Source organism: Mesorhizobium sp. LCM 4577 (assembly GCF_001854795.2).
GTDB classification, from domain to species: Bacteria; Pseudomonadota; Alphaproteobacteria; order Rhizobiales; family Rhizobiaceae; genus Mesorhizobium; species Mesorhizobium plurifarium.
The window spans coordinates 1-44,345 of the sequence record NZ_MDDU01000023.1 but is presented as its reverse complement, the minus strand read 5'-3'; the positions used below and the strand labels follow the sequence as shown (position 1 = coordinate 44,345).

Genomic DNA, 44,345 nt, shown 5'->3' with positions numbered 1-44,345 from the left:
CGGCAGGATCCTCAAATCTCTTGCTAGGACCGACCTGCTGATCCTCGATGATTGGGGACCGGAAAAGCTCAATGACGACCAACGTCGCGATCTCCTGGAGATCATTGAGGACCGCTACGAGCGACGCTCAACCATCGTCACAAGTCAGGTGCCCGTGGATCGCTGGTGGGAGATTATTGCAAACCCGACTCTTGCCGATGCCATCCTGGATCGCCTCGTTCACAACGCCTACCGCATCGATCTCACCGGTGAAAGCATGCGAAAACAGCGCCCGCTAGTCGCTTCCGAAAACACCGAAGCTTGACCTGAAACAAAACCCAACCCAAACATCARCGAGACCCAGGATCAGACCGAAAAACGTCCGGCYTCAAATCGGAATGGTGGCCGGAATGAAATCGGAATGACTGGCCGGCTTCAAATCGGAATCGGTGGCCGGCTTCATCGGAATACGCAGACTTCGGCGCGAATGTCGTCGATGACCAGCTCGAGATTGCAGCTTTTGCCGACGGCGCGCGCCAGCACCTCGCGCGGCACCGGCTCGCTGGCGGCAAAATTACTGCATCGACCCGGCCCATCCACTCGCGCCAGCGCAGTTCTGGCGGCAGGTGCTCAAGCTCGGTGTCGACCAGCAGTCGCTGGACTTCATCCTTGCCCCCCGGGCGTTCGGATCGGGCGGCCTCGGCCATCGCTAGAGCCCAAACAGCCGAAAGCTGGTTCGGCCCGACAACTCGCGCACGACATCGAGCTGGTGCAGGCGCTCGAACAGGCGCCGCGCCGCAAAGCGCGACAGGTTTTTGGTCGTCAGCGATCCCGCGACGGCATCTTCATTCAGGAGCAAGAAAATCACGTCGCCGGCGCCTTTCGCGCGCAGTCTTGGCGCAACCGCCAGGAGTTTTTCGGCGCGGCGCGACAACTCGGCGGCCAACCGACAGGCCTCCGCCGCCGCTTGCACCAACGCGACGCAGACCGCGCGCTCGAAACCTTTTTCGCCCGGTCGGATCCGCTTGCCGCCGCCACCCTCGGTGCGGAAGGCCGGGCCAAAAGCCTGGGTCATCAACAGCGGCAGCGGCCGCGGCCAGCGCAGGCTTTGCGCCAGCACCAGATCGGCCAGCCACCATGCGAACATCTCGGCATCGGGCCGCATGGCGACGACGCGGGCGGCGATCGCCGCCGCGGCGAACGGCGCCGGCCGCCGCGCCGCCGCCACGTGCTCGATCTGCGTGCACAGGTCGGCTAGCGCCTCGTCGTCGCAGGCGAGCCCGAGCATCTCGGCCACTTTTGCCAGCCGATCGGCGCTGACCGCCGGCGGCTGCAGCGCCAGCTGGCGCCAGGCGCCAAAAATGGCGCCGGCGGGACCGGGAGCGGTGCCGGCAGGGCAAAGCTGCCAGGCATCGCGCAAGGCGGCTTCATCCTCGGCGCGGCCGGCGAGCCGCATGCTGGCGGCGGCGCAGTTGAACACCAGCCGCTGGCGCCAGGCGCAGGCCCAGCTGGGTTGCGCGCGGGCAAGCGTGTCAAGCACAGCCAACGCGGCGCCGGCCTGGAAGGCGGCGTCGCCGTCGCTCGGCGCGCTGCCGTTTGCGAGCGCCCAAGCCGGAACGGCCGGCGGCGTAGCGTGACTGGCGTTTGCGGATCGAGGCGAATCATGTGTTTGGAGGGTAAGGCGGCCGTGCGGTTTTGGCGATGATTTTCGCCGCAAAACGCACAGCTTGTCGGCGCGACAAAACGAATGATAATGTTGCCTTATCAGTCGTTTACCTAGGCGTAGATCCGGTCTAATTAGATCAGTCGGCTAACTTCTTCCCCTGACTGCACCCTGTTGACAACCGCAGCCGGCGTCTCGTGCAATTAGGTCACGAAACACTCGGCCCGCTTCTTTGCCGACCGATGGTCCATGAAATCCCCTCCCCGCCCATGATCCCGGAGATCTCCTTTCCGACATGTCGGTCAAGCACTGGCCGCCACGGCACGAGAGTGAACTCACGCGACTTTTCAATGACGGCGTATTTCCCGCTGGCGAGCTCGACCGACCGGAGCATCTTGCCTTCCAACCGATCTCCAGGCTTCACGTCGAAATACGAGAGCCCGAGCTCGCTCGAAAGCTGGCCGGCAATCCGGTTCAGCTCACGCTGACGCAATATCGAAATCATATCTGCGCGATAGACGATCCGGCCCTGCTCTTCGTGCGCGACTCCTTGAGCAACGAGCCACTGCTGCCGCCGGGTTTGCGCTTCCCGCACCTCGCGGCCAAAGCCGGAGTCGCGCAACGGCGCCGGTTCATTGGAAACCAATTCTCGGTCCAGCCAGGTGGCGCCGTCGAAACCGACCTGCTTCTCCAGCGGCATTGACGACAGCTTGTCGAGGACAACGGGCTCGGCCCTCGCCCGCTGACCCTCGTAGTGCGCAACGCGCTCCAGATGGTCTGGCCCAATGATCCAGGTGCCGTCCGGCTGGCGCTCGACGCCGCCCGTTACTCGCCGGATCGCCTCTAGCCTTCGGACATGCGTTTCGGCGAAGCGTTCGGTCACGGAAGGGTCCTGCCTCAGATGAATATCGATGTTGTAGTGCCCGCCATTCGCCGCGGCGATGTCGGCGATAGCCCGGTCGATCTGTCTGGGCTCGGTGTTCCGAGGCATGACACGGACGATACAGCCGTCGGGCATCGGTTCAGTGGCCTCGCCTTTGCCGATGTCAATGTAGTGGCTTTTGCCGTCAATGCCGTCGACGATAAGATAGTGCCGGTCATTGATTTCGTCTGCCAGCCCGCGCGCGACCACGCGGCCGACAACAGGCTCGGTATTCTGTCCTGCGTCGTGGACGAGCACGTCGGCGGCACTGCGCGCGAGTCCCTTGCTCGTCAATTCGCGATGCATCGTCTTGATGACATCGCCGCGCTCGGCCAAGCGACGCAGCGTTGCTTCGAGCTCATCGTCCAGGCGCCAGCGGCCGGAGCCGACCTCCGCTGCAAGACCCATTCGCTCAAGCTTGCGAAGGCGGCCCTGATGCAGTGTCTGGCGAAAAGCATCCCGTCCGTCCGGCGCAACAAGCCCYTCGCTATCGCGCATTCGCAGCAGTTGCCGGTCGACACTGGTTAAGCGTTCCTGCTCCATCTCCCGGCGCAGGCGCTGCTCGATCTCGCGATCGGTGCGCGGGCCAAGATCGAGGCTGACCAGCTCAGCCGCGCGCTCCCGTAAACCGGAGGAGATGTAGTCGCGCGCGATGACGAGATTCTCGCCGCGGTCGTCCTTGCCGCGAACGATGATGTGCGTGTGCGGATGGCCGGTGTTGAAATGGTCGACGGCGACCCAGTCGAGCCTGGTGCCGAGGTCCTCTTGCATCTGCGCCATCAGCCGCCGCGTGAGTCGTTTGAGATCGCTGTACTCGATGCCGTCTTCGGGTGCGACGATGAAGCGGAACTGGTGCCTGTCACCGGCGGCACGATCGATGAACGCCTTGCCATCGACGCGGTCACTGTCGGCACCGTAGAGCTCGCCGGGCTCCCCTTGCCGAGTGACGCCATCGCGCTGGAGATAGCGCAGGTGCGCACGCGCTCCGTCGATCCCCTTGCCGACCAGCTTGACGAGGCGCGCCTTAACGACGACACGGCGCTGCCGAAAAGCCGCATGGCGATCGCGCGATCTGAGGACCGCGGCAGCGGCGCCACCGCGCCCCATGCGGCTTCCGGTGAAGCGGCCACCACGCGTGGCCTTGCCGCCGGCGCGGTTGATCGCGGCGCGGAGCTGACCGGCATAGCGTTTGCCGGCCTTCGAACCGCGCGATCCGATCCTGCCGAGCCTCGGCCTGAATTCATCATCCTGCATCGGAGCCTCTTGCGGATTTGCAGCCAAATCAAAGACTTGCGTGAGATACCCTCCAGGCGCTGGATGGAGCCTCCGGGAGAAACGATGTGCAGACAAAGACTTAGCCGCCTCTCGGAGGCGGTGCCTTTATCTTGCCTTCCCTCAACCCAGCCCCTCGCCCCCACCCGCCCCGCCCCGGCACCTTGCCCTCATCTGCCGTCCGGCCGCGCTGACCCACCTGGCTGAGACCCGAGCGGCACCAGAATTCCGCCACTCGAACCGCCTGCCGAAACTCCATCCCTCAGGAAAAACAATTCGCGCCCCAAGGAGATTTTCGGCGCTTTTGGCGGCCGAGATTTGCTCTTGAACTGATCCATGGCGGCCGCCGAAACACCCGCCGCCTTAAGCTGTTTCAGATATAAGACTGTCTCTCTCGGCAGCGGCTTCCCGCGTTCCAGATGCGCCTCATATCGATCCGGTCCGGCGTTGTAGGCTGCGAACAGCCCAGGGAAGCCGAAGCGATCATACATGGCGCGCAGATAGGCTGTACCGGCCAGAATATTGTCGCGCGGATCGTGCGGATCGGCTCCGAGATCATGCTCGACGTGCAGTTCCTCATAGGTGCCGGGCATCACCTGCATCAGCCCAATCGCACCGGCTCGTGAAGTGATCGGCCGACCGTTGAGCATGGTCTGCCCACGGCTTTCGGCATTCATGACGGCATAAATCCAGGACTGTGGAACACTGAAGCGCTGGCTTGCCTCGGCAACGAACTCTTGCCATCTTGTCAGCTGCGGACCTTGGGAGATGAGGGCCGGCTCAGCGCCGGTCGCGGCGGAACAGGCGCATGGTGCAATCGACACCATGCCCAAAATCAGGAGGGTCACTCGGTCCATAGCGGCACGAGCCTCCCAACGATATTGGCGGCCGGCACCGGCCCGAAATACCGGCTGTCGAAGGAGCCGGGAGCCTCGCCATTGATCAGGAAAACTTCGTCGCCGGTGAGTGCCCGGCATTCGTTCCACCAAGGCAAGGTTCGGCCTTGCGTGTCGACCGGAACGCGGCGTGTGACGATCTCGCCGCCGATGATGATGGCGTCATTGAAGGCGCAGACATGCTCATGCGGCAGTGCGGCGATACGCTTCACCAGCGGCACGTTGCGAGGCAGATAGCCGCGTTGGTCGGCGAGGTAAGCGGCCATTTTGGGCAAGCGGACAAGCACGAAATCGCCGGCGCGAGCGGCACCAAGGGCAAGGCCATAGAGCCCGATTGGCGCGCTGGCTGAGGCATTCCAGACCAGTACGGGCGTCGGCCTGACGAAAGCGGTGAAGCCGATCAGGCCAAGGCCGATGCTTGCCGCGGCAAGCGTCCTGCGCGCGCGAACGCGCCGCAAACGGCTGCCGATCAGATGAAGAGAAGGCCGCGCGATCATGGCCGGCCTCCGCGATTGTCATCGGCATCGGAGCCCTTCGGCTGGCCTTTCGACCAATCGTCGAGCTCGTCTATGTGGTAGCGGACGAAGCGGCCGTGCTTGCGGAATTTTGGGCCGTGGCCCTTGAGCCGCATCTTTTCCAAGGTGCGTTGCGACAGCCCGATATAGAAGGCGGCCTGCGCTGTGTTGAGGAAGGGACTGCCCTTCTTGGCGCGGGCGGCGCGTTCGTTTTCGTCGTCCATGATGATCCTCGTTTTGTCGGCTGAAGGCGGCGGAGAGGATCGGCAAGGAAAAGCGCTTGCGGGACGGGCGAAGAGTCAACGGCGAGTTTTCGCCGCCCCTGCGGGCTGGCTTAGTTCGGCTGAAAGAGCCCCCGCGCCGGTGGCGCGGGGGCCCGTTGCGTCAGTCGGCCGGGTTCCAGATGATGGCGAAGGTGTCGTCGTCATCCTGGCCGGCGGCGCGGCCGAGATTGGCGTAGAGTTTTCTCGGGCCGAACTCCGGTGCTGCGATCGACAGGCTCACATAGTCCTTGCCGGATGCCTCGCCGATCCTGATCCAGCCGGCGCCGACCTCGACGCCTTGCGTGAGCACCCTAAAGTCGGGATGGGTGTCGGAGGTCTTTGTCTGGTTGGGCACGATGGCGATCTCGGCGCGGACGCTGAGCGTCTTGAGCTGGCCCTTGTAGCTGCCATTGTCCTGCTTGGTAACGTATCCGATCGCGGTCATTTGAAAGTCTCCTTTTGCTTGTCGCCGGGGACCATTCCCCTGCGATGGCGGACCGTGATGGGCGCGTCTGGGCCGGCTGAACCCGCAGGGCCGCAGCGGCAGCGCAGGACCCGAGCAGGCAGCTTTTTTGAAGCGAAGCGGGCGCGAGGAGCCGCCGCAGGCGGCGGGGAAAAAAGCTGCTGGCCGAGGGTTTCGGGCGGGCCGGATCCGCCCATAGGTCATCAAGCCAGCGGCAGGGGAATGGTCCCCGGCGACAAGCAAAAGGAGATGTCGCCAAGACGCGGTCGCGGTTGCCAGGCGGAAGTTGGCCGAGGACAGGTTTGCGGACGATCCAGCGCCGTGCCAGCGCTATCGTGCCAGGCTGAAAGCGCCAGATTGCCACCACCGGGCCGGGTGTTTTCGAAATTGCGTCGGCCGGTGCGCGCGGCTGAAACCGGACCGGCGCTGCGGTCGAGAGGAGACTTTGCCGAGGATAAATGCTGCCCGGTTGGCGCACGAGCGGCGACGCCACAAAACGTCGCCGCCCGCCATGCGAGGATCATTCTGACACGAACAGCGTCTGGACCTTCGCCCACTGATCGGCGGTTCGCAAACCGCCACGGTTGGTGTAGCCCGATACCGGGAATGCCATCCAGCGCGGCAGCCAGCCGTCGACTTTTTGCCTGCCGTTTTCGCCGCAGAGGAAGTCGCGAATGATCTTCTTTTGCGTCTTCACCTTCTCCGAAGCATTGCCATCGGCGACGAGCCTGCCGCCGACATCGGCGAGGATTTCGGTGGCGACTTGCTTGTCGCGCAACAGCTCGAAGAAGGCATCGTCGGCCTGCCAATGGCCGCGCATGTCGAGGCCAAGATGATTGCCGAGCGCTTCGACAATCGCGCTGCCCGTGCAAAGCGTCTCGGCCATGACCAGCGCCAGAACGCGCAAGACATCGTCGTTAGGGAGTGCCAGCAGACGGGCGAAGACGCTGGCCAGCGCGAAGTCGTCGCCATTGCCACCGGTCACCGGACCATCCTCATCGACAGAACCGAGCAGGGTCAGAACCTCGCGTTGCTTCTCGGCAAACGCGGCTTCGGCCTTACAAGCGGCGATGCTGGCGGCCACCGTTTCGTTGGCCGCGCGCTGCGGCTCGGGACGCACCTGCCACAGGCTCGAGCCGACAACGGCATGCGCCACCATCAGGCGTAGCGCGACGCCCGGATGATCGAGCAAGGCGGTGCGCACGGCGGCGTGACGGTGCAGATCGACATAGTTCTGCATCGGCCCGCTCAACTCGGGACGCGACGGTTTGGCACGCGGCTCGGCGTCCTCACCAGACTCGCCTTCTGCGCGGACGCGGCGCGCTTGCTTGCGCGACAGATAGCCCTCATGGCATTCCACCTCGCCGCGCTGCGAGACGGTGATGATCACCTTTCCGCCCTTCTTCTTCGGGGTCTTTTCGTAGTCCCACGAATGGAAATACTGGCCGGGTTCGAGCGCGACCACCTCGGGCCAGCCGGCTTCGATATAGGCGTCACGCTTGGCTGCGATGGCCTCGTTCTGCTTGTGCCAGAAGAGGTCCGCATCGGCGAAAAAACTGTCCTCGCCGAACAGGTCAGTCACGATCAGGCCGCCATAGTCATCGATTGGAAACAGCGCTACCTTGGTCGAGATCGACTGGCCGCCGAACAGCCATTGCTTCAATTGCCAGCCGCGCGGGGCTCGGTTGTCGGGATCGCAAAAAAGCGCCAGCCAGTCCTTCTGCTGCGCCTTGGAAGCCATGGTGAGATGGCGCACCGTCTCCGTGTCGATTTCCTCGCGGCGGTAGGCTTCGCGTATCTTCGGCAACAGGTCGCCGAGCGCCAGAATGCGCTTCACCTGAGGCTCGGTGAGGCCGAAGGTGGCGGCAATGTCGGCGATGCCCCTGCCCTCCTTGATCAGGCGCGTGAAGGTCTCCCACTGCGAGACTTCATCAGGGTCGAGGCGGGCGATGTTCTCGATGAGCGAAGCCTCCAGCGCGTCGGCGTCGTCGCCATCCTCCATGATGGCGCAGGGCAGCGGTTCGGCCTCGCCGCGCTCGTCGGCGACCGTCTTGGCTGCGAAATAGCGCCGGCGCCCGGCGACGATTTCGAAGCTGTCCGGCGTGCCATTGGGCCGGATCAGAAGCGGCACGAGCACGCCGCGCGCCCTGACCGACGGCAGGATGTCGGATATGTCTGGTGCGCGCTTTGAATGACGCATGTTGTTGGCCGAAACGCTCAACTGGTCGACGGAAACATGGGCAAGCTGCATGGGTCTTTCTCCTTTGTACTGGGCTTTTAAAAGCCCCACCGCGAGGCCGCAGGCCGAGCGGCGGGGTGTTTGCGCCTGGCGGCGCGGTCATTCCGCCCGGTCTGGCGGAAGCTCGGGAGTGGGGATTTCGAGAGCGGCGGCGGCCTGCTGCAAAAGCCGCTCGGCTTCGGTAATGTGGCCGGCAATCCGGGCGGCTTGCGAGTAGACCGAGAGCGGAAACCGCGCACGAAAATAGAGATCGCGCTCGAGGCCGAGGCCAAGCGGTCCCTTGACGGCTTGCAGTTCGGCGAGGCTGACGCTGCCGAGTTCCGGGAAGCCGAAGCCGAGATCGCAAAGCCCGAACAGCGTGTCGCCGTCAGCGTCGAGTTCGCTCAGAAGCCAAGTCGCGGCGCCGACCGGATTGAACAGTTTGATGACCGGAACATGGTCGGTTTCGATTTCGGCGGCGCCATTGGCGAGCAGGCGGGCGCGCAATTCGTCGGTGATCAGGATCATGGCAAAGCTTCCTTGTCAGAACAGGTCGAGCTGGTTTCGTTTGGCTTCATCGAAGAGGCCGAAATTGAGCATCTGCTCGCCTTCCGGCGCCGGCTCGCTCTGCAGCGCAACGGGATCGGGAGCGCTCATGCCGCGTTCCCTTCCCGCACCTTGGTTTCGGCATCCGTCTGGAAGGCCAGCAGGAAATCGGCGGCTTTCGAGGCAAGGCTGGCAGCGCGGAAAATGGCGCGGTTGTCCTCGCGCAGCACCTCGAGCCATGAGGCGATATAGTCGGCGTGACGCACGGTCGGCTCGATGCCGAGGCTCGAGCAGGTAAAGGCAGCCGTGATCTCTGCGACCAGTTCCTCGCGGGCATAGGCCTTGGTGCCGAACGAGCCGGAGAGGTCACGCGCAAGCCGCGTTKGGTGCCCGGTCCAGTGGCCAAGCTCGTGGAAGCAGGTTCGGTAATAGTTGATCTGCTCGAAGAACGCCGGTTGCGGCGGCAGTTGAACAAAATCGGCGGACGGCATGTAAAAGGCGCGGTCGCCGCCGATGCGGATATCGGCACCGGTTTTGCGAACAAGCGCCTCGGCATGCGGGATGATGTGGCGTTCGGGCAGCGGCTCGGGCTGGCTGTAAAGCTCTTCGGGCAGGCCCTCGCACTGCGCGACATTGAAGACGGTGAAGCGCTTGAGAAACGGCACCGCCTGCGGCTCGGTATCTTGCGCCTTGGCGCGTTCCTTCTCGTTTTTCGGGATGAAGCGATCGGCATGCACGATGGTCGTGCCGTGCTCGCCTTTGCGGACATTGCCGCCAAGGGAAAGCGCCTGCCGGAAGGTGAGCCAGTTCTGGCCGGCATAGCCGTGTTCGATGACAGCGCCCCACAGGATCAGGATGTTGATGCCGGAATAGCCGCGCCCCGTGGCGRCATTCTTCGGCAGGCCAAGGCTGGCCTTGGCGCTGCCCCAAGGCTTCACCCATGGCACGCAACCGCGCTCCAGATCGGCGATGATGCGGTCTGTGATCTCGGAATAAAGGCTGCGCTTAAGCGGCTCGCTGCTGTTGCCGCCAACTTCTCCGCTAGCACTATGTTTGCCGGTTTTGCGCATGACTTGATCTCCGCTCGCCAATCTCGCCGCGCCCTTCCCCGCAAAGCGGGGTGGGCGGCGAAAAACGACCGGAAAGGCCCGCCGTCATAGGTGGCCGGCATCCGAAGGACCGGAACGCAAGTGGAGGACCCGGAGCGCGAGCGGAGGGTTGCGGGCCGCCGCGGCGGGCCTAGAAGGGAGAGCCGCCCACACCGCGCCGCCGGGAAGGCCAAATCAAAAAACAACGCCGCCCCTGGGGCGGCGACCGGCACAGCCCGCAAGGGCTGCCCGCGCCAGGGGGCGAAGCCGAATGGCCGAGACCGCCTGAGCGACGCGAAGACAAGCGGGCTCGGTTCACGAGCACCCGATGCGCGCCTTCAGGCGCGCAGGTGCCCGGCAATTTGCGCGCTAAGATCGATTATTTGTCGGGACGAACCAGATCCATGTGGCTGACGCCAAGCGCCAATGCCAGTTCATAGATGGTGACGATCGTCGGATTGCGGCGGCCCTTCTCCAGACCGCTGATATACTGCTGGCTGAAACCGGAAACTTCGGCGAGCTGTTCCTGCGTCAGACCTTTCTTCAGCCTGATGCTGATCACATTCCGACCGACCAACTGACGCATGTCCATGCGAGTGAAGTCAGCGGATCAGGCTCCTTGAGTTTATCAACTATAATATGTATTCCACACCAAGCGTCTCAATCCACTCGCGGACGGGTTTTGCGAGACCGCTCTTGGAGATGGAATCAGCGATGTTGCAGCCTCACTCGACCGTGCCGGTAGCGGATGAAGCGCCATGGTCGGACAGCCTCACGGCTTACGACAAGGAGCACTTCACCATCTATATGCGCTTGCTGGATGCCGCCGCCGATGACGCCAGCTACGAGGAGATGGCCGATCTGATCCTCGGCATCGATCCGGAGCGCGAACCAGAACGCGCCCGCAATGCGGCCCGCAGCCACCTCGACCGGGCGAACTGGATGGTAACGACGGGCTACAGGGAGTTGTTCACCAGCTGACGCATTCATGTGTCGCGAGACGCGTCAGGCAAGAAAGTCGAGATAGGCGCCATTCATGAGCACGCGAGCCCGTGTCACGGCACGTCGGATGCGATCGCGCAGATGGTCGCGAGGATCCGTCCAGTCGGCCCGCACCCGCGTCTGACCAATCAGCGCTTCGGCGATGTCTCGGTACGAGGCGCCCGCAACTGAGCCGTCAAGAGCCCGCAGGACAAAGCGCAGGCGACGACCGCGCGCTTCCGGCGCAAACAGTCTTTTCGGCAAGCGTCCCCCTGCAACGAGGCTATTGAAGCAGTTGAGCGCCCAGAGGCGTTGCCGCCACTCACCGGCCGGCCAGACCGCATCGGTGCGCAGCAGAACGGGGCCGAGGATACTCTGCCCAAAAACGGCGAGCTGCAGCTGCCGGCCGGCGCTATGCAGCAGAAGATGCTCAGAGCCGTCAACCAGCCTGAGCACACTCGCACGGCAGGGCAGACGCGCCGCTTCGAACGCCGGCATCGCCGGCGAGGAGGACACCCGTTCGGCGACGACCGGCAACACCTGAGCGCATCGGCTCGGACACCAGAACGTGGCTGCGTCACGATGCATAGAGGATGCGAAACAAAAGCCCCCAGCGCGACAGGTCGGCGGAGAAGACAATGACGTCGAGCGACGGCCGCTGATCGACGAAGCTCGCCCGTTCCAATGCGTGGGACAGATCATGCCGGAAGGCCGGATTGCGCCGCAGGAATTCCCAGGCCCAGCCGCGCCGCGTCAGCTCGAGAGTGTAGTCATATGACCGCTCATCGCGCCAGTCCGGCCGGGCGGCTTCAGGTTCTGGCAGGCTCATCAGGTATCTCCGCCCGAAGCATGAAGCGAAGCCATCGTGCGGCCTCGTGGATTGACCGGCGCCCACAGCACCGGACCGGCAAGACCGCCATTACGGCGAACGGCATCGAGGCGCTCGCTTGAGACCTCGAGGTAGCCGGCCAAGGCTCGGGTGGGGCCGATCGCGCGCGGCTCGCCGAGCCGCTCGAGCGGCCAATCGGCCCGGCGCAGGATGCGCTCCATGCGCAGGTCGGTGACGGTGACGATGCGGTCGAGACCTCGCCACAGGCCGAACTCGATCATGCCTGCGAAGAGCACGTAGGTGCCGACAGCGATGCCGCCTGCTCCCTTGGCGGCCGACGGCGGCAGGTCGAGCGCGAAACGACTGCTTTCCCAGATTCTTGGATCCTGCGGCGTCGGCTGTCCGTCCAGCAGGGCTGGAAAGATATCGCCAAGCATGGTCGGCCCGGTCGAGGCGAGCAGGCGGACGCAGCCGTCGACGCCGCCGATCGAGCCGCGCAGCAGCAGATAGTGGGGTTTCAGCGCGTCGAAGCTATCGATCTCGTAGCCGCCGCTGGTGTCGACGTCCCAGTCCAGCCGCTCCTTGAAGACACGGTGGCGCAGACGGTGCATTTCGTGGAGCTCGTCGGCGAAATCGCCGTACCATTCGGGAGCAATGAGCTGCAGCATAATTATCGGCCTCCTGGCAGGATTGACCCTGCCATTGGAGGCCAGGCGTCAGGCCGAAGCAGCCTGTACAGCGGTACAGGTGCCTGGTTAGCCGAGGCCCGTTCTGGCGGCTGAGAATTGCGCCACGGCCTGCATGCGGGTGCGCACCCCAAGCTTCCTTATGGCGTTCTCCAGGTGAAAAGAGGCGGTGCGGCGCCTGATGCCAACAATCGAGGCGATATCGCGTGCGGATTTGCCCTGCGCGGCCCATTCCAGGCATTCATATTCGCGCGGCGTCAGCTGCACGCCGTTGACCACCCGATCGGCCGAGAGCTTGCGGCGGACGCAGATATGAAAGCATGTCGCCATGAAGCGAAACGCCTCTTGGTAGCGCTCGGCCACCCGCAGAAGCGCCGGATCGAGCCCGTCGGCGGCAAAGCTCATGGCGGCGACGTTGCCCCGCTTGTCGAGGATCGGGATTGTCAAACCGCAGCGTATGCCGAACGCGGCCGCCTCGTCGAAGAGCTTCCGCTCGAAATCCGACAGGCCGGTTCGGCTGTAGTGAAGCCCCCACAGAAACGGGCATTGGCAGCCCTGCGCCCGCGCGATCACCGGATCGATGGCGTGATAATGGTTGCTCAGGTAATGAGCGGTCCAGCGAGGCGGATAGTTCGAGATCAGCCTTGGCTTTCCCGGCGCCTGTGGCGGCAGCCACAGATAGGCGAATTTGACGAGATCGAATGCCGCGGCAGCACGCGCCATCGCGTTACGGAAATCCGTCTCATCGACGCTTTCCGAAAGCTGCTCCAGGAAGGTCTCGAAGACATATTGCATGCCTAGTCGTCCCCAGGCCCTTCCGCCGCGCGGCATTCGCAGTCGCGCAAGCCTGCGGGCAGCTTGCCAAGGTGACATGGCCAAGTTCGCCGACACGGCGCGTTACGCGATCGCCAATCCGTCACCTTCCGGCTGGCATTCCAACGAGAGCAGCGTTTCGAGTCTCTTCAGCATCCAATTCGAACCGACAGGCGATGAGCACCGGATCCGCGGCACGCGCCATTCAACGTGCAGCCGCGACGGATATTCAGCCGTTTCGCCATCCGGCTGATAGCGCTTGCGCCACGCGACAGGCTTGCCTGGCCGATGTTCACGCCGAGGCTTCGCCAAGCATCTTGAGCATTGCCAGCCGGACCTTGACGAGCTTGCGCACCGGCGGGTGATAATTTTGAGGAGCGGCGTCCACCACAAACACCAAGGTCATCAGGTCCAGCAAGAATTGGTGGATCGCGTCGGCAGTCACGACCGACTCGAACTGACGCAGCATTGAGCGTGCCTCATTGACCGTTTCCGCGCCCGGCGCATCGATCAACGCTTCAAGCTTTTCGAAAATTTCCAATTCGGCGAAACCTCCATTTCCTCATTTGCCATAAAGCGCCTTGCGACGCATACGGCGCGCGAAAAGTAGCAGGCCAAGCGGCGCCTGCTCGCACGAAGCGGCGGAACCATGCAGCAGCCTGAGCTCCATGGATCGAAAGACAACAATCTCGGCCGCACGCCATCCAATTGAAAAATCGTTGCCACGAGAGACACGCGGGCGCCTAAGGCCCAGCGCCCGCATTGCGAACCGAAAACCGAAATGAGCTCGGCACCTCGAACCCGACACCGAAGACGCAGAAACGGACGAACTTGGCTGCATCAGGAGGTCATCCTCAGACCTGTTTTCGATGGTCCGGGTTTTTAAAGTAGCCCTGGTGAGGTCACCACAGAAACCGATTCTCGTTCGCTTTGACGGCGTCCATTTTCTGCAGTCGGAAGATTTCCTCAACGGACACGATTTCGGGGTCGATGCGGTGAATGCCGCCGTCGGCGCGGATGCGGGCAAAGACGTCCTTCATGGCGGTGACCGCTGCCCGAATAGCATGATTGCCATAGATCACCATCGCAATCTTGCCGAGGGCGCGGATGCGCGCCTCGTTCATTTCCGGATAGGCTGTCGGCACGATGACTATCGGAGCTTCGCCGCGCCATGCTCGTACAAAACTTTCCACCTCGTCGGGCATCTTCCGCTTGGAGTGGATCAAGATCATGTCGGCGCCAGCTTCTTCATACGCCCCGGCCCGCTTCAAGGCCTCGGCTTCACCCAGTCCGGCGATCAGCGCTTCGGTGCGCGCAATGACGAGGAAGTCCGCGTCTGTTCGCGTGGCAACGGCCGCCCGAATTTTTCCCACGAATTCCTCGGTCCGGATGAGTTCCTGGCGACCATCTGCCAGGAGGCTCGTCACCTTTGGAAAGGCTTTGTCTTCAATGACGACCGCGGCGGCGCCCGCACGCTCATATTGCTGGATGGCGTAGATCACGTTGATGGCGTTGCCGAAGCCCGTGTCGATATCAGCTATGATCGGCAGCGATGACTGCTCGGCCATCGAACGGACCATGTCGAGGTGCCGCGTCATGGAGACAAGGCTTGCATCGGGCAGTCCATAAAGAGCGGAAAGTTCGAAACCGGAGGCCCAGATGCCATGGAAGCCTGCTTCCTCGGCCAGGATTGCCGACAAGGGACTGTGCGCCGCCATGACGTGGGCCAGACGGCCGGCGCAGACATGGGCTCGCAGAGATGCCCTGCTCGTCAGCATGGAGGCTCCGCAGATGTGCTTGGGGCTTTGACCAGTTTGCAGCATCTTGCGCGCCTCTGGAATCGACGAATGATCGAATGACTGCCTCCTGTATTCGGCGACGTCGTTGGCAATCAAACGGATTGATCGATTTTTGAGACCTTTCCATAGCCGAATGCGATGTTAACGAGCCTCCGAAATCGCCGCCTTCTTACACAGTCGAGCCAACCACCGGCAAAAGGCGCGAGCGAGTTCGGGATTGTCGGAGCGGTCGACCGCATAGGCGCGGTATTGCATTCCGCTTGGCGTAAGCGAACCCGGCACCACATTCAAAGCGCCAGTGCGCACCAGGTCACTGACGATGATCTCGGGCGCTACCAGAAGGCTTTTTCCTGTCATCACGGCAGGCAGCGCAAGGTAATTGTGATCGTATCGCGCGCCCGACTTGATATCCCTTGACGTCAGATTCATCCCTCGCAGCCAGGTGGGGAGTATGTCGGGACGAGATGTGACGTTGATCATCGGCATGGTGCGAACGACCGAAAGACTTTTGCCTGCTATGTGATTTGGAGGGCCCACACACACGAGTTGCTCGTTATAGATCTCCCAATGATCGGCAGGTTCGACGACCGAAAGGTCGCGTGTAATCAAGATGTCGAAATCGTCGGTGGATGTCGGCAGCGAAAGCGAACTGATCACGTCAACCATCACGCCGCCCATTTCGGTGGAGAACGCCTGAAGATTTGGGATCAAGAATGAATAGGCAAAGGTCGAAAGTGACGTGCGCACGACAATCCGGTTGGCGTTCGGCCGCGTCCGCCGCCGCATTCTTTGAGCGGTGAAGCACACTGTATCGAGCGGCTCGGAGACAGTGTTGGCGAATAATCTTCCAAACTCGGTCAGTTCGCTTCGCCTGCCCCGCCGTTCCATCAAGTCTGTCCCGAGATATCCTTCCAGAACGGCTAGGTAGCGGCTGACGGAGCTCTGCGTCGTGCCTAATGCGCTGGCTGCCCGCGTCAGGCTTCCTTCGCGCACGATCGTTACGAAAGCGCGGATTGCGTTCAAAGGCACTGCTTCGTCTTCGCTCGTCATCGGTAGCTCCGGAAAGAGTTGGAGGGCTGATCCCTTACGGCAATTCATCTCCAAACTGGGACCATTCATCACATTATTCGATATTTGTCACCGGACTGTCGTGTCCCGGCGGTACCGCGTCGCCATGAGTTCCGGCCCCAGGATGGGTGCATGACATTTCCGCTCAATAGACATGGCTTTCTTACTTATTGCTTTGTGCAATGTGAGCCAACAGCTCGCATTGCGTGTCGCCGTCAATTCTGGCGCAGGCTACCCAATCGTCTTGCGTTGGGCACGTTTGACAGCTGGTCTATCAGACCGCTTGAGCGCTGCGTCCTTTGCCATCCGAGGTGCGCGGCGACGAGGTCAGTTGGCCGAGTCGTCGCTTGCGTGAGGAATGAGGAGGCCGCTGCGTGAGTGGGATTATCATAAGAAATATTCGCAAGTCGTTCGGGGCCACAAGGGTGCTGCATGACGTTTCGCTCTCGATTGCGGATGGCGAGTTCCTGACCCTGCTCGGCCCGTCGGGATGCGGAAAATCGACATTGTTGCGCATACTGGCCGGGCTCGAGGTCCAGGACACGGGCAGCATCGAGATTGGCGGTCGTGTGGTGGATGGAGTACGCCCGAAGCGTCGCGACGTGGCGATGGTGTTCCAATCCTATGCGCTTTACCCGCATATGAGTGTCGCCGCGAACATCGCCCTGCCGTTGCGAATGCGACGGCTGAGCCGCGCGCAGCGCCTGCCGCTCATCGGCCGATGGCTACCAGGCTCCGGGCCGGTGATAAGCGGGATCGAGATGGAGGTTTTTCGTACCGCCGAAGCGCTCGGAATTGCGCATCTGCTCAATCGCAAACCGGGACAACTGTCCGGCGGACAACGTCAGCGGGTGGCGGTCGGTCGCGCCATAGTGCGCCATCCTGCCGTGTTTTTGATGGACGAGCCGCTCAGCAATCTCGACGCCAAGCTGAGGGTCCAAATGCGTGCCGAGATCAAGGACCTGCACAGGCGCCTTGGGGTGACATTTGTCTATGTGACGCACGACCAGGCGGAAGCGATGACGATGTCTGATCGTGTCGTTGTGATGCGCGACGGTGAGATGTTGCAAGTTGCCCCGCCGCAGGAGATCTATGCCGACCCGAACGACATACGCGTGGCCGAGTTCCTCGGATCGCCAAAGATCAACATGGTGGACGCAACAATGCGCGAACCTGGCTTGGTCGATCTTGCGGGCTCCGCCCTTTCGGTTGCTTGCGAGATTGCGCCAGGGTCCAAATTCATTGTCGGCATCCGCCCAGAGGCTTTCCAGTTTGCTGAACATTCCGGTCCGGGGGTGATCACCGGCTCGGTACGCATGGTCGAGCATATGGGCTCCGATTTGTTCGTCTACTTCGACCCGTCCGGCCTCGAGCAACCGTTGATAGCCAGGCTTTCCGCTGATCGCGCACCCCATATTGTAGCCGGACAGACGCTGCATGTCTCAGTCAGATCGGACCAGCTGCTCGTCTTCAACCGCGACGGTCGTCGGGTTCGTGCGCGAGACGGCTCGAGCGCTCACTCGTCCACGCCAGCCAGGGAATGGGCCTGATGAGCGCAAGCCTACCTGCTGTCAGTCGGCTTGCGCAGCCCGCGGAAGCGGTCGTGGGGACGCTATCGTCGCGCGTCTCGCTGCCACGAAGACACTCGTTGCACGAGGCAATGTGGGGTTGGGCACTTATTGCGCCTGCTCTCATCTTTCTGGTCGTTCTGTTCTTCCTGCCCGTTATCGGCGTTTTTGTCATAGCGTTCAGCGACTGGCAGTTCGGCGCCAGCTCGCTTTCCTTCGTCGGTGTCGCAAACTTCCGCGAAGTCATCTTTGACGAGGGTTTTCGAGCGTCGCTGATCAACACTGTCGTTTATGCAGTGATGGTTGTTCCGGGAACCGTCCTTGCAGGACTTTTGATCGCGCTGCTCATAGAGAGCAGCCATTCGTGCCGCGCTCTTTATCGAGCGGTTCATTTCTTGCCCTTCATGGCCACGGCAACTGCAATGGCGATCTCGTGGGAGGCCTTGCTGCATCCCACCATCGGCCTGATCAACCACAGCCTCGCGGCCCTTGGTTTACCTGTCGCCAACTGGCTGCGCGATGAAACGACGGCCCTGCCTGTTCTCGCCGTTATCGGCATCTGGCAGAATCTCGGTTACGCCATGGTGCTCTTCATGGCGGGGCTGAAGTCGATCCCGCTTGATTTATACGACGCCGCTGAGGTTGACGGGGCCGATCACTGGCTCGATCGCCTGCGGACCGTCACCATTCCAATGCTTGGACCGGTGTCCATGTTCGTCGTCATCGTTGTGGCGCTTAGAGCTTTCGAAACCTTCGACACGGTCCAGATCCTGACCCAAGGCGGCCCGGGCCACTCCTCGGAAATGCTGCTCTACACGATCTACCGGGAAAGTTTTGAATATTTGCGCGCCGGCTATGGCGCCGCGGTCGCCATCGTCTTTCTCGCAATCGTCGTGGCGCTGACCCTGCTCCAGGTAGGTCGCATGGACAAACGGGTACACTATCAATGAGCGCGATCCGCCTTTCTCCTGCGGCCGCCATCCTGCGCCACGGCGTGCTGGTCCTCACGTCCGCATTCATTCTCGTACCCTTCATTTGGATGGTCAGCCTGTCGCTCAAATCGCCTGGTGAGATTTTTCGTGCGACCTTCTCGGTCCTTCCGGCGCAATTTTATGGTGTCGACAATTACGCCAAGGCGATCACTTCGGTGCCTCTGCCGCGCTACATGGGCAACGGCCTGCTTGTCTGCGCTCTGATCCTGGCAGCACAAATTCTCGTGTGCGCGCCGGCGGCTTACGCTCTGGCCAAGCTCAAGTTCTGGGGTCGCGATTTCATTTTCGCCATGGTTCTCGTCGGGCTGTTTCTGCCCCACCAGGTGCTGTCCCTTCCCTTGTTCATCCTCTGCTACAAGCTCGACATCCTGAACACGTACCTGGCCCTGGTTATTCCATACGTCGTCTCACCGTTCGGTATTTTTCTCTTCCGCCAATTCTTCAAGAAGATCCCGAACGACATTGTCCACGCGGCTCGGCTCGATGGCCTGTGCGAACTTGCCATCGTCTGGAAAATCATGGTGCCGATGGCGCTGCCTGCCGTCATCGCGTTTTCCATCTTCTCGGTTGTAGCCCACTGGAACGATCTTTTCTGGCCGCTGATTGCGGTGCGCGACGGCAACCTGATGCCTGCGCCGCTCGGGATCATGGCTTTCAAGAACGAAGAGGCCGGGAATGACTACGGCCCATTGATGGCCGCATCGACACTGGTCGTCGCCCCATTGCTCATCGCATTCCTGGCCGCGCAGAAGTGGTTCGTGGAGGGAATGACTGGTGGGTCTGTGAAATGAACGCAGCTCACAAATAAAATGAGGATCGACCAATGTTCGAAATCACGCGGCGCCATTTTCTCGCCGGTTCATCGTCCATCTTCCTTACCACGGGGTCTCTCGCGCGCGCGGCGCCCTCGGATGCGCTGCGCGTAGTCGCGCTCCCCTCCATATTCGCCGACATGTATTCGGCGCTGGGAGCTGCTTATCAGGCGGGACATGACGTTGCGTTGAACATAGACACCTCGATTCGAGAGGATGAGACCGCCATCACAACCGTGCTGCGCTCGGCAATGATTGGGGAACTGCCGGACATCCTGTTCATCAGTCCGAACTGTCTTCGTGTATTCGCCGACAGAAAGCTTGCGCAAAGCCTGGATGATTATCAGCGCAACGAAGCCGGCTGGGGACAAAGTTTCTCACCGGCCGTGACACGAATCGGCCGCTTTGGAGCAAGCATGCATGGCCTTGGCTTTGCGGTCTCGATGCCGGTGATCCTCTATAATCTCGACCTCTTGAAGCGAATTGGCGTCAGCGAGCCGCCGGACTCCTGGGAAGCAATCACGGCGCTGGGCCGCAAACTCGATGCCATGGGCAAAGGCCAGGTCGTGGGCGCGTTTATGGAGTACGACAACGGCGGCAACTGGACGTTCCATTGCCTCTTGAATGGGTTTGGCGGCCGCATCTTGGCCGATGACGGACAGAACGTCGGATTTGTCGGGCCCGAAGGGCTCGCCGCCCTTGGAATTTTGCGGGATTTCGGCGCATGCGGACAAGCGCGAGCGGACATGTCACGCGACCAGGCACGACAGGCATTTTCCGCGGGTCGGATTGGCATCCTGTGTACGTCAAGCAGCAGTTACGCGGCTATCGCCAAACGCGCCGAAGGACAGTTTCAAATTGCGATGCGGCCGTTCCCGGTTGCGAATGAAGCCGGTCACCTGCCCGCCGCCGGCCCCATCAGCATCATGTTCTCCAAGGATCCGGAGCAGCGACAAAAGGCATGGGAGTTCATGAAGTTCGCTTCAGGTGTCGCGGGGCAGACGATCGTGGCGACGCGCACGGCTTATCTGCCGGCCAACGATCTCGCGCTCAGCACCGAAGCACTCCGGCAATATTATGCATCGCGTCCCAACCTCCAGGCGCTGATCCCGGCGTTGTCGGTGATGGGACCATGGGAAGCGTTCCCGGGCGAGAACTCAGTCAAGATCACCACCGTGATAAAGAATCACTTGGCGTCGGTGGTTTTGCTGAAAGTCGCACCCAAGCAGGCACTGGAGCAGATGGGACGTGACGTCTCCGATCTCTTGCCATTGCATTGACCGATCCTGACCCCAGCCACTTCTCAATCAAAGGTGTTATCAATGGCATCATTCCTAAAGCGTGACTTGTCGGCCTCTCGCGCGCTAAAAGAAAAACTCCGCTGCGGGGGCATCGGCACCCTGGTACACTCCAGTCATCCGTCGCCCAGCCTAGTGGAAAAACTGGCTGAATGCGGGTTCGATGCCGTCCTGATCGACTGTGAACACGGTTCGGCCGGTCCGGAACGGGTGGAGGAGATGGCGCGCGCTTCGAGTCTGTCCGGAATCGTTTCGATCCTGCGGCCGGAAGATCCCTCGCCATGGATGGTGACCAAGTATCTCGAATGCGGCGTCGACGGTCTGATGATCCCGCTGGTGTCGGACGCGAAAGTAGCCCAGAGCATCGTGGACCGGTTCAGGTTCTCCGCGCCATTCGATCACCAGGACCGGTTGCTTATCCTGATGATTGAGACCATCGAGGCAGTCAACAACTTGCCGCAAATCATGGCCGTCGAAGGCGTCGACGCCTATTTGGTTGCTCCTGGGGACCTAGCCCTCACGATCGGCGCTCAGCCCATCACCTACGAATGGCAGCAAGGCAACAAGCCGCAGGCCGTTGCAGAAGTCGTCGATCGTGCGATCAAAACGATAGTGGACGCAGGCAAGGTCTGCGGCACGCTCGTCAACCATAGCGACGTGGGGTCCTTCGTCGATAAGGGCGTTCGGCTCGTTTATGATCATGCGAACCATATGTTGAGCTATGGCGCTCGTGAGTTCCATGGTCGTTTGAAGCAGTTGCCATACAAACTGGAAGCGGTTTCTGCATAATGTCAGCCGTTCAGCATGTCCCGCCAAGCCTCGGCGCGACAGGCTGAACGAGGTTGAGATGATCCGCGCCATATACGGGCGAGACACTGCTCGTTATGGCCGCGCTGCCAAGAGCAAAGAAGCGACGCCGCGCTCGATGAAGGTCCCGGTAGGCGACATCGCCGAGAGCCGGGACCGCAAGCCATCCTCGAATACCGGCCGTCGGTCGCCGAGTACCCCGGGGCAAGCCTTGGATGTAGACAAGATATAGCCGACGAGCGAATCCAGATCCCAATGATGTTCGTAGGGAAAGCTTTTGTCCTGAATGTCGCTGAAGGCGGAACGGGCAAGGATGACACCATTCGATTCCTTCAAGGCAGGTCGGATACCTTCCCTCCCCGCCGGAAAGAAGCCGCCCCAGAAAGCCTCGGTGTAGGCGAGTTGTTCCAACCACCAATCATCGGGTGAACAGTTCGAACGCTGCCTCGAAATGACAGCGATAGCACAGTCGTGCGCCGCCACCTTCTCAAGGTACTTCAGGACCCGCTCCCGATCCATCCAATGGAACGCGCCCGCTATCGTGACCAGGGAAAACGGGCCGATGTCCAAGCCAAGCTCCTCGGATTTTCCCGTCACGAAGGAGACGTTGCGAGCGCCGGACCTGGCGGCGTATTGGCGTGCCTCATCGATCATGCCTTGATCGGGGTCGACGGCGATGACTTCATCGGCAAATCGAGCAAGCGGAACACTGATCTGGCCCGTTCCACAGCCAAGATCGAGCAAGACGGCCGGCTCTCGGCCGGAAAGGTAATTTTGTGTCAAGAAATCGAACATCGCGGCTGGATAGTCTGCTTGGTAGCGCGCAAAATAGTAAGCGGCTCCCGCAAACAGATCCGCAGGCGCGGTGGTCATTATTTGACGGTCTGTTGTGCTCATTTCCGGTATTCCTTGTCTTGATGGATCGACTGTTTCCGTTTTCATGGTGGGTCGTGTGAGAGATGGGCGGAAAGGATTTCCGCGACGATCGACAAACCGGCATGAAGCTGCGCGTGATCCTGGGGACCTGTAATCGCCACGCGGATCGCATTGGGAGGTGGCTGATCGTCCACCGAAAAAACCCTGGCGGATCTAATCTGGACGCCAGCCGCCAGAGCGGCTTCGACGACTGCGTCACAGCTCGCCTTGGCAGGAAGTTCTATCCACAAGTGCAAAGCCCCCGGCACGGTTTTGGCCCCGGATCGGCCAAGATGCTGCAGGGCCAATTGTTGCCTTGCCGTGACTTCGACACGCGCGGTGTCGACGATTTGCCGAGCGTTGTCCCCTTCGATCCAGTGCGCAACGAGCTCGCAGGACAAAGAGTTGGCAAACATCGACGACGACCTTAGATGCGGCCTCAATACATTGGCCGCCGCGAGGCCCTCGGGCAGCGCCAGATAGGCCAGTCTAAGGCCCATGGCGAAACACTTGGAAACGCTCATAATATACCAGGTGGTATCCGGGGCGTGGGCGTACAGAGATGGTGGTGCTTCCGGATGGAGACGGCCGAGCACATCGTCTTCGATGATCGCAATGTTGTGCGTTCGCGCCACGCGGACAATTTCGGCTCGCCGACTTTGTGACATGACTGCCGTGGTGGGATTCTGGACTGTCGGGGTGCAGTAGAGAAGTTTGGGACTGGCTCGCCGGCATACAGCCTCGAGCGCGGCCGGGTCGACCCCTTCCGCGTCCATTTCGACACCAATCACGATAAGGCCGAGCGACAAGGCTATCGGGCGTATCAGAAGATAAGCCAGCTTTTCGGCCACAATGACGTCACCCGGTTTGCACAAGTGCCGCAGTATGACGACGAGCGCGTTTTGGGTGCCGTTGGTCACCAGGATGCGATCGGCGGGGAGGATCTCACCGACGCGCGGGCTTATCCATATGGAGCCGATCTGGCGATCGCGTTCCTCTCCACCGGGCCGATTTTTGCGGATCCGCCAGTGGAGCTGCGATTGCGAGGCCAGTTCGACGAGGGATCGAGACAAAGCCTCTCCCAGAAAAGATGGGCACGGCGGCAGCGCGGTAGAAAGATCGATTGCGCTGGTTTGGGGACGGCTCATGAGGCGCTCCCTGGTTTTCGTGGGTGCCGACAAGGGGCCAAGAAAATTGAGGTCGTGGCTGTCGTTGTTGCGAACGGCGCGCGACCTCGGGAGCGACAGAGCCAAACGCGAAGCTGCATCATGCAACTGGGCGATGGACGAATGAGGAAACAAAGCGCGATTTGACATGGCTTATCGATTGTTCAGCCCTACGTCGCCCTGCCGCAATGGCTGAGCACGGTCGCCCGGACACAGAGGGCACGTCGGTGCTCGCGACACTTCGCGCCGGCCTCAAGACGCGCCCCGAAATGCGAGCGCCGCGGATGCAACGACGCAAAACGCCGTCACGACCAAATACATGAAGCCCGCGGTTTTAGGCACACGGACCGGCGAGACGTGGAGAATGGCGAGCAGGATGAGGAGGAACGCGAACAGCTTGGCGAAAATACTTTCGGGGAGAGTGGGACGAAGCAAGAAGACAATTGCCGTCACCGGCATGACCCAGCTTGTCGGCACTCCGACGAACCGCCCTGACGGAGACCCGACCACGTTGAAGAAACTCAGCCGCAAGGCGCTGGCGACGACGAGAACGGCTCCAGAAACAACGCACAGTGGCGATCCGTGCCCGACGACGATCAAGGTCACGGCTGGAAATATTCCAGCGCTGACGAAATCGGCGAGCGAGTCCAAATTCTTGCCGACTTCTCCCGTTTCCGCCGGACGGCTGCCTCGCATTCGCCGCGCGACGACACCGTCGAAATGATCAGCCAAGAGCGCCCATAAAACGATTGCCACGCCGATCTCCGGAAACCCGGCGATCGAGAAATCGATGCCGATCGAGGAGAGTGCGAGGCCCATGGCGGTCATTGCATTTGCCGGATCGACAAGCAGGCGGATCATCGAGACCTCCCTCGCTGATTATGGCAGGCGCTATGCCCGGTCGGGGTGGAGCGGCTGCGCGGCATCAGCAAAGATGCTGTGCGCGCTGCGCAGATCCTCGGCACTGTCGATCTCGCACCACTTCACGCCATCGCAACAGGCCGCGGCTAGTTGGAGCCCGCGCCTTTCCACGAGATAGGCAAGAAGTTCCTCTATGTGCGCCTGCGTAGCACCTGAGCCGATGACCTCGTCAAGCGCGGGAACGATGAGGTCCCTGAGGGTAGACGCGGCCAAACGCAGTAGATTCATTGTCTTGAAGAGCTTGGGCCCGCTTTCGGCAAGATCTGCCGCGGTCTGCTTTGTGCGGAACGTCGAGATCAATCCGCTCGCCGAAAGCAGCGCCGCAGACCCTTGCATCGTAGCGTCGAACGTTACAACGGCGGCAACGTCGGTGGCATCGACAATGTTAAGATAGTGGAGTGCATTCTGTTCAAAGAAGACGTCGCCTTCGAGAAGATAGCAGTCCCCCGAAAGCAGCATATTACGGGCTAGCCAAAGCGAATAGGCGCTGCCGGTGCGGTCGAAAACCGTTGACTCCACATACGTGATCTCGACGCCGTGGAAGCGGTTGCCACATGCGTATTGAATAGCGTCTTTGCGGTAGCCGACGACGACTATGACCTCTTCCACGCCGATTGCTGCGAGGTTTCGCAGCGCGTTGTGCAGTATCGATGTGCCTTTGACTTCGATCAGGGGCTTCGGCCGCAGATCGGTCAGCGGGCGCAGACGTGAGCCCAGTCCGGCGGCGAGAATGACGGCCTTCTTGGGCGCGGCGACAGGCATGTCGATCCCCCTTTCTTCGATCATTTCCAGCCGTTGAGGACATCAACCAGCCGGGTTAGTCCGGTTTCGAGTTCTTCGGGAGGAATTCCATAGGACAGACGCAGACCGAGGGGGTCGCCGAAGGCGGTGCCCGATACAGCTGCGACGCCGGCGTCGGCAAGGAGCGAGGTCACAACGTCATCTGCTGTCGCCGGACCATTCTTGAGTGCGGGTCGCAAGTTGGAAAGATCAAGATAGAAATAAATGCCGCCCTGCGCCCGAGGCGCGGGGATCCGCCTCAATGAGGAGAGGATGCTGAGACCGATCTGTCGGGAACTTGCCAGCTGCAAGGCAAGCTTGCTCTCATGGCGGCCGTCTCCCCGCTCAAGGTGAGCCAGCACCGCATGTTGGGCGATCACATTGGGATTTGAGGTGGTATGGGACTGCAAGGCCCTGACGGCATCGACCACTTCCTTTGGAGCCGCCAGATAGCCAATCCGCCAGCCCGTCAGGGCCAGCGACTTGCTGAATCCGTTGACGACAATTGTTCGAGACCTGACTTCGGGCACAACCGAGACAATCGGGTAATGGGCATGATGRCCGTAGACGAAGTTGGCATAGCATTCATCGAAAATGACCCAGAGGTCGCGGTTGATTGCCAGTCGGGCGATCGCCGTCAGCGTATCGAAATCGTAGACCGCACCCGACGGGTTGGCGGGCGTATTGACGACGATGGCACGGGTCTTTTCGGTCAATGCCGCAGCGATGTCCTGGATCCGCGGGACGTAGGCGTTGGAACGCGTGTCGACGAAAACCGGCTTGCCACCTGCAATCACGACCTGGGCCGAGAACGTCGTCCAGTAGGGACAAGGGATAATCACCTCGTCACCTGGATTCACCAGCGCCATCGTCGTATTGAAGAGCGCTTGCTTGGCGCCTGTCGTTACCGCGATCTCGTCGGATTTCCAGGTTTGACCCGTATCGAAGGAGACCTTCCGCGCCAGCGCCTCGCGCAATTCCATCATGCCGATCGTATCGGTGTAACGATTGACGCCGTTGTCGACGGCATTGATCGCGCCTTCGCGAATGGTCGGAGCGAGCTCGCTCCAGATCTCGCCAGCGGTCAGGTCGATCACCTCTTGGCGGTTGTGGGCTGCCTGTTTTGCGGCGGCCCGCGCCGCGGCGGTTCCAGATGAACCGAACGAGCTTGTGCGTCGAGCAAGCATCGGCGCCTCCTTGCCTTGATTTGGGAAGTCAGGCCCGTTTTATTGGGCACCGCTCGCAATTTGCGGCAGATATTTTTGTTCGGCCGCGGAGAGCTCTTGATATTTCAGCAGATCAAAGAGGTCTTCGAGCGTCGCAACGTCGCGCTCGATGCCGGCGGTGCTCTCGTCGCGGATGATGCGGTCGCAAACCTGGCGCATGGCCGAGATCGCAGCGCGCATATTATGGTTCGCCCAAATCACGGTTGAGATTTGTGCCGCTCTGTATTGCGCGACCGGCGCGTTGTAATATTTCGTCGGGACGATCACTACCGGAAGACGGTTCCTCCAGGCGCGGCTGAAGGCGAGAATTTCGGCTGCGTCTGGTTTGCGCGAATGGATCAAGATCGCGTCGGCGCCGGCGTCAGCATAGGCATGCGCCCGCGTCAGCGCCTCATCTTGACCATGCCCTGCGATGAGTGCCTCGATACGTGCGACCACAACAAATTCCGGATCCGGCACGTGGTCCCGAATAGCCTGCAGACGTCCGCAGAACTCACCGATCTCAGCGAGTGAGTGCCGATCTGCGACAAACGAGTTCTTTTTTGGGAAGCTCTTATCCTCGACGCAGACACCGGCCGCCCCGCGTTGGTGCAGCTTGCGCGCGAACAGGCGCGCGTTGTTGAAATTCCCGAATCCGCTGTCGCCGTCGACAAGAACAGGTATTTGCGTGGCCTCGACGATTCTGTGAACAGCATCGACGATCTCAGTCCAGGACGCTTCGTTCGCATCGCGATAGCCCAGGCAGGACGAGATCGACAATCCTGAGGCCCACAGACCTCGAAAGCCGGCGGCCTCCGCGACCGACGCCGACAGCGCGTCATGGGCCTCCATAAGGAAAGCGATTTCATTCGAACATACCAGAGTCCGCAAAGCCGATGCGGTGGATGCTTGGCGAGTTCCATTGTTAGAGTTCGCGGTTACGGTCACATCTCTTATCATAATTATGAATCCGGTTGCCGACCTTAAATCAATAACGAAGACGACCCAATATTTTCTACAATCTTCCTCCAGACCACCAAAGCATCATGGCACATTACACGATATGACTAACAATAAAAGCCATTTTTGTGAAACTTACGTTACATCATTGTTCAACGACTGCTGAACCCCGAAGCACTAGCAGACAATCGACCACAACCGCTTCTGGCGGTCGAACCCCTCAACGATATTGCTGTTTTGCTGTCACGGCGGAAATCGGCTGACGCGGCCACTCGAGCCGACCGCATCGCCGAGCAGACTCGATTTCGCGAGCGTCCGATGAGCGCCGTCTGCGCGCAGCCGCTCAGTTGAAGGGTTGAACGCCGCCATCCAACGAGTCATGCCGACGGAGAATATGGATTGTTTGATCAGCGGGGCGGCTTGATCAGTTCGCAAGGATCAACATTAAGAGCTTTTGCGAGCCGACCGAGGACACTTACGCTCGCGGAGACGCGGCCGCGCTCGATTGAGCCCACATAACGCATGCTAAGCTGCGCGAGAGCCGCCAATTCCTCCTGCGTCAGGTCCTGATGATAGCGCACGCGACGCATGTTGATCGCCATCACCTCTTTGAGGTCCATGGCGATATACCGACCAGAACCGGAACTATCGTTCTAGGAACGATCGTTCCTATTCGTTATAGTGAGCCGTTCAAAACACAAATGGGATCGTTGGGAGACGCGCCCGGAAGCCGAAACTCGCTCAAAGCCACTCGGACACCGAAATGCAAGACGAAGTTCCCTGGTCAGATAGCCTCACGGCTTACGACAAAGAGCATTTTACGACCTATATGCAGTTCCTGGATGCCGCCGCCGACAGTGCCAGCTACGAGGAAATGGCGCAGCTGATCCTCGGCATCGATCCCGAACGGGAACCGGAACGAGCCCGCAATGCGGCCCGCAGCCATCTTGATCGGGCGAACTGGATGGTGACGACAGGCTACCGAGAATTGTTCGCCGGCTGACTGGCGTTCCGGCAAAGAAAAAAGACGGCAGCCCGACAACGGGGCGGTGCCGGTGGCGAGACATGGACCGGGGCGCTTCGCCTATCCTGCGGACGGGAGCATTTGTGCCAGCATACGCGATGCAGGCTGGGGCAAGATCCGGCAGAGGCCCCGTTTCCTTCAGCCAACGCGACCCCGTGGATCGACGAAAATGTCACCCAGAAACTCGGGAACGAAGGACTCCAGCCGGAAATCCCTGCTGAATTGCGAGCCAGGGACGGCAACTTGCTCGGCGGAACGGCGCAACGCACCTGGCAATCCATCCGCCGCAACAGCCCGAAATCTACCGGAAGCTTTTTCATCGCCCAAGCATGTTCGCAATGCCGTGTCGGACGAACGGAAGATATTGCCCCAAGCGAAGCCCCACATGTCTTGCGAATCGGGCCGCCGGGTGCTCGTTCGAGTAGATCCCGACCAGTAGATTGGTAGCGTGATAAAGAGGTGCGGCCCTCAAGCGCAGGCGGCTCTCATAGCTGCTCAACATGTCGGGGTCGGCAATGTCGTGACCGTTGCGAATAGCCGTCAGTATTCCGTGGGCGAGTCGCTTTTGACCGTCGAGGCCGATGTTGAAGCCATGGGCGGTCACCGGGTGCATGCCGACGGCAGCGTCGCCAACGAGTGCGGCGCTTGGAGCCCAGAAGCTGTGCGCCCAGGTCGTGACCAACGGATAGATATGGCGTTTGCTTGCAAGGGTCATTTTTCCGAGGCGCCCTCGACACCGGTCCGTCAATTCGATCAGGAACAGATCGTCGTCTAAGGCAAGAAGTCTATTGGCGTCATTTGCGCGCAACGTGACAAGCAATGACGACTCGCCTTCCATCAGCGGCAAGATCGCTATGGTCTGATGGTGATCGAACCATTCGATTGCGAGCTGATGGTGGGCGCGTTCGTGCCTGACCCGGCAAATCACCATCGAGCTGCCAAGCCGATTGATGTCGGCGGCGATGCCGAGCAGGTCGCGCGTTCGCGACAGACGCGAATCTGCTGCGACGAAAAGCCGAGCGGTCAACCGCCTGCCGTCGGAAAGATTTACGACCGCTCCTTTGGGGCTGTTGGTTACAGCAACGACCGAGTGGCCGCATAGCAGCTGGACACGGTGGTGCGAGCGGATGATCTTGAACAGGGCATCGCGGATCCRACAATTTGGGATCAGAAATCCGAGTGGTTCTGCAGATCCTCTTGGAGGATCGAAACACAGAGCGAAAGGGCTCGATCCGTTGAGCACGCGCGCGCCTTGCACTGGTGACTTGTGATTAACGGAGATGGCATCCCAGGCGCCGAGCTCGCGAAGGATGTTGATGGAGGCGAAGGTCAGCGCGATCTCGCGACCGTCGGAAGGCGGCTTTGCCAGGCTTTCGAAGGGCTGCTGCTCAACCACCGCCACTTTGAGATCGCTCTTTGCAAGCGATGCGGCGAAGGAAAGTCCAACCGGTCCGGCTCCGGCGACGATGATGTCGAAACTGTCGTCGCAACTGGCCATCAGCGCGCTGCCATCGCGTCGGCTATCGCGTCGGCTATCTGGGTGAGCTGCTGGTTCTGTTGAGCCGCAACCCGTGGACCGGTTGGCCTGGCTGCCGTTGTGCGCCGCATCGCCTTAAGCCACGGGCCGAGCCAGGCAGATTGCCAGCCAGAAAGGGGGATTCTCACCACCGCTATTCGTTGAAGGTAACGACCATACTGTCCGTTAGACATACATTGTTCCTCTCCCTTGATTGGTCGACGTAACCACGCCGGTCAGAAGATAACCTTGATCTGGATCAGCCAGACGCGGCAAAGCCGACGGCGGCGGGTTTTATGCTCGACTGGTCAACGGCCCAAGAAAATGCCATGTGGTCACGTCATCCTGGACTGACGGGCGCCCCTGCGGCGCACGTTCGGCAAACTTAATCTTGGCTGATCCGTTTTTCGCGCCAGTCGGCTCGGCAGCATTTCTAAGCAAACGTCGGACGCTCCTATCCGCCGTGCGAGGTACTTTGTCACGTGAGCCGCCCGCACGAAGGAACGGGCGACAAGTCCTTCGAGCGGTAGGGCTGATTGAACGTCGCTTGGCGAGATCGCTGTGGGAGCCTTGGCGGTCTGGCCCCGACCAAGTCGACCCGGCTGACCACCGCTGTCCGTACGATTGCCGGCACAGTGATCAGGTCAGCGTTCCAGCTTGTCGTCCTAGTCGATGAGGATGCGCTCAGCGGCCCCGTGGAGATCCTCGTATTGACCACTGCTCAATGCCCATAGAAAGCCGGATAGCCCAAGCGCGCCAAGGAACAGCGCTGCTGGTACCAGGTAGACGAGCGTCGTCATGAGGGCTGCCCCCATGGGCGAATGCCCGCGCACGTTGCCGAAGGAGCCGTCGTGGTGGGTGCAAAGCCTTGCAGGCGCAGGGCGTTTCCAATGACAAGCAGCGAGGAAGCGTACATGGCGATCGCCGCGATGAGCGGCGTCACGTGTCCGAGAATGGCGATCGGCACGGCAAAGGCATTATAGACGATCGCGATGGCGATGTTCTGGCGGATGAGCCGGCCGGCCTTGCGCGAGACTTTCATTGCAAGAGGGACTGCAAGAAGGCTTTCGCGCAGGAAAACGAAGTCGGCGGCCTTGCGGCCGATGTCGGCCGCGGTCGCCGGGGCGATCGAGACATGAGCCGCGCGCAGTGCCGGTGTGTCGTTGAGCCCGTCGCCCACCATCAGCACCTTGTGATCCGCACGGGTCAGCGCTTCGATCCACTCGACCTTGCCCGAGGGCAGCAGCGCCGGCACGAAATTCTCGATTCCCAGTGTGTCGGCGACCTCGCTGCAGGCCTTCTCGGTATCGCCGGACAACATATCGACCGACACGCCGGCAGTCTTCAACTGCTGGATTGCCGCCTTGGCATCCGATCGAGGCGCATCCTCGAAGGTGAAACAAGCGACGATGCTGCCATTCCTCGAAAGCACCGTGCCGCCATAGCCGCCAAATTTGCCTTCGCCGCCGGTGCGAGCCTTCCAGCCTGCCCATCCGCGCCGTCCAAGGCGCCAAATGTCGCCCTTCGCGACCGCTTCTATGCCGAAACCCGGTTCTTCGCGCACGGAGAGAAGCTTGTGCTGACCGGAAGAAGCTCCATAGGCCGCAATGGCTTTTGAGAACGGGTGGCGGGAATGAGCCGCCATGTCGGCGGCCATTGCGAGCATGGCCGGATCGATCGCGGATGCGTTTACAAGCTTTGGTCGCCCCAAAGTCAGTGTCCCGGTCTTGTCGAACACGGCCGTGTCGATTGCAGCGAGACGCTCCATGGCCGAGCCGTCCTTGACCATGACGCCGGCCTCGAACAGGCGCCGAGCCGCCACGACCTGGACGATCGGCACCGCAAGGCCGAGCGCGCAGGGGCAGGTGATGATGAGCACGGCGATGGCGATGGTGACAGCTAGGTGCCAATCGCCGGATACGGCCATCCAGCCCAGGAATGTCGCAAAGGCCGCCAGATGGACCACCGGCGCATAGAGCGACGATACCCGGTCGGCGATCCGCCGGTAGTGCGAGCGGCCGCCCTCGGCGGCTTCCATCAGCCGAACCATCTCCGCCAGGAAAGAATCTTTTGCGGCGGCGGTTGCCTGCATCGTCAGCGGACCGGTGAGATTGAGCGTGCCTGCCTGGACGCGCGCTCCCGCGCCTACGGCCTTGGGCGCGCTCTCGCCGGAGACGATCGAGCAGTCGAGGTCGGAATTTCCGCTGATTATGTCGCCGTCGACCGGTATCCTCTCTCCGGCCGCAATAAGCAGGCGCATTCCCGGCATGAGTTCGGCGACGGGCACGTATTCGCGCGTGCCGTCGTGCCGCAGCACCACCGAGCCCCGTGCCGCGAGCCTCGACAGGCCGTTGACGGCCGTTCGCGCGTGCTCGCGCATGACGTGGTCCAGCGTGCGGCCGATCAGCAGGAAGAAAAACAGCGACACCGAGGCGTCGAAATAGGCGTGCTCGCCGTGATTGATGGTCTCATAGAGGCTCATGGCGTAGGCGAGCGACACCCCCACCGCGATCGGCACGTCCATGTTCATCCGGCCGTGGCGGAGCGCGTTTGCCGCGGAGCGGAAGTAGATCCCGCCGGCGAAGGCGAGCGCCGGGATGGCGATCAGCGCGGAAATCCAGTGAAACAGATCCCGCGTCGCGCCTTCGGCACCGGACCAGACCGACACCGAAAGCAGCATGATGTTGYCGGCCGCGAAGCCTGCGACGGCGACGGCCCGGATCAATTCCGAAAGGGTCTTGTCCTTCTCTTGGATTTCGGAGTCGAACAGATGTGCCTCATAGCCCAACCGGTCAAGCGTCGCGAACAACGCAGGGACTTCGTCGCCATGCCAGCGGACCGACACGCGTTTCGTCGAGAGATTGACGCGCGCGGATTCCACATTTTCGAGCTTGGCGAGCGCGGCCTCGATCGCCTGGATGCAGCCACCGCAATGGACCGCCGGCACCGACAAATCCGTCTGGTGGCTGTCACCGCCCAACGCACGGCTGGCCAGCTTGATTTCGTCACTGGAGGGCAAAGCCGATGCCGCGTTGGCGACCTCCAATGCCATTTCGGCTCCCGGCGCGCAGCAGCTCATTGCAGGGCCCCATTCGAGATGATGACGCGGCGGACATCGCGAAACGGTGACGTGAGCCCCGCGTCTGCATCGATCTCAACGATCCAGACGCCGTCCTTTGGCGTGTGCCGGGCGATAAATTCGCCGGTGTTGCCAGGAGAGCCGCTGGAAGACGCGGCGAGCGTCACAGCCTTGTCCTCGGCTTCGTAGGCAGGGTGCCGAAACAGCACCCTGACGCCGTGCAGCGGCACCGGTTTTCCCTCCGCATCGGCAACGCTGTAGCGGACCTCGCCGGAGGCAATGGTCAGCTTGCCCTTCCAGCCGAGCGCGGCCTGCGCTCTTCCCTTCCTTGCTTCCTCATTGAACTGCTGGCTGGCAACGTAGGTGTTCTCGACGACAAGGCCGGTCCAGCTCTTCCGGGCAAGCGTGGCCATCGTCACGTTGACCCCAATCACCACCGCGAAAAAGCTGACGATGACGATCAGCATATGTCTGCCGGTGAACTCGCGCGGCTTATGCGTATCGGTGCTCATCTGCCATTCTCCGGCGCGTTGAAACTGGCGGTGTATTCGGCGAATTCGGAACTCGCCTTGTCCTCGATGCGAAATTCGAAGCTCTGCACCGGCTTCTTGATGTGGCCTGCCGGTTGCCGCACGAAGACCTTCAGCGTCTTCAGGCGGTCGGGTTCGACTGGAATGGAGAAAGAGCGGCTCGGGGGCTGGTCGATGCCGACGATGCTCATCTCGCCGTCGTCGAGGCCCTCCAGCGTGACTTCGATCGTTCTCGGCTCGGGTATCATGTTGAGCAGCTTGACGGTGTAGCCGTTGCGGATCGCGCCGTCCGAAAGCGTCACGAACTGCGGATTTCTATCGTGCAGGACGTTCAGCTCCAGCCGCTCGCGCGTCAGCAGCGAATAGACGAGCACCAGCCCGATCGCCGACCATACGCCGAGATAGATGTAGGTGCGCAGCCGGAAGATCTTGCCCAGATGGAAATGTGCCAAGCCGTCGACGAAGCTGCCGCTCGCCGTTCTCACCAGCGCCGGATTGACCGGGCCGGTGCCGCCGGCGGTCGCCAGCGCCATGTTGGCGTTGTAGTCCGCCAGGGTGGCGTAGGAGATCAGCCCACGCTCGCGGCCGAGCTTGTCCATGATGCCGTCACAGGCGTCGATGCACAGCGCGCAGGTGATGCATTCCAGCTGCTGTCCGTCGCGGATGTCGATCCCCATCGGGCAGACGGCCAAGCAGGCGTTGCAGTCGACGCAATCACCGACCGCCCGTCCGGTGGCCGAGGCCTTCTTGGCATGCCGAGAACGCGGCTCGCCGCGCCAGTCGTTGTACGTCACCGTCAACGAATTTTCGTCGAGCATGGCGGCTTGGATGCGCGGCCACGGGCACATATAGGTGCAGACCTGCTCGCGCATCAGTCCGCCGAACACATAGGTAGTGCCGGTGAGGACGGCGATCGTGACATAGGCGACGGGCGCGGCCGTGCCGCTGATGACTTCGCCGAGCAGCTTCGGCGCATCGGCGAAGTAAAAGATCCAGGCGCCGCCCGTGGCGACCGCGATCACGAGCCAGACGGCATGCTTGGATATGCGCAGGAAGAGCTTGCGGGTTGTCCAGGGGGCGGCGTCCAGCTTGATGCGGGCATTGCGATCGCCTTCGATCGAGCGTTCCACGACAAGGAACAGATCGACCCAGACGGTTTGCGGGCAAGTATAGCCGCACCAGGCCCGCCCGACCGTCGATGTGATCAGGAAAAGGCCGACACCTGCCATCATGAGCAGGCCGGCGACGTAATAGAATTCCTGCGGCCAGATCTCGATGAAGAAAAAGTAGAAGCGCCGGTTGGCCAGGTCGACGAGGACGGCCAGGTCGGGAGCGAAGGGGCCGCGGTCCCAGCGCAGCCAGGGGGTCAGGTAATAGATGCCGAGCGTGATCGCCATCACCAGCCATTTGAACTGGCGGAAACGGCCCGAGGCGCGCTTCGGGAAGATCTTCTTGCGCGCTGCGTAGAGCGGCTGTCGCGTCTTTGCGGAGTTGCCCGCTTCGGCTTCGAGCCGTTTTATCTGCTTGTTATCAAGCACGAGAAGCTCCGGTGACCAGCGACGATGGTCGCGGACGACACTCGACCACGGATTCGGGCCGATGGTCGGGCGACCCTTGCCGCATGGCGGGCAGCGCCCGCGTTGAGGAAGTTCAATCGCGGACTGCCGCAATGCGGTCGAGGCCCGGCTCGCGCCGGGCCTCGTCGCTTGGCGGGGGGAGGGCCGAGAACAGGCCGCCGCCTATTCTCCGCCGCCAAGCGAATGGACATAGACTGCAAGTTCCTTGACCTTGATCTCGCCGAGGCGCTCGATCCAGGCGGGCATCACCCCGCTCTTGGGGGCTCGTACCTGCGAAGCAATGGCAGCTTCGCCAGGCCCATAGAGCCAGATCGCATCGGTCAGATCGGGTGCGCCGAATTCTCTGTTGCCCTTTGCGTTCTCGCCATGGCAGACAGCGCAATTGTCCGCGAAGACTTTGGCGCCGGGCTCGACCAGGCTCTTGTCCTTGACGGGGCCCGAAAGGCTGGCAACGAAAGCGCTGACCTGGTCGATCTGTTCGGGCTTGAGCACATCGGCAAAGGCAGGCATCTCCGACTGGCGGGTGTCGGGGTCCGCGGCGAAACGAATGYCGTGCGTGATCGTCTGCTGGATCTGCTCCGTCTTGCCTCCCCAGAGCCAGTCGTCATCGTTGAGGTTCGGAAACCCTTTCGACCCTTGCGCGCYGGATCCGTGGCATTGCACGCAGTTGACCTTGAACGCCGCGCCGCCGGCCGAGACGGCAAACTCGCGCAGCGCATCGTCGCCGGCGATTTCGGAGACGCTCTTGGACTGGATCGCCGCGACATATTTGGCCTTGGCGGCTTCGGCCGCTGCCATCTCGTTCTTGACGTCGTTGCGGCTGGAGAAGCCCAGGACGCCCCTGGTGGCGGAGCTGAGCATCGGCCAGGCCGGGTAGGCGATCGTGTAGGCGAGCGCCCAGGCGATGGTGACGTAGAAGGTGATCACCCACCAGCGGGGCAGCGGATTGTTGAGCTCCTTGATCCCGTCCCACTCGTGGCCGGTGGTTGAGACGCCCGACATTTCATCGATATACTGCGTGCTCATGATCAGTCGTCTTTGAAGGGGATGTGTGCGGCTTCATGAGCCTGACTGTGACCGCCCGGTCGGAGCGCGAAGGCAACGCATCCAGCAAAGAAGAGCACCATGCCAAGCAGGCCACAGCTGTCGGCAAACTCGCGCATCAGGTTGTAGTCCATCGGTTTGTTCTCCTCAGCGGTAGCCAACGGCTTCGTCGTAGTTCTTGAAGTCGACAAGAGTGCCGAGCATCTGCAGATAGGCGACCAGGGCATCCATCTCGGTCACCTGCTGCGGATTGCCGTCGAAGTCGCCGACCTTGGCTTTCGGATAGCGACTTTCCAGGCCGGAGGTGTCGGCGTTGGGATCGGCCTGAGCCATCAGATCGGCATCGGCGTGCTTGATCATGTCGTCGGTGTAGGGGACGCCGACGCGCCGGTTGGCGACGAGATGCGTGGAGAAGTCCTTCACCTCGATCGGCTTGTCTTTCAGGAACGCGTAGCTCGGCATGATGGATTCCGGCACGACGGAACGCGGGTCGGTCAGATGCTGGACGTGCCAGCTGTTGGAATAGCGGTCGCCGACGCGGGCGAGATCCGGCCCGGTGCGCTTGGATCCCCACTGGAACGGGTGGTCGTACATCGACTCGGCCGCCAGGCTGTAGTGGCCGTAGCGTTCCACCTCGTCGCGGAAAGGCCTGATCATCTGGCTGTGGCAGAGGTAGCATCCCTCCCGCACATAGATGTTGCGCCCGGCGAGCTCCAGCGGCGAGTAGGGCCGCATGCCCTCGACCTTCTCGATCGTGTTGTCGAGATAAAAGAGCGGCGCGATCTCGACGATGCCGCCGACGGTCACGACCAGCAGGGACCCGACGAGAAGGAGCGTGGCGTTCTTCTCGATCAGAGCGTGCTTGTCTATCAAGCCCATTTTCTGACCCCTGATCGCGCAGGCTGGAGGGCGGCGATAGAGCCGGGCATCGGATCCTCTTCACGTCGGTAGCCACGAATGGTCATGGTGATGTTCCAGGCCATGATCAGCATGCCGGCGAGGTACATGGCGCCGCCCGCGGCGCGCATGACGTAGTAAGGGTGTATGGCGGCGACCGTTTCGGCGAAGGAGTAGACGAGGAACCCCTGCTCGTCGTACTCGCGCCACATCAGCCCCTGCATGATGCCGGAAACCCACATCACGGCCGCGTAGACCACGATCCCGAGCGTCGCCAGCCAGAAGTGCCAGGCGACAAGCCGCAGCGAATAGAGCCGCTCGCGGTTCCAGAGTTTCGGGACCATGTAATAGATCGCGCCGAACGAGATCATGCCGACCCAGCCGAGCGCGCCGGAATGGACGTGACCGATGGTCCAGTCCGTATAGTGCGAGAGCGAGTTGACCGTCCTGATCGACATAATCGGCCCTTCGAAGGTCGACATGCCGTAGAAGGCGACGGCGGCGACCATCATGCGGATGATGGGATCGGTGCGCAGCTTGTCCCAGGCGCCGGACAGCGTCATCAGGCCGTTGATCATGCCGCCCCAGGACGGCATCCAAAGCATGATCGAGAACACCATGCCCAGCGTCTGTGCCCAGTCTGGCAGGGCGGTGTAGTGGAGGTGATGCGGCCCGGCCCAGATGTAGAGGAAGATCAGCGCCCAGAAGTGGATGATCGACAGCCGGTAGGAATAGACCGGCCGGTTCGCCTGCTTGGGCACGAAGTAATACATCATGCCGAGGAAGCCGGCCGTCAGGAAGAAGCCCACGGCATTGTGCCCGTACCACCACTGGGTCAGGGCATCCTGAACACCCGAGAATGCCGAGTAGCTCTTCGAGCCGAGGAATGAGACCGGCATCGACAGGTTGTTGACCACATGCAGCATCGCAATGGTTACGATGAAGGAGAGGTAGAACCAGTTGGCGACGTAGATATGCGGTTCCTTGCGCTTCAGGATGGTGCCGAGGAAAAGGATCAGATACGCGACCCAGACGACTGTCAGCCAGAGGTCGAGATACCATTCCGGCTCGGCATATTCGCGGCCTTCGGTGATGCCCAGCAGATAGCCGGTCGCGGCCATGACGATGAAAAGCTGATATCCCCAGAAGACGAACCAGGCGAGATTGCCGCCAAACAGCCTGGCACGGGACGTGCGCTGCACGACATACATGGATGTGCACAGAAGGGCATTGCCGCCGAAGGCGAAGATGACGCCGGAGGTATGAAGCGGCCTCAGCCGGCCGAAATTGAACCAGGGCTCGATGTTAAGCTGGGGGTATGCAAGCTCCAGCGCGATGACCAATCCGACCAGCATGCCGACGACGCCCCAGAACACCGTTGCGATGGCGCCGTAGCGGATTGGTCCATCCATGTAAGCTGCAGGGTCGATTGGAACTGCCGGCTTGAAGTCGGTGTTGCGCATCAGCATCGCGTTGAAGCCAGCCACGGCGAAGAACAAAACCCACATGTGCTGACGAAATGGTTCATCCACCCCGAAGCCGGCGGCTACGAGGGCGCCAAAAGCAAACAGGCTTAAAAGGACGATCTCTGTGCCAAATTTCATCGCAAGACCCGATCTGGAATGCCGGCGGACGCCAATCCGCGTCGCATCAATTGCGCAGTCGCGGCCTGTTTGCCCTGATCCATGTCAGAGCCGCACGATTTTGCCACCGGCAGCATCGAATTCGGTGCGATGAGAAGGTGGCGATTGAAGYAGGAAACGCGGTACGGCGAAGCCGGCTTGCTGAAACAAGGCCGCCGCCCCGGGCCGCTGCGGCGTGGTGGCAATCGCGGGCAATCTGATGACGCGAGTGGGTCTGCGAAGTATGGTCGATGGCTTGCCGACGTGGACGAGGATTGGCGAAGCGCGACCGCCCCGAAGCCAGGCCAATGGCAACACCAAGACACGCGGCAACAGTGCTGGCCAAATCAAACATTTGGCGTCTGTGCCAAGGCCTTCGTCGCCGACGCTGCGAGCCGCTCGGATCGGACGGGACCGCTGGTCGCCTCTGGCCAGGCCGGCGATCGGCTCGCTATCTACTTCAACCGCGGCACGCTGATGTAGAGGTGGTCAGCAGTTATTTCATGACCACGTCACGCCTTCAGCGGAACGCCGCGGACGGAAAACCTTGCTCAATTTTCTTGGAATTGCTGGCTGGTCATCCATCGCTACGCTTTTGACCCTCGTTCTCAATAGAGCGATCGTATTCATGATCCGACGAGGTTGCGGCCAAGCGCGGGATGAAATCGCGCCCGCATGCCAGCAATCGGGCCGTCATCTGTGCACCGTACTGCCCCGATGGCCAAAGGGAACATACGCCCTCCCCCGGCGACAACGTCGTCATTCGACGTGAATTCACGGATTGTGACCGATGCAATGTTTGCGCGGGCAATCGTCGCGCGACTTGCAAGCCAGGTGTAGGCCTGGCTATACGGGCGGTCATCGCGCAACTTCAAAGGGAGATGGTCGGCTGGAAAGCGCGAACATGCTGTCGTCGGCAATTTGGGTTCGAAATAGAAACGTGGGTCAACCTTGCACAGCGGTTTTCTCACAGCAGCTCGATCCCACTGAAATCGTGGCTGACTCCATGAGGTGTTTAAGTTGGAAAAACCGGAGAGAGAAATTTGACAACCGGTAGCAAAATCCCGGTCCGGATCGAGTTGGAGGCCATTAGCTCACACACGGTCGAGCGTTTCGAAAATTCTCTTCGAAAGCATCCTGAGATCGAAGAATGCTATGCGGTGAGCGGCAAGACGGATTACCTTCTATATGTCTGCGTAAAAGACATCCGGGGCTACGAGGAGATCCACCGGGAAGTCCTTTCCAGGCTACCTGGGGTAAGAAAAATTAKGGCGGATATTCCTCTACGTCGTGTCGTTCCATTTTGATGGATGGCGCGGCCCGAGCGCGTCCACGAAATCTTCATTTAGGTGGTGGTAAGGCGCTTCTAAAATGCCGAGAGGCTGGCTCACGTTGCTGGCGACTGATACGAGAGGAAGATACGTGTTGAGAATGACGCGGGCCGAGCTCTACGATCTGGTCTGGTCGAAACCGATGACCGAAAATCGCAAGGCAGTGTGGCATTAGAGACCAGCATGTGGCGCGATGCGTATGAGATCGTTCGGACGCGTGCCGGCCATTGGCAAAGAGTAGAGCACGGCAAGTCGGTGGAAACCGTAACGCTCGATAACACGAACCCTAGCCCGTCGAGGTGCGTCTGCGAGCGGGGCACGATGCTTTCTCGTTCAACGCCTATAGCTCGGGGAGGCTGAGACGGGGACAAATCCCAAGGTGGCATAGCGCTTGCTGGCGGTATCAGGGGCATTGAGCTCCACACCGGAGCGCAGCGCTGTAATGTTTAGAATCGCCAGTTCAGCCAATCTCGTAATCCGGTGTTCACCGGGGGGTTCCCGGCGAGCAGCAGGAACAGACATTATTTCCACACCGAACCGTGCTCGCGGGCGCAGGCATGTGAGGCCGTGGCCAAGGGCTAGTGTCGAAAAAAAGCCGCCGGAGTTCTCGCCAAGATTTCCTCAACTTGGGCCGAGGCAATCGGCATCGGCAGCTCATGATGTTTTCGTTTCCTCCACAGCTGCCCATGAGGGAGAAACGTCAGGTCGACCGAGCCATAACAGTCCTGTCCACGACCATCGCTCAGACGCCRCCCGCCTCAAAAGCCCGGCCTGTGTTCGAAAAAGGGCCGCTCTCCTTCTTCTGATACCGGCTCCTATGGTGGAGCTCGTGCATCGCGGCCGTCCAGACAATCTCGGTGTTGGACCGTTTTAGCAGGGACGTCCCATGCCGCTGCCAATCCTAGCGCTTGCCATTGCCTCCTTCTGCATCGGCACCACGGAATTCGTCATCATGGGCCTGCTGCCAGAGGTCGCGGCCGACCTTGGCGTCTCGATATCCTCCGCCGGCCTTCTGGTCACCGGCTATGCGCTGGGCGTCGTCTTCGGCGCGCCGATCGTGGCCATGGCAACCGCCCGCCTGCCGCGCAAGCCAGTGCTTGTCGGCCTCGCCACCCTCTTCGTCATCGGCAATCTCTTTTGCGCCACCGCTCTGAACTACTGGCTCTTGATGGCAGCGCGTGTCTTCACCGCTTTCGGTCACGGCGCCTTCTTCGGCATCGGCTCCGTCGTCGCCGCGACCCTCGTGCCGCGCAACAAGCGGGCGAGCGCGATTGCGCTGATGTTTGCCGGCCTGACGCTGTCCAACATCCTTGGCGTTCCCGCTGGCACGGCGCTGGGCGAAGCCTTCGGCTGGCGCGCGACTTTCCTCGCCATTGTCGGCATCGGTCTCATCTCGGTCGCGGCCATCGCCTGGCTGGTGCCTTCGGACGTCGCGGAGCCGAGCGGCGGCGGCCTGCGCGGCGAGTTGCGCGTGCTCGGCAGGCTGCAGGTCTGGCTCGCGATGCTGATCGCCTCGCTCGCCTCCGCCAGCCTGTTCGCGGTGTTCACCTACATCAAGCCTTACCTCACCGACGTCTCCGGCCTGTCTAGGGCGACCATCACCTGGGTGCTGCTCCTGTTCGGCGCCGGCATGACCATCGGCAACATCATCGGCGGCAGGCTGGCCGACTGGAAGCTGATGCCGACGGTGATCGCCACGCTGCTCGCCATGGCCCTGCTGTTCGTCGTCTTTACCAAGCTCGGTGCGATTGCCGCGGTAGCCGTGGCCATCGTCTTCCTGTGGGGCATGCTGATCTTCATCGTTGTGCCGCCTTTGCAGATCCGCGTCGTCGAGGCGGCTGCCGAAGGACCGAACCTTGCCGCCACGCTCAACCAGGGCGCCTTCAATGTCGGCAATGCCGGCGGCGCCTGGATCGGGGGCCTTGCCATCTCCTGGGGCATATCCTACGCGAACCTACCGCTGGTGGGCGCTACGCTCGCGCTTCTGGCCGTCGCCGTGGCCGTGCTGTCGCAGTCGCTCGACCGCCGCGCGGTGGTACAGGCTTAGTCATTCGCTGATGGGATATACGCACGATTGTCACGGATGTTCAGTATGTAACGTGTATGTCGGAGTTCACCAGTTCTTGTCAGCGCACCTTGGCAACCAGATCCTGCAGGACCCTTGTCGCCGTGGCGCGGGATGCCTGGGTGATGGCGATATAATTCTCCGCGCTGAGGCCGCCTTTAAAGCCGTCCATACCTCCCCGGAAGTATCCGGGCGACGGCTTTTTCCTGGCGTTTGTTGGCATGGGCTTGGAGAGCGACGATCGAGGCCCGGCTGAAGTTGTTGGAGCGCCTAGGCGCGACTCCCATCGAAATAAACGTCCATGAGAGCAGCACCTGCTCCTGACCCAGCTTACCGCGCGCCAACTCGGGGGTACCGCACTGCTGCGAAGATGTCTGAACTGGCTTCAAGCGCGGGGCGGCATTGTCGCCTTGTCGATCCTTCGGTGGATGAGCGACACGAGCGAAAGCAAGTCTTCTGCATCTTCCTTCGACATGGCCCAGTTCACCTTCGCCTCGTGCGCCGTAGGATTCCGAAACATTCCGAATGTGCCCTTCAGCAGGTTCACGAATCCTTTCTGCTCGTCCTGCTCGCTTTTCGTCTCCAGCGAGTTGATTGCAAGCATCGGCTTCTGGCCGCCGAAGACGTGGTCGACTAGAACGGCGCCGTCGTCGAGCAACCCGGTCCGCTTCCTGAGCTTGTCGGCAACGCTCTTTGCGGCCTCGAGGACGGCGTGGAAATAATTGTCGTGCAGGAGTTCTTGCCTGCAGAAGGAAAGCACGTCGGAATGTACCCCGCGCGACAGCAGATCGGCTCGAAGTTCCTTAGCTCTGCGTTCGGCTTCGCCCAGCGTCGCGGCCTTGGCCGCAGGTCCCAGCTTTCCGGCCGCGTCGATAGATATTCCGGCGAAGGCCAGAGCGCGGTTGACGTTCGCCCTCATTGGCTCGAAGCGTTCAGGCTCCCGCACGAACCGCGTTGGCTTCATCGCTTTCCGGATGAACCCAAGAATGCGGATGCGGTCCCCTCGCGTGTTCTGCTCGTGGGCGAACGCGTTGTAGAGACGGTGTCTCTTGGTGATTGAAGGATCTGTGTCCCTGATCTCGCACGTTCGTAGCAGGAAGCCGACCTCGGAACCCGTAAGCCCTGCCGATGTGTCCCCCAAAGCATCGGCTATCGCCTGCAGCTGATCCTGCGTGAAATGCATGTCCCCACGTCCGACCTATCGGGCCGCCCAGCCGCTTCATAACAAAGCGCATAAAGATTCGCGAGTCGCGAGACGTTGCTATCCCTCAGCCACGACATCTACGGAGCTGCAGCTATGGTCGCACTGGTTTTGCTTCGAGCATCGTGCGCAAGGAGGGAAATTCCTATGATCCCCTCCCGTCGATCCGCCGACTATGCCGACGTGAGATTGATTGTTGAACCTCCGGCTGAAGCCGTCGGTCGACGCAAATCACAAGGTGATCTGCAAGGTGTTGGAGGCCGCCTAGCGACCTCCCTGCTTCCGTTCCTTGATAATCTTGAGCATTTCTTTGTAACGCGCTTTCGCCGTTTTCATCGCCTTCCTGTCAACGCCATTGGTTGTCTTGGTGAAGGCATGCAGAACGAAAACCGTGTTCTCGTATTTTGCACAGTAAACCGCTCGATAGCAGGGCTTCCATTTTCGATTAGTTCGATTGCGCTAGGTCCAACGCCTTCTTTTATATTCGTGCGTTCCGAGAAGGGGCGTTCTCCATTTTGAACGGCCTGCAGATCGGCACCAAATTGCTTCTTTATATCTTTTGGCAGTTCCTGAAAGGCTTTCTTCGCTGCTTCATTCACAAACTCAAACTTCTTCATAAATGCTCATTTTCTTATCGACACTCCTACTCCCCCATCCGACCTGATKGGCTTTGCGCTTCGCTGGGCCATARACACACTTGCCCAGGGACGTCCAATGTATCACACGCGCAAAAATGTCAGCAGGGTCGGTCGCGAGTTCCCTTCCCCACTCCCGCGGTCGGTTGCCCAAAACGTCGCTGTGACGGGCGTGGCGCCGCTTAAATCGCCATCATCCGCTGGTCAACCAGGCCGGAGTGTCGGCGAGGCGTTGCAGCAAGCTTCATGGACCGGAGCCGATAAGCGGCCTGAGGCGGTCCAGCAAGGCCTGGCGGTCGGCGACGAGGGTGTCGAGGTGGAGCGGCCGGCCGGTGGGCGGTTCGGCTTCAGCCAGGCGTGCGGTCAGCGCCCGGGTGGCGTCGAGGACGAAGACGCCGC

The 44,345-nt window shown here is 61.2% G+C and carries 47 protein-coding genes and 2 pseudogenes; 11 read left to right on the top strand and 38 right to left on the bottom strand.

The window, feature by feature from the left end:
- Positions 1-304: ATP-binding protein (locus LCM4577_RS21545; protein WP_198541070.1), on the top strand; the 304-nt coding region annotated here is incomplete at its 5' end.
- A gap of 149 nt (positions 305-453) precedes the next feature.
- On the opposite strand, the pseudogene LCM4577_RS21540 reads toward LCM4577_RS21545, so the two are convergent.
- From LCM4577_RS21540 to LCM4577_RS21490, 11 genes and pseudogenes are all read right to left on the bottom strand, one after another.
- A pseudogene (locus LCM4577_RS21540) lies at positions 454-686 on the bottom strand (segregation and condensation protein B); the annotation flags it as partial.
- Positions 687-688: 2 nt separating this feature from the next.
- Positions 689-1,696 (bottom strand): DUF1403 family protein, encoded by a 1,008-nt coding sequence (locus LCM4577_RS21535; protein WP_244508400.1) that lies wholly within the window; start codon positions 1,694-1,696, stop codon positions 689-691.
- A 154-nt stretch (positions 1,697-1,850) separates the two neighbouring features.
- The gene (gene rlxS, locus LCM4577_RS21530) at positions 1,851-3,818 is read right to left on the bottom strand and encodes a relaxase/mobilization nuclease RlxS (protein WP_042643620.1); all 1,968 of its coding nucleotides are present in this window, start codon (positions 3,816-3,818) and stop codon (positions 1,851-1,853) included.
- Positions 3,819-4,006: 188 nt separating this feature from the next.
- Positions 4,007-4,693 (bottom strand): lytic transglycosylase domain-containing protein, encoded by a 687-nt coding sequence (locus tag LCM4577_RS21525; RefSeq protein WP_071073352.1) that lies wholly within the window; start codon positions 4,691-4,693, stop codon positions 4,007-4,009.
- Complete coding sequence (locus LCM4577_RS21520) at positions 4,681-5,229, bottom strand: S26 family signal peptidase (RefSeq protein WP_071073350.1); 549 nt, start codon at positions 5,227-5,229, stop codon at positions 4,681-4,683. The genes LCM4577_RS21525 and LCM4577_RS21520 overlap by 13 nt, the downstream gene beginning before the upstream one ends.
- Positions 5,226-5,471 carry an AlpA family transcriptional regulator gene (locus LCM4577_RS21515; RefSeq protein ID WP_071073348.1) on the bottom strand — a complete coding sequence of 82 codons (246 nt, stop codon included), beginning with the start codon at positions 5,469-5,471 and terminating at the stop codon, positions 5,226-5,228. Before LCM4577_RS21515 ends, LCM4577_RS21520 begins: the two co-directional genes overlap by 4 nt.
- Before the next feature lie 160 nt (positions 5,472-5,631).
- A complete protein-coding gene (locus tag LCM4577_RS21510) occupies positions 5,632-5,955 on the bottom strand; it encodes a DUF736 family protein (protein ID WP_071073346.1) in 324 nt (107 codons plus the stop codon).
- A 538-nt stretch (positions 5,956-6,493) separates the two neighbouring features.
- Positions 6,494-8,224: a ParB/RepB/Spo0J family partition protein gene (locus LCM4577_RS21505; RefSeq protein WP_071073344.1), complete on the bottom strand. Its 1,731-nt coding sequence runs from the start codon at positions 8,222-8,224 to the stop codon at positions 6,494-6,496.
- Positions 8,225-8,311: 87 nt separating this feature from the next.
- Positions 8,312-8,719 carry a DUF2958 domain-containing protein gene (locus LCM4577_RS21500; RefSeq protein ID WP_071073342.1) on the bottom strand — a complete coding sequence of 136 codons (408 nt, stop codon included), beginning with the start codon at positions 8,717-8,719 and terminating at the stop codon, positions 8,312-8,314.
- 125 nt (positions 8,720-8,844) lie between these two features.
- Positions 8,845-9,807, bottom strand: a complete 963-nt coding sequence (locus LCM4577_RS21495; protein WP_071073340.1) for an ArdC family protein — start codon at positions 9,805-9,807, stop codon at positions 8,845-8,847.
- Between the two features lie 397 nt (positions 9,808-10,204).
- A complete protein-coding gene (locus tag LCM4577_RS21490) occupies positions 10,205-10,417 on the bottom strand; it encodes a helix-turn-helix transcriptional regulator (protein ID WP_040972971.1) in 213 nt (70 codons plus the stop codon).
- A 122-nt stretch (positions 10,418-10,539) separates the two neighbouring features.
- Here LCM4577_RS21490 and LCM4577_RS21485 point away from each other — a divergent pair, with 122 nt between their 5' ends.
- Positions 10,540-10,806, top strand: coding sequence for a DNA -binding domain-containing protein (locus LCM4577_RS21485; RefSeq protein ID WP_071073338.1), 267 nt, complete (start codon positions 10,540-10,542; stop codon positions 10,804-10,806).
- Positions 10,807-10,830: 24 nt separating this feature from the next.
- Here LCM4577_RS21485 and LCM4577_RS21480 read toward each other — a convergent pair whose 3' ends face one another.
- From LCM4577_RS21480 to LCM4577_RS21465, 4 genes are all read right to left on the bottom strand, one after another.
- The gene (locus LCM4577_RS21480; protein WP_244508399.1) at positions 10,831-11,346 is read right to left on the bottom strand and encodes a DUF2285 domain-containing protein; all 516 of its coding nucleotides are present in this window, start codon (positions 11,344-11,346) and stop codon (positions 10,831-10,833) included.
- 37 nt (positions 11,347-11,383) lie between these two features.
- Positions 11,384-11,635: a transcriptional regulator domain-containing protein gene (locus LCM4577_RS21475; protein ID WP_071073334.1), complete on the bottom strand. Its 252-nt coding sequence runs from the start codon at positions 11,633-11,635 to the stop codon at positions 11,384-11,386.
- Positions 11,635-12,303, bottom strand: a complete 669-nt coding sequence (locus LCM4577_RS21470; RefSeq protein ID WP_071073332.1) for an acyl-homoserine-lactone synthase — start codon at positions 12,301-12,303, stop codon at positions 11,635-11,637. The genes LCM4577_RS21475 and LCM4577_RS21470 overlap by 1 nt, the downstream gene beginning before the upstream one ends.
- Before the next feature lie 87 nt (positions 12,304-12,390).
- Positions 12,391-13,116: a LuxR family transcriptional regulator gene (locus LCM4577_RS21465; RefSeq protein WP_071073330.1), complete on the bottom strand. Its 726-nt coding sequence runs from the start codon at positions 13,114-13,116 to the stop codon at positions 12,391-12,393.
- A gap of 76 nt (positions 13,117-13,192) precedes the next feature.
- Between LCM4577_RS21465 and LCM4577_RS21460 the strand changes: the two genes are divergently transcribed.
- A complete protein-coding gene (locus LCM4577_RS21460) occupies positions 13,193-13,387 on the top strand; it encodes a hypothetical protein (RefSeq protein WP_040972968.1) in 195 nt (64 codons plus the stop codon).
- Positions 13,388-13,426: 39 nt separating this feature from the next.
- Here LCM4577_RS21460 and LCM4577_RS21455 read toward each other — a convergent pair whose 3' ends face one another.
- From LCM4577_RS21455 to LCM4577_RS21445, 3 genes are all read right to left on the bottom strand, one after another.
- The gene (locus tag LCM4577_RS21455; protein ID WP_042643700.1) at positions 13,427-13,675 is read right to left on the bottom strand and encodes a hypothetical protein; all 249 of its coding nucleotides are present in this window, start codon (positions 13,673-13,675) and stop codon (positions 13,427-13,429) included.
- 361 nt (positions 13,676-14,036) lie between these two features.
- On the bottom strand, positions 14,037-15,029 hold the full coding sequence (locus LCM4577_RS21450) for a phosphonopyruvate hydrolase (protein WP_244508398.1): 993 nt from the start codon (positions 15,027-15,029) through the stop codon (positions 14,037-14,039).
- Positions 15,030-15,074: 45 nt separating this feature from the next.
- Entirely contained in the window at positions 15,075-15,983 is a 909-nt protein-coding gene (locus LCM4577_RS21445; protein WP_041007060.1) for a LysR family transcriptional regulator, read from the bottom strand.
- A 392-nt stretch (positions 15,984-16,375) separates the two neighbouring features.
- Between LCM4577_RS21445 and LCM4577_RS21440 the strand changes: the two genes are divergently transcribed.
- From LCM4577_RS21440 to LCM4577_RS21420, 5 genes are all read left to right on the top strand, one after another.
- Positions 16,376-17,551 (top strand): ABC transporter ATP-binding protein, encoded by a 1,176-nt coding sequence (locus LCM4577_RS21440; protein WP_071073328.1) that lies wholly within the window; start codon positions 16,376-16,378, stop codon positions 17,549-17,551.
- Between the two features lie 110 nt (positions 17,552-17,661).
- Entirely contained in the window at positions 17,662-18,519 is an 858-nt protein-coding gene (locus LCM4577_RS21435) for a carbohydrate ABC transporter permease (protein WP_244508402.1), read from the top strand.
- Entirely contained in the window at positions 18,516-19,352 is an 837-nt protein-coding gene (locus LCM4577_RS21430) for a carbohydrate ABC transporter permease (protein WP_071073326.1), read from the top strand. Before LCM4577_RS21435 ends, LCM4577_RS21430 begins: the two co-directional genes overlap by 4 nt.
- Before the next feature lie 32 nt (positions 19,353-19,384).
- Positions 19,385-20,653, top strand: a complete 1,269-nt coding sequence (locus LCM4577_RS21425; protein ID WP_071073324.1) for an extracellular solute-binding protein — start codon at positions 19,385-19,387, stop codon at positions 20,651-20,653.
- Between the two features lie 42 nt (positions 20,654-20,695).
- Positions 20,696-21,460 carry an HpcH/HpaI aldolase/citrate lyase family protein gene (locus LCM4577_RS21420; protein WP_083354806.1) on the top strand — a complete coding sequence of 255 codons (765 nt, stop codon included), beginning with the start codon at positions 20,696-20,698 and terminating at the stop codon, positions 21,458-21,460.
- Between the two features lie 93 nt (positions 21,461-21,553).
- On the opposite strand, the gene LCM4577_RS21415 is transcribed toward LCM4577_RS21420, so the two are convergent.
- The 7 genes from LCM4577_RS21415 to LCM4577_RS21385 form a co-directional block, all read right to left on the bottom strand.
- Entirely contained in the window at positions 21,554-22,375 is an 822-nt protein-coding gene (locus tag LCM4577_RS21415; RefSeq protein ID WP_157900491.1) for a class I SAM-dependent methyltransferase, read from the bottom strand.
- A gap of 41 nt (positions 22,376-22,416) precedes the next feature.
- Entirely contained in the window at positions 22,417-23,541 is a 1,125-nt protein-coding gene (locus LCM4577_RS21410) for a PLP-dependent aminotransferase family protein (RefSeq protein ID WP_157900490.1), read from the bottom strand.
- A gap of 270 nt (positions 23,542-23,811) precedes the next feature.
- Positions 23,812-24,420 carry a phosphatidylcholine/phosphatidylserine synthase gene (locus tag LCM4577_RS21405; RefSeq protein ID WP_040972959.1) on the bottom strand — a complete coding sequence of 203 codons (609 nt, stop codon included), beginning with the start codon at positions 24,418-24,420 and terminating at the stop codon, positions 23,812-23,814.
- 30 nt (positions 24,421-24,450) lie between these two features.
- Positions 24,451-25,242: a phosphocholine cytidylyltransferase family protein gene (locus LCM4577_RS21400; protein WP_071073317.1), complete on the bottom strand. Its 792-nt coding sequence runs from the start codon at positions 25,240-25,242 to the stop codon at positions 24,451-24,453.
- 20 nt (positions 25,243-25,262) lie between these two features.
- The gene (locus LCM4577_RS21395) at positions 25,263-26,447 is read right to left on the bottom strand and encodes an aminotransferase class I/II-fold pyridoxal phosphate-dependent enzyme (RefSeq protein WP_040972958.1); all 1,185 of its coding nucleotides are present in this window, start codon (positions 26,445-26,447) and stop codon (positions 25,263-25,265) included.
- Between the two features lie 39 nt (positions 26,448-26,486).
- Positions 26,487-27,425, bottom strand: a complete 939-nt coding sequence (aepX, locus tag LCM4577_RS21390) for a phosphoenolpyruvate mutase (protein ID WP_042643717.1) — start codon at positions 27,423-27,425, stop codon at positions 26,487-26,489.
- Between the two features lie 407 nt (positions 27,426-27,832).
- Positions 27,833-28,045, bottom strand: coding sequence for a helix-turn-helix domain-containing protein (locus LCM4577_RS21385; RefSeq protein WP_041005590.1), 213 nt, complete (start codon positions 28,043-28,045; stop codon positions 27,833-27,835).
- 143 nt (positions 28,046-28,188) lie between these two features.
- Here LCM4577_RS21385 and LCM4577_RS21380 point away from each other — a divergent pair, with 143 nt between their 5' ends.
- A complete protein-coding gene (locus tag LCM4577_RS21380) occupies positions 28,189-28,428 on the top strand; it encodes a DNA -binding domain-containing protein (RefSeq protein WP_071073315.1) in 240 nt (79 codons plus the stop codon).
- A gap of 337 nt (positions 28,429-28,765) precedes the next feature.
- Here LCM4577_RS21380 and ubiM read toward each other — a convergent pair whose 3' ends face one another.
- The 9 genes from ubiM to ccoN form a co-directional block, all read right to left on the bottom strand.
- Entirely contained in the window at positions 28,766-29,947 is a 1,182-nt protein-coding gene (gene ubiM, locus LCM4577_RS21375) for a 5-demethoxyubiquinol-8 5-hydroxylase UbiM (RefSeq protein WP_071073313.1), read from the bottom strand.
- Between the two features lie 683 nt (positions 29,948-30,630).
- Positions 30,631-30,765 carry a cbb3-type cytochrome oxidase assembly protein CcoS gene (gene ccoS, locus LCM4577_RS21370; RefSeq protein ID WP_071073354.1) on the bottom strand — a complete coding sequence of 45 codons (135 nt, stop codon included), beginning with the start codon at positions 30,763-30,765 and terminating at the stop codon, positions 30,631-30,633.
- Entirely contained in the window at positions 30,762-33,044 is a 2,283-nt protein-coding gene (locus LCM4577_RS21365) for a cation-translocating P-type ATPase (protein ID WP_071073311.1), read from the bottom strand. Before LCM4577_RS21365 ends, ccoS begins: the two co-directional genes overlap by 4 nt.
- Positions 33,041-33,556, bottom strand: a complete 516-nt coding sequence (locus tag LCM4577_RS21360) for a FixH family protein (protein ID WP_071073309.1) — start codon at positions 33,554-33,556, stop codon at positions 33,041-33,043. Before LCM4577_RS21360 ends, LCM4577_RS21365 begins: the two co-directional genes overlap by 4 nt.
- The gene (ccoG, locus tag LCM4577_RS21355; protein ID WP_071073307.1) at positions 33,553-35,112 is read right to left on the bottom strand and encodes a cytochrome c oxidase accessory protein CcoG; all 1,560 of its coding nucleotides are present in this window, start codon (positions 35,110-35,112) and stop codon (positions 33,553-33,555) included. The genes LCM4577_RS21360 and ccoG overlap by 4 nt, the downstream gene beginning before the upstream one ends.
- Positions 35,113-35,313: 201 nt before the next feature.
- Positions 35,314-36,177 carry a cytochrome-c oxidase, cbb3-type subunit III gene (gene ccoP, locus LCM4577_RS21350; protein WP_071073305.1) on the bottom strand — a complete coding sequence of 288 codons (864 nt, stop codon included), beginning with the start codon at positions 36,175-36,177 and terminating at the stop codon, positions 35,314-35,316.
- 2 nt (positions 36,178-36,179) lie between these two features.
- Positions 36,180-36,329, bottom strand: coding sequence for a CcoQ/FixQ family Cbb3-type cytochrome c oxidase assembly chaperone (locus tag LCM4577_RS21345; RefSeq protein WP_040972694.1), 150 nt, complete (start codon positions 36,327-36,329; stop codon positions 36,180-36,182).
- A 13-nt stretch (positions 36,330-36,342) separates the two neighbouring features.
- Positions 36,343-37,074: a cytochrome-c oxidase, cbb3-type subunit II gene (ccoO, locus tag LCM4577_RS21340; RefSeq protein WP_041005599.1), complete on the bottom strand. Its 732-nt coding sequence runs from the start codon at positions 37,072-37,074 to the stop codon at positions 36,343-36,345.
- Positions 37,065-38,696 carry a cytochrome-c oxidase, cbb3-type subunit I gene (ccoN, locus tag LCM4577_RS21335; protein WP_071073303.1) on the bottom strand — a complete coding sequence of 544 codons (1,632 nt, stop codon included), beginning with the start codon at positions 38,694-38,696 and terminating at the stop codon, positions 37,065-37,067. The genes ccoO and ccoN overlap by 10 nt, the downstream gene beginning before the upstream one ends.
- 1,061 nt (positions 38,697-39,757) lie before the next feature.
- On the opposite strand from ccoN, the gene LCM4577_RS21330 reads away from it, so the two are divergent.
- Positions 39,758-40,021: an Lrp/AsnC ligand binding domain-containing protein gene (locus tag LCM4577_RS21330; protein ID WP_083354803.1), complete on the top strand. Its 264-nt coding sequence runs from the start codon at positions 39,758-39,760 to the stop codon at positions 40,019-40,021.
- Between the two features lie 910 nt (positions 40,022-40,931).
- Positions 40,932-42,092 carry an MFS transporter gene (locus LCM4577_RS21325; RefSeq protein WP_071073300.1) on the top strand — a complete coding sequence of 387 codons (1,161 nt, stop codon included), beginning with the start codon at positions 40,932-40,934 and terminating at the stop codon, positions 42,090-42,092.
- Here LCM4577_RS21325 and LCM4577_RS21320 read toward each other — a convergent pair.
- From LCM4577_RS21320 to LCM4577_RS21305, 4 genes and pseudogenes are all read right to left on the bottom strand, one after another.
- Positions 42,089-42,328, bottom strand: a pseudogene (locus LCM4577_RS21320) (hypothetical protein); the annotation flags it as partial. The gene LCM4577_RS21325 and the pseudogene LCM4577_RS21320 overlap by 4 nt on opposite strands.
- A gap of 167 nt (positions 42,329-42,495) precedes the next feature.
- Complete coding sequence (locus tag LCM4577_RS21315; RefSeq protein WP_040972693.1) at positions 42,496-43,293, bottom strand: TIGR02391 family protein; 798 nt, start codon at positions 43,291-43,293, stop codon at positions 42,496-42,498.
- Between the two features lie 282 nt (positions 43,294-43,575).
- On the bottom strand, positions 43,576-43,692 hold the full coding sequence (locus LCM4577_RS21310) for a hypothetical protein (protein WP_244508401.1): 117 nt from the start codon (positions 43,690-43,692) through the stop codon (positions 43,576-43,578).
- Entirely contained in the window at positions 43,644-43,928 is a 285-nt protein-coding gene (locus LCM4577_RS21305; RefSeq protein WP_244508396.1) for a hypothetical protein, read from the bottom strand. Before LCM4577_RS21305 ends, LCM4577_RS21310 begins: the two co-directional genes overlap by 49 nt.
- Positions 43,929-44,345 lie beyond the last annotated feature (417 nt).

What these genes read in the sequence shown, in the direction of transcription:
- LCM4577_RS21505 (WP_071073344.1), bottom strand. Translation starts at nt 8,224, where the DNA reads ATGCAGCTTGCCCATGTTTCCGTCGACCAGTTGAGCGTTTCGGCCAAC.
- LCM4577_RS21470 (WP_071073332.1), bottom strand. Translation starts at nt 12,303, where the DNA reads ATGCTGCAGCTCATTGCTCCCGAATGGTACGGCGATTTCGCCGACGAG.
- LCM4577_RS21520 (WP_071073350.1), bottom strand. Translation starts at nt 5,229, where the DNA reads ATGATCGCGCGGCCTTCTCTTCATCTGATCGGCAGCCGTTTGCGGCGC.
- LCM4577_RS21475 (WP_071073334.1), bottom strand. Translation starts at nt 11,635, where the DNA reads ATGAGCCTGCCAGAACCTGAAGCCGCCCGGCCGGACTGGCGCGATGAG.
- ccoO (WP_041005599.1), bottom strand. Translation starts at nt 37,074, where the DNA reads ATGGGCTTGATAGACAAGCACGCTCTGATCGAGAAGAACGCCACGCTC.
- LCM4577_RS21490 (WP_040972971.1), bottom strand. Translation starts at nt 10,417, where the DNA reads ATGGACATGCGTCAGTTGGTCGGTCGGAATGTGATCAGCATCAGGCTG.
- LCM4577_RS21420 (WP_083354806.1), top strand. Translation starts at nt 20,696, where the DNA reads ATGGCATCATTCCTAAAGCGTGACTTGTCGGCCTCTCGCGCGCTAAAA.
- LCM4577_RS21360 (WP_071073309.1), bottom strand. Translation starts at nt 33,556, where the DNA reads ATGAGCACCGATACGCATAAGCCGCGCGAGTTCACCGGCAGACATATG.
- LCM4577_RS21435 (WP_244508402.1), top strand. Translation starts at nt 17,662, where the DNA reads ATGTGGGGTTGGGCACTTATTGCGCCTGCTCTCATCTTTCTGGTCGTT.
- LCM4577_RS21465 (WP_071073330.1), bottom strand. Translation starts at nt 13,116, where the DNA reads ATGCAATATGTCTTCGAGACCTTCCTGGAGCAGCTTTCGGAAAGCGTC.
- LCM4577_RS21325 (WP_071073300.1), top strand. Translation starts at nt 40,932, where the DNA reads ATGCCGCTGCCAATCCTAGCGCTTGCCATTGCCTCCTTCTGCATCGGC.
- LCM4577_RS21445 (WP_041007060.1), bottom strand. Translation starts at nt 15,983, where the DNA reads ATGACGAGCGAAGACGAAGCAGTGCCTTTGAACGCAATCCGCGCTTTC.
- LCM4577_RS21415 (WP_157900491.1), bottom strand. Translation starts at nt 22,375, where the DNA reads ATGAGCACAACAGACCGTCAAATAATGACCACCGCGCCTGCGGATCTG.
- LCM4577_RS21405 (WP_040972959.1), bottom strand. Translation starts at nt 24,420, where the DNA reads ATGATCCGCCTGCTTGTCGATCCGGCAAATGCAATGACCGCCATGGGC.
- aepX (WP_042643717.1), bottom strand. Translation starts at nt 27,425, where the DNA reads ATGATAAGAGATGTGACCGTAACCGCGAACTCTAACAATGGAACTCGC.
- LCM4577_RS21345 (WP_040972694.1), bottom strand. Translation starts at nt 36,329, where the DNA reads ATGGACTACAACCTGATGCGCGAGTTTGCCGACAGCTGTGGCCTGCTT.
- ccoN (WP_071073303.1), bottom strand. Translation starts at nt 38,696, where the DNA reads ATGAAATTTGGCACAGAGATCGTCCTTTTAAGCCTGTTTGCTTTTGGC.
- LCM4577_RS21400 (WP_071073317.1), bottom strand. Translation starts at nt 25,242, where the DNA reads ATGCCTGTCGCCGCGCCCAAGAAGGCCGTCATTCTCGCCGCCGGACTG.
- LCM4577_RS21510 (WP_071073346.1), bottom strand. Translation starts at nt 5,955, where the DNA reads ATGACCGCGATCGGATACGTTACCAAGCAGGACAATGGCAGCTACAAG.
- LCM4577_RS21380 (WP_071073315.1), top strand. Translation starts at nt 28,189, where the DNA reads ATGCAAGACGAAGTTCCCTGGTCAGATAGCCTCACGGCTTACGACAAA.
- LCM4577_RS21515 (WP_071073348.1), bottom strand. Translation starts at nt 5,471, where the DNA reads ATGGACGACGAAAACGAACGCGCCGCCCGCGCCAAGAAGGGCAGTCCC.
- LCM4577_RS21500 (WP_071073342.1), bottom strand. Translation starts at nt 8,719, where the DNA reads ATGATCCTGATCACCGACGAATTGCGCGCCCGCCTGCTCGCCAATGGC.
- LCM4577_RS21425 (WP_071073324.1), top strand. Translation starts at nt 19,385, where the DNA reads ATGTTCGAAATCACGCGGCGCCATTTTCTCGCCGGTTCATCGTCCATC.
- LCM4577_RS21430 (WP_071073326.1), top strand. Translation starts at nt 18,516, where the DNA reads ATGAGCGCGATCCGCCTTTCTCCTGCGGCCGCCATCCTGCGCCACGGC.
- LCM4577_RS21305 (WP_244508396.1), bottom strand. Translation starts at nt 43,928, where the DNA reads ATGAAGAAGTTTGAGTTTGTGAATGAAGCAGCGAAGAAAGCCTTTCAG.
- LCM4577_RS21315 (WP_040972693.1), bottom strand. Translation starts at nt 43,293, where the DNA reads ATGCATTTCACGCAGGATCAGCTGCAGGCGATAGCCGATGCTTTGGGG.
- LCM4577_RS21410 (WP_157900490.1), bottom strand. Translation starts at nt 23,541, where the DNA reads ATGAGCCGTCCCCAAACCAGCGCAATCGATCTTTCTACCGCGCTGCCG.
- LCM4577_RS21525 (WP_071073352.1), bottom strand. Translation starts at nt 4,693, where the DNA reads ATGGACCGAGTGACCCTCCTGATTTTGGGCATGGTGTCGATTGCACCA.
- ccoS (WP_071073354.1), bottom strand. Translation starts at nt 30,765, where the DNA reads ATGACGACGCTCGTCTACCTGGTACCAGCAGCGCTGTTCCTTGGCGCG.
- LCM4577_RS21460 (WP_040972968.1), top strand. Translation starts at nt 13,193, where the DNA reads ATGGCCAAGTTCGCCGACACGGCGCGTTACGCGATCGCCAATCCGTCA.
- LCM4577_RS21485 (WP_071073338.1), top strand. Translation starts at nt 10,540, where the DNA reads ATGTTGCAGCCTCACTCGACCGTGCCGGTAGCGGATGAAGCGCCATGG.
- LCM4577_RS21385 (WP_041005590.1), bottom strand. Translation starts at nt 28,045, where the DNA reads ATGGACCTCAAAGAGGTGATGGCGATCAACATGCGTCGCGTGCGCTAT.